Here is a 57,671-nt window from a genome sequence, read left to right as displayed (position 1 = left end):
AGGAAGACCGCACGAGCGTCGGCGGGCGCGTCCTCGCGGATCGTGCTGACGTACGGCCGGACCAGGTCGTCGATCGCCTCCGTCAGCGCGCTGACTTCCTCGGGCGTCGCTTTCAGGCCGTAGGAGAAGAACCCGCCCGCCTCGCGCCAGTCCTCATCAAGCCGCTCGACCGTATCGAGGTACCGCTGGGTCAGCTCCTGCTCCTCGGCCAGCTCAGTTCCCGCGACCGCCAGCTGCGCCGCTTCCAGCGCCGGATCGCCGTCCGGGCTGCCGAGCACCAGCCCGACCTGGCAGGCCCGCCACGGCCGCTCCCGCCCGTCGCCGCCCTCGGCTCGCTCGACCAGGCCGTGTTCAGCCAGCTTGCGCAGATGCCAGCTGCAGTTCGACGCCGTCGAGCCGACCGCGTCCGCGCACTCGCTGGCGGTCGACGGGCCGACCGCCATCAGGTGGTGCACCAGCGCGGACCGCAGCGGGTGCGCGAGGGCCCGCAGCAGCTCGACGTCGTCGATCCGCTTGCGCGGGGGCAGTTCGGTCATCGGCCCGCCTAACTCTGAAGGGTTTCTTTCGAAACGAACCTTTCAGAGTTGCAGGCGGCTGCCCCCGCGTCAAGGCGCCCGGCTAGAGCGAGGCGAGGAACGAGCGCACGCGCTCCAGAAGCAGACCGGCCGCCTCGGGGTCGTAGGCAGCCAGCGAGGAGTCGGCGAAAAGGTGCTGGTCGCCGGGGTAGACGAACAACTCCGCGTTCGCGGCGGAGCTGACGAGTTCGCGGGCGGACGGCAGGTCCTCCTCGAAGAACTCGTCGTTCTCCTTGCCGTGGATCTGCACCGGAACCCCCTCCGGCCACGCCGTCCCGAACTCCTTGACCGGCAGGCAGGAGTCGAAGAACAACGCGCCGCGCGCTCCCGGCCGGGTCTGCGCGAGCCGCTGCGCGACGGTGACGCCGAAAGAGAACCCGGCGTACACGAGGTCCTGCCCCAGGGCCTCCGCCTCGGCGATCCCGCGTTCCCGCACCTGGTCGAAGCCGGTCTCCCGGGCGAAGGCGAAGCCGTCTTCGATGCTGGCGAACGTCCGGCCCCCGAACAGATCGGGAGTGTGGACGGTGTGCCCGTCCCGGCGCAGTTCGTCGGCGAAACCGCGCACGCCGTCGGTCAAGCCCTGGATGTGGTGGTACAGCACGATTTCGGCCATGCCGGAAATCCCCTCAGTGAACGAACCAGTTATGTGGAACGTTCGGCAACGCTAGTCTGTTCAGCCATGGCGAACAACCCGCCCGACTACGCACTCGCCGATCGGCTGGCCTTGACCGAACCCGCGCAGGTCAAGGCGATCGGACACCCGTTGCGCACTTCGATCCTCCAGTTGCTGCACGAGCGAGCCGCGACCGTGAGCGAGCTCGCGGCGGCGGTGCGCCGCCCCAAGAGCACGGTCGCGCACCACGTGCACGTGCTCGAGGTCAACGGCCTGCTCAAGGTCGTTCGCACGCGCCGGGTGCGCGCCGTCGAGGAGCGGTTCTACGGACGCACCGCGCGCATGTTCTTCGTCGAGCCGGGGCCGGCCATGGGGAACGCGAGGGATTTCAACGACTTCGAGGTGGCGGCCCGCGAATCCGCCGCGGCGTTCGAGGCGGGGATGCTGTGGGGCTTCATCCGGCAGGCACGCATCTCCCCGGAGCAAGCCTCGCAGTTCTGGGACCGGATGGCCGAGCTCGTCGAAGAGTTCGACCGGCTGCCCCGGTCCGGGGACACCACCTACGGCTTCGCGGTCGGCATCTACCCCACCGGCCATCCGGCCTTGCCGCCGCGAGAATCCTGACCGGCGCGAACCGGGCGCCCGAAAAACCGGTTGCGCTCCCCCGCCGCCCCCGCGTTAAGCTCCCGCCCATCATGGACAGCTGAGCCGAGCCCTCCCCGCATCGAGGCCGCTCCCGGTCGAGCCTCCGCTCCCGGGAAGCCGCGCGTTGCCCGTCGGGGATTTCGCTTCCACCGCAAAGGCCCGGTGATCGCTCATGTCTACTGTCCTGCACGCCTCCGACCTCGTTTTCGGTTACGGCGCCCGCACCGTCCTCAACGGCGTTTCGCTCGTCGCGTCGCCCGGGAGGCGGATCGGTCTCGTCGGCGAAAACGGCGTCGGGAAATCAACCTTGCTCCGGCTGCTGGCCGGGCTTGAAGTCCCTCGCGGCGGCGATGTCGTGCGGCACGGCGACCTCGGCTTCCTGTTCCAGGAGCTGCCGTTCGACGGCACCGCACGGGTTTCCGACGTCCTCGACGAGGCGCTCGCCGAGATCCGCACCGCCGCGGCGACGCTCGACAAGCTCGCCGCGGTGCTCGCCGAGCGCCCCGACGACCCGGAGGTGCTCAGCGAGTACGGCCACGTCCTGGAATGGGCGCAGGCCCACGACCTGTGGGACGCGGACCGGCGCGCGGACCTCGTCCTCGCCGGGCTCGGGCTCGGCGACATCAGGCACGACCGGCGGCTGCACACGCTGTCCGGCGGCCAGCGGTCGCGGCTCGGGCTGGCCGCGCTGCTGGTGCGGCGGCCGCGCATCCTGCTGCTCGACGAACCGACCAACCACCTCGACGACAACGCCATGGAATTCCTCGAGCGCCACCTCGCGGAGCTGACCGGCGTCGTCGTGCTGTCCTCGCACGACCGCGTGTTCCTCGACGCGGTCTGCACGGACATCGTGGATCTGGACCCGGTTCCGGCGGACCGCCGCGTCGGCGGTGCGACGCGCTACGGCGGCAGCTACACCGACTACCTCGGCCAGAAAAAGGCCGAGCGGGCCCGCTGGGAACAGCGGTTCACCGAAGAACAGGAGGAACTCAAGCAGCTGCGGGAATCCGTGCACGGCACCGCGCGCCGCGTCGCGCACAACCGAGCGCCGCGGGACAACGCGAAGATGCTCTACGACTTCAAGACCGGTCGCGTGCAGAAACAGATTTCCCGCCGGGTCCGCAACGCCCAGCTCAAGCTCGACACTCTGGAGCGCGAGCAGGTCCGCAAACCGCCCGCGCCGCTGCGGTTCCGGGCCACGCTCACCGCGGACACCGGCGGCGAAGGACCGGCGGTGTCGGTGCGCGGTATCGCGGTTCCGGGCCGGGTGCAGCTGGACGAGCTGGACGTGGACCGCAGCGCGCGGCTTCTCGTGACCGGCGGCAACGGAGCGGGCAAATCCACGCTGCTGTCGGTGCTGGCCGGCCAGCTCACGCCGTCGGCCGGGACTGTCCACTTCGGACCCGGCGTACGAGTGGGGTTGCTGGAGCAGGACGTCACGTTCGCTCGGCCGAAGCGGACCGCTCAGGAGGTGTATCGCGCCGCGGCCGGCGAAACGGCACCTTCGCTGTCCACGCTCGGGTTGCTGCCGCCGAGGGAACACGACCGGCCGGTCGGCGAGCTTTCGGTGGGTCAGCGGCGCCGGCTGGCGCTGGCGGTGCTGCTCGCGGAGCCGCCGGACGTGCTGTTGCTGGACGAGCCGACCAACCACCTGTCGCTCAGCCTGGCCGAGGAACTGTCCGAAGCGCTCGACAGCGCGCCGGGTGCGGTCGTCTTGGCTTCGCATGATCGGTGGTTGCGCCGCCGCTGGGAGGGCGACCACCTGGCGCTGGCGGATGGCCAACGCCAGGATGTATAGGTCGTTATACAGTTAGAACAGCGGGCAGTGGCCGGAAGCGTGTTCCGGCCACTGCCCGGTCCCGAAGGGCTCAGAGAACGATGCCCAGCAACGCGTCCACGGCCTCCTTGATCAGGCCTGGGGCGGCCTGGTCGGTGCCGTCGCGGCGCAGCGCCGACGTGACCCACGCGTCGATCGCCGTGAGGGCCTTCGGCGTGTTCAGGTCGTCGGAGAGGTGGTCGCGCAGCCGCGCAACGGTGTCGTCCGCGTCCGGTCCGGCCGACAGCGCGACGGCTTCGCGCCAGCGGGCCAGCCGTTCCTGCGCGTCGACCAGCAGCTGGTCGGTCCACGCCCGGTCCTCGCGGTAGTGCCCGGCGAACAGCGCGAGCCGGATCGCCGCCGGGTCGACGCCGTCGGCGCGAAGCCGCGACACGAAGACCAGGTTGCCGCGGGACTTCGACATCTTCTCGCCGTCGAGCCCGATCATCCCGGCGTGCACGTAGTGCCGGGCGAACGGGTGGTCGGCGGCGACGGCCTCGGCGTGCGCGGCGCTGTACTCGTGGTGCGGGAAGATCAGGTCGGACCCGCCGCCCTGCACGTCGAAACCGAGCCCGAGGCGATTCACCGCGATCGCACTGCATTCGATGTGCCAGCCCGGCCGTCCGGCGCCCAGCTCCGACTCCCACGACGGCTCGCCCTCGCGCGCGACGCGCCACAGCAGCGCGTCCAGCGGGTGCCGCTTGCCGGGACGGTCCGGGTCGCCGCCGCGCTCGGCGAAGAACTTCGCCATGGTCTCGGCGTCGTAGTTCGACTCGTAGCCGAACCGGCCGGTCGCGTTGTGGTCGAAGTAGACGTCCGGGAACTCGGCGTCGTCCGCGCGGTAGGCGCTGCCGTCGGCGAGCAGCTTCGCGATGACCTCGACGATCTCCGGGATCGCCTCGACCGCGCCGACGAACTGCCGCGGCGGCAGCACCCGCAGCGCCTCCATGTCCTCGCGGAACAGGGCCGTTTCGCGCATGCCGAGCACGATCCAGTCGTCCGAATCGCGTTCCGCGCGCTCGAGCAGCGGCTCGTCGATGTCGGTGACGTTCTGGACGTAGTGCACCTCGTGCCCGTTGTCCCGCCACACCCGGTTGACCAGGTCGAACGCGAGGTAGGTGGCGGCGTGGCCGAGGTGGGTGGCGTCGTAGGGGGTGATGCCGCAGACGTACATCCGGGCGGCGGCTCCGGGTGCCGTCGGGCGGACCTGCCCGGTCGCGGTGTCGTGAAGCCGGAGGGGACGGGGCGTGCCGGGCAGCCGGGGCACGGCGACGGATGACCAAGTCTGCATGCCTCCGACTGTAAGCGTGACGTCCGTCCGCTTTCCCACCCGGTGGGAGGGACAGTCGCGTGTCCCTCCCACCGGTACGGTCAAGCTCGCTGCCGCGCGGCGTTCGCCCGGACGGCGTCGCGCACGTACGCCCCGATGCCGGGCCGCTGCTCGTCCTCCCGGACCAGGAAGGCCAGCTGCGCGGGCTCGTCCGCGTACAGGTCCGCGATCTTCTGCTGCATCTCGTACCCGCACTCCCCCATCACCGCGGACAGCATCGCCCGGTGCTCTTCGGCAAGCTGCCCGGCCGCCGGGCTGTCCGCGGGCTCGCCCTTGTCGACCAGCGCGACCAGGCGGCTCACCCAGTCCTTCCGCTGCCGCTCCGCCTCAGTCCACTGTTCCTTGGTCTCCGGCGGCTGCGCGCGCTGCCACTCCGGTGTCTGTCCCCAGCGGCTCACCGCCTCCTCCGCGTAGCCTTCCGGCTCCCGGAACCCGCCGAACACTTCGAACTTCTCCTCGGGCGTCAACGCGTTGCCCATGGCTCTCGCCTCCAGCAATCGATCGACGGCCGCGACCATGCGCTCGATCCGGTCCGCCTGCGCCACCAGCAGCTCCCGCTGCCGTTTCAGGTGGGCGTCGGCGTCGGTTCCCGGATCCGCGAGCACGGACGCGATCGTCTCCAGGGGAAGGCCGAGCTCCCGGTAGAGCAGGATCCGCTGCAGCCGGTCGAGATCGGCCTCGTCGTAGCGCCGGTAGCCGGACGTCGTCCGCCCGCTCGGCGACAGCAGCCCGATCTCGTCGTAGTGGTGCAGCGTGCGCACGGTGACGCCGGCCAGCGCCGCCGCCTCGCCCACCCGGTAGCCCATCGCTCTCCCCTGTCGTTTCTTCGGCCGAATGGCCCTTGCGAGAAACCACGATCACGCCTCACGTCGCGTGAGGGTCAAGTCTGGTGGACACCGCTCTCCAGCGCGAGTACGAACGAAGCATGGCTCTGCGCACGCCGATCCGCGCCCGTTCCGCTCTCCCGCCCGGTCCCCGGCTGCCGATGGCGGTGCAAACCCTCCTTTTCGGCGCTTTCCGGAACTCCCTGCTGCCGGTGCTGCGACGGCGCTACGGAGACGTCGTGCGGCTGAAGCTGTATCCGGAGCGTTCGGTGGTGCTGGTCGGCGATCTCGACCTGGTCCGCGAGATCTTCGCCGGTCCGGTCGAGACGTTCCACGCCGGCGAGGGCAACATGGTGCTCAAACCCATGCTGGGCGGGCATTCGGTGCTGCTCACCGACGAGGAGGAGCACCGCAGGGCGCGGAAGCTGCTGATGCCCGCGTTCAACGGCGCGGCGATGCGCGGGTACCGGGACATGGTCACCGAGCTGACGGTCGCGGAGCTGGAACGGTGGCCGCAGGGCCGGGCGTTCCGGGTGCACGACCGGATGCGGGCGCTGACGCTGGAAGTGATCCTGCGGGTCGCTTTCGGCGTCACCGACGGGCCGCGGCTGGCCGAGTTGCGCGTGGCGCTGGAGCAGGTCATCGACATCAGCGCGCTGGATCTCTTCGGGTGGCACAGCCCGGCGTTGCAGAAGTTCGGGCCGTGGCGGCGGAACCGGGAGCGGCAGGAACGGGTCGACGAGCTGCTGTACGCGGAGATCGCCGAGCGGCGAGCCGCGCCGGATCTGGCGGAGCGGACCGATGTGCTGTCCCGGCTGCTGACCGTGCCCGGGGAGGATCAGCTCAGCGACCTCGAACTGCGGGACCAGCTGATCACGTTGCTGCTGGCCGGGCACGAGACCACGGCGACCGCGCTGGCCTGGGCGCTGCACGAGCTCGCCCGGGATCCGGTCACCGCCGCGACGACCGCCCGCGCCGCGCGCGAGGGCGACGAGAAGTACCTGGAAGCGGTGGCGAAGGAGGCGATGCGGCTGCGGCCGATCATCTCCGAGGTTTCGCGGAAGCTCACGAAGGACGTCCAGGTCGGGCCCTACACGGTTCCGGCCGGGCACATGGTGCTGCCGTCGATTTCGATGATCCACGCGGACGCGGCGCACCATCCGTCGCCGGAGGTGTTCGACCCGACGCGCTTCCTCGGCAGCGGCCCGCCCGCAGGCAGCTGGTTTCCCTTCGGCGGCGGCGCACGGCGGTGTCTCGGGGCGGGTTTTTCGCTGCTGGAGGCGACGATCGTGCTGCGGGAGCTGTTCGCGCGGTACCGGGTCAGCGCTGCCAGCCCGCGGCCGGAACGGGTCAAGACCCGGCACATCACCCTCGTGCCCGGCGACGGCGCGCGGATCATGGTGCACCGCCGCTGAAGCCGTGAAGGGCTCCTCGAGGGAATCTGATTCCCCATGCCAGGAACTTAAGGCGGCGCTGCAGGTGCGTTCGAGCCATGTCCGCCCAGGTCGAAGGTCTCGCCTGGCCTGGGACGCGGGACGTGCGGGACGTGAGGGCCACCCTGAGGGAATCAGATTCCCTCAGGGTGGCCCTCACGGCCCACAAGACACGGGCAGATGAGGATAAACCGGGCATTTCGGCGGCGGTGGGGTCTCTTGTGGACGGTGAGCGGAACTGAGGCCACACCGCTCAAGTTCCTGGCATTGACTCTGATTCCCTCAAGGAGCCCTTCACGGACCTTCACGGAACGGGTCAGCGGCGACGCGTGCGGAGGTAGTCGCCCACTACCGCCGCGCCCAGGCCGTCCAGGTCGGGGGCTACGACCCGGCCGCCGGAGCGGCGGGCGATGGTGTCCACGAACGCTTCCAGGCGCGGGTCGTCGCCCAGCCGGAAGACGGTGACCGACGCGCCCAGTTTGGCGATCCGGTCCACTTCGGACAGTGTCTTGTAGATGGTCGCCGGTTCGGGCGGGTAGGAGAATTCCGCCTCTCCATCGGGTTCCAGGTGCGCGGTGGGTTCTCCGTCGGTGACCATGAGGACCACCGGCTGGGCATCCGGGTGCCGACGCAGGTGTCGTCCGGCCAGCAGCAGCGCGTGGTGGGCGTTGGTGCCTTGTTCCCAGGTGCCTTCCAGACCGACCAGTTCCGGCAGCTCCACGGGCATCGCGTAGCGGCCGAAGGTGATCAGCTGCAGGGCGTCGTTGCGGAATCTCGTGCTGATCAGCTGGTGCAGCGCCAGCGCGGTGCGTTTCATCGGCAGCCAGCGGCCCTCCTGGACCATCGACCACGACGTGTCGACCAGCAGCGCGACCGCGGCTCGCGAGCGGTGTTCGGTCTCGATGACTTCGACGTCCTCGACATCGAGGCGAACACTCCCCGCCCCGACCGCGGTGGAGCGCAGCACCGCGTTGCGCACGGTGCGCGGGACATCCCAGGGTTGCATGTCACCGAATCGCCAGGGACGGCTCGAACCGGTCGGTTCCCCTGCCGCGCCCGCGGATTCGGTCTCACGCTCCCCGGTTTTGCCGCGCAGCGAATTGACCACATCGGACAGTGCAGTCTCGCCCAATCGGCGCAATGCCTTGGGAGACAATCGCAAGGTGCCGTCCGCGGCGCGCTCGAACAGGCCCTGCTGACGCAGTTCTCGCTCCAATTCGGACAGTCGGCGCGCGTCGACGCCCGCGTCCGGACCGAGTTGGCGCTCCAGCGCTTCCAAGTCGATGTCCTCCAGGCGCGCGCCGGGATACGACTGGCCCAGTTGCTCGGCGAGAGCGTCCAGCTCCGCCAGGTCGGCCATGGCCTGTGCGCCTTCGCCGAGCCCCAGCGGGTCCTGGCCGCGGAAGCGCGAGGACGATGTCCAGTCCTCCCCCGGCCGCAGCGCGCGCAACTGGGAGTCCAAAGCGGACAGTTGCTGCGCGAGCCGCGGATCGCCGAAGGCTTGTTGCGCCAGCTCGGCCAGTTCCGCCCGCTGTTCCTCGGACATCGAGTTCAGCATGCGTTGCGCGGCGGCGGAGCGGGCGGCCAGCACGTCGATCAGCTCGTCGACGTTCTGCGGGTTCTCCGGGAAGAACTCGCCGTGCCGCCGCATGAACTCGTCGAAGCGTTCGCCGATGTCGCTCGCGCCCTGTGCGTGCGCGGACAGCAGCGCGTTGAGGTCGCCGAGCATCTGGTTGATCCGCTCGACGTCCTGCGGGCCCGCGTTCTGCATGGCCTGCTTCATGCCCTGGAACCGCGCGTCCAGCATCTCGCGGCCGAGGAGGTCGCGGATCTGCTCGTACTTCTGCCGGGCTTCGCCGGAGCGCCAGTCGTACTCGTTCAGCTCGCGCACGGCAGCGGCGGTGCCGGGCGGCAGCGCGTCCAGCTGGGCTTCGCGGAAGCGGGCCTCGTCGTCGGGGTCCGGGAACAACTCCCGGCGCTCGGCTTGGAGTGCTTCCTGCAGCAGCTGCTGGACTTCCTGGAGCGTGCCGTCCAGCCGGTGCCGCCGCTGGATCTGCGAACGGCGCTGCCACAGCTGCCGGGTCAGCTCGTCGAGGCCCGCGGTGCGTTCGGTGCCGCGGCGCAGCAATTCCTCCAGCGCCGAACGCGGGGACGAGCCGCCCATGACCTCGCGGCCGATCTCGTCCAGCGCGTCCCGCAGGTCCGCGGGCGGGGCCAGCGGATCCGGCCCGTCGTGCCACGGGCCGTAGGAATATCCCTCCGGTAAGAGCGGCATTATTCGCCGTACACCGTCGTGCCGTCGTCGGAGTCCTTCGCCAGCCTGCGGGCGAGGAACAGCGACTCCAGGGCCAGTTCGACCGCCGCCGCGATCCGGCCGGCCGGTTCGTCCGCGGACACCCCGGCGCGCTGGGCGACCTCGTGCAGCACCGGCAGTTCCGGCAGCGCGGCAAGGACTTCCGCGCCGGGGACGCGCTCGCCGGTGGCGACCAGGTGGCCGTCCGCCACCGCGTCGGACAGCGGGCGCAGGTCCAGCCCGGCGAACCGTTCGCGGGCGGTTTCCGCGATCGCGCGGCGCATCAGGTGCACGAGGTGCTCGACCTCGCGGCCCTCCTCGCCGGGCTCGAACTCGACCTTGCCGCGCAGCACGGCGGGCACGGCTTCGAGGTCGACCGGCCGCGCGACCGCCGGGTCCTCCCCGGTCACCGCGGCCCGGCGCAGCGCGGCCGCCGCGACGGTTTCGGCCGCCGCCACCGCGAACCGGGCGGACACGCCGGAACGCTGGTCGATCACCGGCGACTCGCGCAGGTTGCGCACGAACCGGGCCAGCACCTCCAGCAGCGGCTCGCCGACCTCCGCGACGAGGTTCGCCTCCTGGCGCACCACGGCGACCTCGGACTCGACGTCCAGCGGGTAGTGCGTGCGGATTTCCGCGCCGAAGCGGTCCTTCAGCGGCGTGATGATCCGGCCGCGGTTGGTGTAGTCCTCGGGGTTGGCGGTGGCGACGAGGAGCACGTCCAGCGGCAGCCGCAGCGTGTAGCCGCGGACCTGGATGTCGCGTTCCTCCATCACGTTCAGCAGCGCGACCTGGATCCGCTCGGCGAGGTCGGGCAGCTCGTTGATCGCGACGATGCCGCGGTGCGCGCGCGGCACGAGTCCGAAGTGGATGGTCTCCGGGTCGCCGAGGCTGCGGCCCTCGGCGACCTTCACGGGGTCGACGTCGCCGATCAGGTCGCCCACGCTCGTGTCCGGCGTGGCCAGCTTTTCGGTGTAGCGCTCGCTGCGGTGCCGCCAGGCCACCGGCAGGTCGTCGCCGAGTTCGGCGGCGCGGCGGATCGAGGCGGGCGTGATCGGGTCGAGCGGGTGCTCGCCCAGTTCGGAGCCCTCGATGACCGGGGTCCACTCGTCGAGGAGGCCGGCCAGGGTGCGCAGCAGGCGGGTCTTGCCCTGGCCGCGCTCGCCGAGCAGGACGACGTCGTGGCCGGCGAGCAGGGCGCGTTCGAGCTGGGGCAGCACGGTCCGGGAGAAGCCGACGATGCCGGGCCAGGCGTCGCGGCCCTCGCGCAGCGCGGCGAGCAGGTTGTCGTGGATCTCGCGCGCGATCGGGCGCGGGGCGTGTCCGGCGGCGCGGAGCTCGCCGGCAGTACGGGGAAGAGCGTCGGGAACAGCGTTCACCCCTTCGACGCTACTGACCGTTCCGGCATCCGTCGATGTGGAGCGGCTCCAGCCGGGCGGGGATCGGCGGAGCCGGGAGGAACCGGTAAAATCAGCGGTCGTGTGCCGACCCAGTGCGACCCTCGCCGTCTGGTCCTCCGCGTGGCTGAACGGGGCCGCGGCGTCCGACGACGTCCTCGACGCCTTGCAGGACTGGGCCGAGGCCCACGACGTGGTCGCGGCCGATCCCGCTGCCGCCGACGCCTTCGATCTCCCGCTCGCTTTCCACCGGGCGGCTACTCCCGTGCAGCTGCTGCTCGCGCTGCGGGCGCAGGGGGCGGTGAGTGCGCAGCTGGTGCTGCCGGTGCCTGGCGATGTTCGGGGTCTCGGCGGTGGCGGGCCGTTTGCTGACGCGGCGTTGCGGTGCGGCGAGGCTGTGGTGCTCGGCGGGCTGGCGTTCGGGTTGGTGCCGGAGCCCATCGCCGAAGGGCTGATGCGGTGGACGGTGTATTCGCTTCCCGCGCCGGTCTCGTTGGAGTATCAGCCGATGCCGGATGCCGAGCACGGGTTGACGGATGCCATTCGGGCGAGTGCCGGGGCGTTGCAGGCGTTGGACGTGGCGAGCGATCGGCCTGGGGTTCGGGCTGAGTTGTCGGCGCATTTGCGGGCTCGGCCTCAGGTCGAGTGGCCTGCCGGGACGCCCGGGCGGGCGTTGCGGGTGTTGCAGCGGGCCGAGGAGATTTCGGCGATTTTGGCTGTGGCGCAGGCGGATGATCCGGGTGGGGCGTTGTCGGCTTCGGCAGTGAATCGGCGGGCTGAGGCGTTGCGGCCGTTGGCTGAGGCTGTTCGGGGGGCGCGGACTGCTTCCGTTAATGAGGCTGTGCGGGTGTTTGCGGAGCAGGGGGATCGGCAGGTTTGACTGCTCGTCGCCTGGCGGCGACATCGCTTGGTGGTTGCGTGGGGCACCCCGAAGCTTGATTGTGCTGACGGTCTGAGGGTGCTTGTCAAGGCTGGAAAGATGCCTTGACAAGCACCCTCAGACCGCAGGAGAGCTTCGTATCGGGGTGCGGGGGTGGTGTGGGTGCACTTCGAGTTGAGTGCATCGGTGGCGGTTTCGTTGGGGTGGGGGCTAGCGCCCCAAAGTGGCATTGGGTGCATGCGACGCACCCAATGTGGCGTTCGGTGCGTGGGACGCACCCAAAGTGGCGTTGGGTGCGTGGGGTGCGCCCAATGTGGCGTTCGTTGCGTCTGATGCACCCAATGCCGCATTGGGGCGGCATCCCGAGCGGGCGCGGGGAGGGCGAGCGGGCTGTGAAGGGGTCCTTGAGGGAATCCAGGTACGTGAAGGAGGCCCTCACGACCGGTGGTGGGTCGTGAGGGCCACCCTGGGGGAATCTGGTTCCGTGAGGGTTCCCCTCACGGACGGTCAGCGGGTGGGGCGGCGCGGGGGTTCGCAGCAGGCGACTGCGCAGGGGGCGCCGTTGACGGTGCAGCCTGCAGCGGGAAAGGGGGAGAGCTTCCGGGCGGGAGCGTCGGAGAGGTGTTCGCGGACCAGCTCGACCACCATTTCGGCGAACCTCGGGTCGGCGTCGGGGGTGGCGGCGCGGGCAAAAGCCATGCCGTGTTCGGCGGCGCGGTCGGCGGCTTCGTTGTCCAGGTCCCAGATTACTTCCAGGTGGTCCGCGACGAAGCCGATCGGGCTGACCACTACGGATTCCACACCTTGAGCGTGCAGGGCGTCGATGTGGTCGACGATGTCCGGTTCCAGCCACGGGATCTGCGGCGGGCCGGAGCGCGACTGCCAGACGACGTCGTACTCGGCGATTCCGGCTTCGGCGGCCACGAGGCGCGCGGCTTCGGCGATCTGGCTCGAGTAGCGGCGGCCGCCTTCGGAGGGTGGGCCGGAGGCAAGGTCGGCGCTTTCCGGGATGGAGTGGGCGGTGAAAACCGTGCGGGTGCCGGGGCGGTCGCCGAGTTTCGCGTGGGCGGCGCGGACCGCGTCGGCGACTGCGGAGACGAACAGCGGGTGGTCGAAGAACTGGCGCAGCTTCACCAATTCCGGCGCGTCCTCCCCGACGGAGGCGCGGGCTCGTTCGATGTCCTCGTCGTACTGGCGGCACGCGGAGTAGCCGCCGTACGCGCTGGTCGGGAACACCAGCGCGCGGCGCACGCCCGCGTCCTTCATCCCGGCCAGGGTGTCCTCGACCATCGGCGCCCAGTTGCGGTTGCCGAAATGCACCGGAAGCTCGATGTTCTCCGCCGCGAGCTGCTTCTCGACCGCCGCGATCGCGGCCCGGTTCAACCGGTTGATTGGCGAGACCCCGCCGAAATGCTGGTAGTGCTCAGCAACCTCGAGCAGCCGCTCCCGCGGCACGCCCCGCCCCCGGGTGACGTTCTCCAGGAACGGCATCACCTCGTCGGGCCCCTCCGGACCCCCGAACGAAAGCCATAGCAACGCGTCGTAACCCACGGTGCTCATCCTGCCCCTGTGGCGCTCCGCACGCCTCGGCGGCCCGGTTATGTACTGGCCTATCCAAAATGTGTTAGCGTGGTCGTCATGCCGAGGCCACGAGAGTTCGACGAAACCGAAGCACTCGAAGGCGCGATGAACGCCTTCTGGGCGCGAGGATACGAAGCGACCTCGACCGAGGAACTGTGCGCCGCGACCGGACTAGGCCGCAGCAGCATCTACAACACGTTCTCCAGCAAGCACGAACTGTTCCGCCGCGTGCTGGACCACTACTCGCACCGCGGCATCCGCCTCCGGGAAACCCTGCTGGACAACGCCCCGGACGGCTTGGGAGCCATCCGCCTGCTGCTCGCCTCGACCATCGACGACGAACTGGAAAACGGCAGACGCGGCTGCCTAATGGTGAACACCATCTCCGAATTCGGAACCACCGACCCAGAGGTAGCCGCACAGGTGAACGCGGACACCGAAGCGCACCTCTCCGCACTGGTGCACTTCGCCCGCACCGGCCAAGCAGACGGCAGCGTCACCCGCGACAGAGACGCAACCGACATCGCCAACTTCATCCACGCCACCATCTCGGGAATCCGCACCATGTCCCGCCGCGGAGCAGAACGAGAAGCACTGACCTCAGTAGCAGAACTAGCGACAAGCGCAATCGCCCGCCGCTAACCCGCCACCGCCGCCGCCGCCCACCCGCAGCCGCCGCGACGCGCCCCAATGCGGCATTGGGTGCATCCCACGCACCGAACGCCACATTGGGTGCATCCGACGCACCCAATGCCACATTGGGGCGCTAACCCCCCACCCAAACCGCAGCCGAAATACCCAACAATCGAGGCACCCACACCGCCCCCGCAGCCGATGCACCCAACGAGCGAGGCACCCAGCCCCACCCGCAGCCGGTGAGCCCAACCATCAAGGCACCCAGCCCCACCCCGCAGCCAGTGCACCCGCTATCGAGGCACTCACACCACCCCGCAGCCGATGCACCCGCTATCTAGGCACCCAGCCCCTCTCCCGCAGCCGATGCACCCGCTATCGAAGCACCCAGCCCGACCCGCAGCCGATGCACCCAACGAGCGAGGCACCCAGCCCTCCCCCGCACCCCGATACGAAGCTCCCCTGCGGTTCGGGGGTGCTTGTCAAGGCATCTTTCCAGCCTTGACAAGCACCCCCGAACCGTCAGCACAATCAAGCTTCGGGGTGCCCCACGCAACCACCAAGCGATGTCGCCGCCAGGCGACGAGGCCCCCATACATCCACATTTTGTACTACAAGTTCCAGAAAGAGAGCCCACCCGTGCCCCCAGCCGTCTTCGTACTCGGCCTCAGCATCTTCGCCCTGGGCACCTCCGAGTTCATGATCACCGGCCTCCTCCCCGGAATGGCCGCCGACCTGAACGTAACCATCCCAGACGCAGGCCTCCTGATCTCCGCCTTCGCCATCGGCATGGTCATCGGCGCCCCCTTGCTAGCAATAGGCACAATCCGCCTCCCCCGCCGAACCACCCTCCTAGGACTCCTAGCCGTCTTCAGCGCCGCACACGTCATCGGCGCAATCGCCGACGGCTACCCCCTCCTCTTCGCCACCAGAATCATCAGCGCAATAGCCTGCGCCGGTTTCTGGGCAGTAGCCGCCGCAACCACCGTCAACCTCGTCCCGGAAGCCCGCCGCGGACAAGCGCTAGCAGTACTGGTCGGCGGCCTCACGATCGCGAACGTCGTAGGCGTCCCCGCAGGCACCCTGCTGGGACAACACGCAGGCTGGCGCAGCGCATTCTGGGCAGTAGCCGCACTGACGATCATCGCCGCCCTCGCCGTCCTGCTGTCAGTCCCCCGCACCCCCAAGGAAACCGAAGCACCGAGGATCACCGAAGAACTGCAGGTATTCCGCCGCAGCCGCCTCTGGCTAGCCCTGGGCGTGATCGCCCTCCTCCAGGCAATGGTCTTCGCGACGTTCAGCTACCTGGCACCCCTGCTGGTCTCCGTGGCCGGACTCCCCGAAGCAGGTGTCCCAGTAGTCCTCGCCCTCTTCGGCGGTGGCGCAGTAATCGGAATTTACGCAGGCGGCAAACTAGCCGACAAGTACCCGTTCGCCACCCTTTGCGGCAGCCTCGGCATCGCCCTCGCCGCCCTCGTCGCACTAGCCTTCGCAACCACCCCAGCGGTAGCAGTAACCGCCGTACTCATCCTGGGCGCAGCCGGATTCGCCGCCAACCCAGCACTCAACGTCCGCGCCTACGCCGCAGCAGGCGGCACCTCAACCCTCGTCGGCGCGAGCACGACTTCGGCATTCAACGTAGGAAACACCGTCGGCCCCTGGCTCGGCGGCACCACGATCAGCGCGGGAATGGGATTCTCCAGCGTCGCCTGGGTAAGCGTCGCACTCGGCGCACTAGCCGTAGCCGCCCTCACCGCGGCCCTGCGCCTCCACCACCGCGACACCGCACCGGAACTGGTGGCCGCCTAAAAAAGGCGAATGGCCCCGCGGGAACACTCCCGCGGGGCCATTCACAGCACCAAGCTCAGATCCCGAGCGCGTGCACTCCGCCGTCGACCATGATCATCGAACCGGTGGTCGCGGGCATCCAGTCGGACAGCGCGACGCAGACCGTCTTGGCGGTCGGCTCCGGGTCCGCGGAGTCCCAGCCGAGCGGGGCGCGGCCGTCCCAGCCGCCTTCGAGTTCGCCGAAGCCGGGGATGGACTTCGCGGCCATGGTCTTCATCGGGCCGGCGCTGACCAGGTTGACCCGGATGCCCTGCGGGCCGAGTTCCTTGGCCAGGTAGCGGTTCACCGACTCCAGCGCGGCCTTCGCGACGCCCATCCAGTTGTAGACCGGCCAGGCGACGCGCGCGTCGAAGTCCATGCCGACGATCGAGGCGCCGCGGCCGAGCAGCGGCAGCGTCGCGACCGCGAGCGACTTGAACGAGAACGCCGAGACGTCGACCGCGACCTTCACGTCGTCGCTGGGGGCGTCCAGGAACGGCGCGCCGAGGCAGCTCTGCGGCGCGAAGCCGATCGAGTGCAGCACGCCGTCGAGGCCGTCGACGTGCTCGCGGACGCGGTCGGCGAGCGAGTCGAGGTGCTCCTGGTTCGTGACGTCCAGTTCCAGCACCGGGGCGGGCTCCGGCAGCCGCTTGGCGATGCGCTCCACCAGCGACAGCCGTCCGAAGCCGGTGAGCACGACCTTCGCGCCCTCCTGCTGGGCGATGCGGGCCGCGTGGAACGCCAGCGAGGCGTCGGTGATGACGCCGGTGATCAGCAGCCGCTTGCCTTCGAGCAATCCGGGCAACACGTCCTCCAGGTCGTGGGTGTTCTTCTCGGGAAAAGTCAGTGGCCGAGGCCGAGGCCGCCGTCGACGGGCAGCACCGCGCCGTTGACGTAGCCCGCCTCGTCCGAGGACAGGTACCGCACCGCGGCGGCGATCTCGGCCGGTTCGGCGTAGCGGCCGGACGGGACGTTGGCGAGGATCTCCTTGCGCCGGTCCTCGCTCAGCGCGTCGGTCATGTCGGTGTGCACGAAACCGGGCGCGACCACGTTCGCGGTGATGTTGCGCGAGCCCAGCTCCCGCGCGAGCGAACGCGCGAAGCCGACCAAGCCCGCCTTCGAGGCCGCGTAGTTCGCCTGCCCGGCCGAGCCGGAAAGGCCCACCACGGACGAGATGAACACGAACCGGCCCCAGCGGGCGCGCAGCATGCCGCGCGAGGCCCGCTTGGCGACGCGGAACGCGCCGGTGAGGTTCGCGTTCAGCACGCGCTCGAACTGCTCCTCCGACATCCGCATGAGCAGGGTGTCGTCGGTGAGCCCGGCGTTGGACACCAGGACCTCGACCGGCCCCTGGTGCTCCTCCACGAGCTTGAACGCCGCGTCCACCTGCTCGGCGTCGGTGACGTCGGCCTGCACGCCGAACAGCCCCTCCGGCGCGCCGGACCCGCGGTGCGTGACCGCGACCCGGTGGCCCTGCTCCGCGAGGTCGCGGGCGATCGCCAGCCCGATGCCCCGGTTGCCGCCGGTGACCAAGACCGACCGTCCCACTGCGTTCTCCTCGTCGTCTTCGCGATTGCGCCCGCCTGAGGCTATCGGCTGCGCTGACCGGCGGCGCACCCGGCACTCCCGTCCTAAGCGACGGTAAGGAACCGCGTCTCGACCTTGATGGTTACTGCCCGGTTGGTCACCGTGAGTCGCGACACAGGAGGTCAAGGATGACTACCCGGATCCAGGACGCCGGCTCGGCGCGGGACGAGCGGCGCGTGGTCGGCAACGTGCTGCGCGGCTCGATCGGAAACCTCGTCGAGTGGTACGACTGGTACGCCTATTCGGCGTTCACCGTCTACTTCGCGAAGGCGTTCTTCCCCGGCGGCGATGCCACGGCGCAGTTCCTCAACACCGCGGCGGTGTTCGCCGTCGGATTCCTCATGCGGCCCCTCGGCGGCTGGCTGCTCGGCCGGTTCGCCGACCGCTACGGACGGCGTTCCGCGCTCGTGCTCTCGGTTTCGATGATGGCGTGCGGTTCGCTGCTCATCGCGCTGACGCCGGGCTACGCGACGATCGGCATCGCGGCGCCGATCCTGCTGGTGTTTTCCCGTCTGCTGCAAGGGCTTTCGGTCGGCGGCGAGTACTCCACCTCGGCGACGTACCTGTCCGAGGTGGCCACGCCCGGCAAGCGCGGGTTCTACTCCAGCTTCCAGTACGTGACGCTCGTCGGCGGGCAGCTGCTCGCGCTGGGGCTGCAGCTGATCCTGCAGAGCGTGCTCACCGACAAGCAGATGGGCGACTGGGGCTGGCGGATCGCGTTCGTCGTCGGCGCGCTCGCGGCGGTGATCGTGATGGCGCTGCGGCGGTCGATGGACGAGTCGGAGAGCTACCAGCGGGCCACCGAGGGGGCGGAAACCGGCAAGGGCGAGCGCGGCACGCTGCGCCAGCTCGCGAAGTACCCGCGGGAGATCCTGCTCGTCGTCGGCCTGACGCTCGGCGGCACGGTCGCGTTCTACACCTACGCCACCTACACGCAGAAGTTCCTGGAGAACACCGCGCACATCCCGCGCCGCACGGTCACCGTGATCATGTTCGTCGCGCTGCTGATCTTCGCGATCCTGCAGCCGCTGGCCGGACGGCTCTCGGACCGGATCGGCCGGCGGAAGCTGCTGATGTTCTTCGGCATCGCGGGCACCCTGCTGACCGTGCCGATCATGACCCTGATGGCGCGCACCAGCCAGCCGTTCCTCGCGTTCCTGCTGCTGCTCGGCGCGCTGGTGATCGTGACCGGCTACACCTCGATCAACGCGATCGTGAAGGCCGAGCTGTTCCCGACGCGGATCCGCGCGATCGGCGTCGGCCTGCCCTACGCGCTCACCGTCGCGATCTTCGGCGGGACCGCCGAGCTGATCGCCCAGGCGCTGAAGAAGGCGGGTCACGAATCGCTCTTCTTCTGGTACGTCGCGGGTTGCGTCCTCGTGTCGCTCGTCGTGTACGCGACAATGCGGGAAACTTCGCGTTCGTCCGCCCTCGAACGCGGCGAGGACTGATCGGGAGGACGGCCGTGCGCGTGCTGCTCGTGGAGGACGACACCGGGGTCGCCCGGGCACTCGCCGAAACGCTGCAGGCGCACGGCCACTCGGTCACCGCGGTCGGCCGCGGCTCGGACGCGCTCACCCGGCACCGGGACGCGGACCTGCTGCTTCTCGACCTCGGCCTGCCGGATCTCGACGGGCTGGACGTGCTGCGCAAGATCCGTCAGGTGTCCCCGGTGCCGGTGATCGTGCTGACCGCGCGCGACGACGAGCGTTCGGTCGTCCGGGCGCTGCGTTTCGGCGCGGACGACTACCTCGCGAAACCGGTGCGGATGGCGGAGTTGCTGGCCAGGATGGACGCGGTGGCGCGGCGGGCGGGCAGCTCCTCCCCCGCGCCGAAGGACCCGGTGGTGCAGATCGAGGACGTCGAGATCGATCTGGGCGCGCGCCGGGTCGTGGTCGGCGGCCGCGACATCGGGCTGACCACGAAGGAATTCGCGGTGCTGGCGGTGCTCGCCGCCCGGCCCGGCACCGCGGTGAGCCGCCAGCAGCTGATGGACGAGGTGTGGGGCGACGCGTACCTCGCCGTTTCGCGGTCGCTCGACGTCCACATGACGCAGCTGCGCGCGAAACTCGACCGGCCCGGCCTGCTCACCACGATCCGCGGCTTCGGCTACCGGCTCGGCCGGAGCTGATCGGTGCGCACTCGCCTGCTGGCTGTCCTCGTCACGCTCGCGCTCGCCGTCGTGGCGGCGTTCGCGGTTCCGCTGCTGTCCGCCACTGCCGATCAGCGGACCCAGCAGCTGGTGATTTCGCGCAGCAGCGACGTCGACCGCTTCGTGGTGCTCGCGCAACAGGCGGTCGATTCCGGCGACGCGACCGCGTTGAACGCCGACGCGCGGCAGTATTCGTCGTTATACAGCGAAGGCGTGCTGATCGTCGACGCGCAGCGGCAGCCGCTGGTCGAAACCGGCGGCCTGACCAGCAGCAATCCGGACGCGCGGACCGTCATCGAGGCGACGCTGCGCAACGAGCCGGAAGCGCCGGTCGAGCGGATCCAGCCGTGGTCGGACACTCCGGTGCTGTTCGCGCGCCCGGTCGGCACCGGGACGCGGGTGTCCGGCGTGGTGCTGCTGCGTGCTTCGGTGACCGCCGCGGCCTCGGACGTCAGGGCGGCGTGGAGCGCGATCGCGGCCGGGGCGATGGTGGTCGCGGCGCTGTTCGTGCTGCTCGCGGTCCTGCTGTCGCGGTGGATGGTGCGACCGTTGGTGGAGCTGGAAACCGGCGTGCTGGCGGTGGCGGGCGGACGCCGGGCGCAGGTGCCGGAACGGTCCGGGCCGCGCGAATTGCGGTCGCTCGCGGCGTCGGTGAACCGGATGTCCGACGCGGTGGTCGAGTCCGCGAACCAGCAGCAGCGGCTCGTCGCGGACACCTCGCACCAGCTGCGGAACCCGATGGCCGCGCTCCGGCTCCGGCTCGACCTGCTCGGCACCGAGGTCGAAAACCGCCCGGCTTACGAGGCGACGGTGGCGGAAGTCGAACGCCTGGAACGGATTCTCGACGGTTTGCTCGCCCTCGCCACCGCGGAGAGCACCGCGACCCGGCTGGCCGCACGGGCCGACGACGAGCCCGCGGACCTGGCCGCTGTCGTGGCGGAACGGGTCGACGCGTGGCGGTTGTCCGCCGACGAAGCCGGCGCGACGCTCGTGCCGTGCGAAGTGCATACTGAGCCGCTGCTGGTGCGCACGCCGGAAAGCGAACTGGCGCAGATTCTCGACGTCCTGCTGGACAACGCCGTCCACCACGCCGGTCAGGGAGCCACCATCACCGCCGCTTGGGAGTCCACTTCGGACAGTGTCACGCTGATCGTCTCCGACGACGGTCCGGGCCTTCCCCCGGAGGACCTCGCCCGGGCCACCGAACGGTTCTGGCGCGCGGGCGGCGACGGCGCACCTCGCGGCACCGGCCTCGGTCTCGCCATCGCGCGGGAGCAAACCCGTGCCCGGGGCGGGGTTCTGGAGCTGCGCGCGGTCGAACCGCACGGCCTGCAAGTCCGGATCACGCTGCCCGCGGCGGTGACGCCGTGAACGTCACCCGCCGCACCGCGATCCTCGGCGGCCTCGCCCTGACGCTCGCCGCCTGCGACGACACCTACCGCGGCCCGGACCGGAAGATCACCATCGCGTCCGGCGAACCCGGCGGCTTCTACCTGGCCTTCGCCGAGGTCCTGGCCGCCGAACTGTCGCGCGCCGAACCGCGGCTGCACTGCAGCGCGCTGCCCACCGAGGCGAGCGTCGAGAACGTGCAACGCGTCCAGGACGGAACGGCCGACTTCGGCCTGGCGCTCGCCGACGTGGCGCAATCCGCGATCACCGGCGGCACGCCGTTCGGGAAACCCGTTCCGCTGCAAGCACTCGGCCGCGTCTACGAGAACTACCTCCAGCTGGTCGTCCGCGCCGAGGACCAGCTCACCGACCTGCGCTCGCTGGCCGGCCGCCCGATCTCGGTCGGCGCGAGCCGCTCCGGCGCCGCGCAACTGGGCGAACGGGTCTTCGCCGCGAGCAACATCCCGGTCCAAGCACAGCACCTGCCGCTGAACGACGCGGTCGCCGCCCTGCACGACCGCCGGATCGACGCGTTCCTCTGGTCCGGCGGCATCCCGACGCCCGCCCTCGCCGACCTCAACCGCACGACGCCGCTCTCGCTCATCCCGCTGACGTCGGTGCTCCCCCAGCTGCGCAAGGCGTACGGTCCGCTGTACGAACAGGTGCAGGTGCCCGCCGGGGCTTACCGCGGGGTCGGCGCGCTGGGCACGATCGGGGTGGCGAATCTGCTGGTCTGCTCGCCCAAGCTGCCGTTCGACGTCGCCGCGGCGGTGGTTCGGGTGCTCGCGGGGCGGGCTGCCGAACTCGTGCCCGCACAGGCGGTCGGGACACAGTTCCTGGACGTGCGGACGCTGATCGGCACCCAACCGGTCCCGCTGCATCGGGGGGCGGCCGACACCTACCGCGCCCTGCACGGCTGATCGCTAGATTGGTCGGGTGACCGAACGCCGCCCTCTCGTTGAAATGCCCCTGCGCGTGCGCTACCACGAATGCGACGCTCAGGGGATCGTCTTCAACGCGCATTACCTTGCCTACGCGGACATGGCGGCGTTCGAGGTGGAAAGAACCCTCTTCGGTTCGCACGACGCGCTGCTCGCCACCGGCGTCGACCTGGTGGTCGCCGAGTCGAATCTGCGGTATTTCGCGCCGTGCCGTTTCGACGACGAGCTCGTGGTGTCGGTCTATCTGGTGCACCTGGGCACCACGTCGATGCGGTTCGAGCTGGACATCCGCCGCGGCGACACGGTGACCACCGAGCTCCGGCTGCGATACGTGTTCGTCGACACCGAGAACTACCGCAAAGCGGAGCCGCCGCCGGAAGTGCGCGCGGCTTACGCGAAGTACCTACCCGAGGCGGCGTGAGGCATCCCGTGTTCCGAGTCTTGTTCTACTGCCCCGAAATCCCGCCCAACACCGGCAACGCGATCCGGCTCGCCGCGAACACCGGATGCGAGCTGCACCTGGTCGAACCGCTGGGGTTCACCTTGGAGGACAAGCAGCTCCGCCGCGCCGGGCTCGATTACCACGATCTCGCGCGGGTCCACGTGCATGCCGATCTGGCCGCGGCGTGGAAGGCGTTGCTGCCCGCGAAGGTGTATGCGTTCAGCGCCGGGGCGACCCGGCTCTACACGGAGGTTTCTTACGCGCCAGGGGATGTGCTGATGTTCGGGCCGGAGTCCGCCGGGCTGCCGGACGAGGTTCAGCGCGCCCCGGAGGTCACCGAACGGCTGCGGTTGCCGATGCTGCCCAACAACCGGTCGCTGAACCTGGCGAACACGACCGCGATCGCGGTGTACGAAGGCTGGCGGCAGAACGGTTTCGCCACGCCGTGAAGGCGGCTCACCCCAGAAACCGCGCGGCGGCGGCATGGTGTGGATCCGCGTGTCGCTTCCGGCCGGGACCGCTCCCCGCCGGAAGCGACCGGCGTCAAGGCAGTCTCTGGCCGAACACCAGGGCGGTCGCCGCCCCGGCCATGAGGATGATCGTCCCCAGCACCACCCACGGCTTGCTCGCGTCGGCGTTCTTCAGCTCGTACCCGATCTGCTCGCCCAGGTCGGCGTAGACGCGTTTCAGCTCGTCCGCGCTCGCCGCCTTGTAGAACTCTCCCCCGGACAGCCGGGCGATCTCGCGCAGGGATTCGTCGTCCACCCGGACGTCCTGCTGCTTGCCCTCGATGTCGACCGACCCGTGCTCGGTGCCGAACGAGATCGACGAGATCGGCATCTGCGCCTGCTTTGCCGCCTGCGCCGCGGTGTATGCGCCGCGCGGGGCGTACAGGTCCTCCGGCACCGTCTGCTTTCCGTCGCTCATCAGCACGATCCGTGCGGGCGGCGGACCGTCCGCGCCGCCGACCACCGCGGAGAAGCTCTGGATCGACTGCATCGCCGCGTAAATGCCCTCGCCGGTGGCGGTGGACTGGGCGAGCTTCAAGTTGTCGATCGCCTTCGTCACGCCTGCCCGGTCCGTGGTCGGGTTGACCAGCACGGTCGCGGTTCCGGCGAACGAGATCAGGCCCAGGTTGACGCCCGGGGTCATGTTCTGCGCGAACTGCTTCGCCGCGTCCTGCGCCGCCTTCAGCCGCGTCGGGGCGACGTCGGTGGCTTCCATCGACAGCGACACGTCGATCACCAGCATGACCGTCGCCCGGTTCCGCGGCACCTTCTGCTCCGCCGTCGGACCGGCCAGCGAGACCGTCAGGAACAGCAGCGACAGCACGATCAGCACCGCGGGCACGTGCCGGATCCAGCCCTGCGCCTTGGGCGCGACCTTCTCCAGCAGCTCCAGATTCGCGAACCGCATCACCCGGCGGCGCCGCTGCCGCTGCGACAGCACGTACGCGGCCGCCACCGCGGCGACCGCGATCAGCAGCAGGAACCACCACGGCGAACTGAATCCGGCGAGGCTCATGCCGTCGCCTCCTTACCGGTTGCCGCGTGCATCGTGGTCATGCGACGCCTCCCGACCAGCGGCGCTTGCGGGCGACCACGAACCGCACCATGTCCGCGATCCAGTCGGAATCGGTGCGCAGCACCAGATGCGCGGCCCCGGCCCGGCGCAGACCGGCCGCGACCGCCTGCCGGTGCGCATTCGCCGCCGCGCCGAACTCCTTGCGCAGCAACGCCGAAGCGTGCACCTCGCGCTGCCGTCCGGTCTCCGGGTCGGCCAGCACCACGGTGCCGACGTCCGGCAGGTCCACGTCGCGCGGGTCGACGATCTCGATCGCGATCAGCTCGTGCCTTCCGCCGAGCGCGCGCAACGGGCGCTCCCAGTCCATCGGGCCGAGGAAGTCGGAGATCACCACCGCCAGTCCGCGCCGCCGCGGCGGACGGCGCAGCTTTTCCAGCGCCTCGGCGAGGTCGCCGCGGACGCCTTCGGCGGCACGGGGCGTCTCGGCGAGCCGCCGGACCAGGCCGCGGGCGTGCGGAAGCCCGCCGCGCGCCGGGAGCCGGGTGATGCCTTCGCCGTTGGACACGAGCGCGCCGATCCGGTTTCCGCCGCCGCCGGTCAGATGCGCGACCGCGGCGGTCGCGCAGACGACCAGATCGCGCTTCTCGCACAGCGCGGTGCCGAAGTCGAGGCTCGCCGACATGTCCGCGACGACCCACGTCTCCAGCTCGCGGTCCGCGACCGTCTCGCGGATGTGCGGCGTCGTCGTGCGCGCGGTGACCGCCCAGTCCATCCGGCGCACGTCGTCGCCGGGCTGGTACGGCCGCGCCTCGCCGGGCTCGGAACCCGGCCCCGGGACGAGCCCGAGGTGGTTGCCCTGGAGCAGCCCGTCGAGGCGGCGGCGCACTTCGAGTTCGAGCGTGCGCAGTCCCGCTTCCATCCGGTCGCCGCGCAGGATCGGCGGGGCCCAGCCGGGCCGTCCGCCCGGTTCTTTCGAGGAGGTGCCAGCCACGCCGCTACCTGACGGGCGCGCCCGCCGGCACGGGGCCGGCGCCGCCCTGCGGCCGGGCCGAAACCTGCGGCAGCGGCACGGTCTGCAGCACGCGGGTGACGATGTGGTCCACCGGGACGCCGTCGGCCAGCGCGTCGTAGGACAGCACGAGGCGGTGCCGCAGCACGTCCGGCACGACGTCGACGACGTCCTGCGGGAGCACGTAGTCGCGGCCGCGCACGAGCGCCAGCGCCCGCGCCGCGGCGATGATGCCGAGGCTCGCGCGCGGCGAGGCGCCGTACGACACCCAGCCCGCGACGTCGGACAGCCCGTGGTCGTTCGGGGTGCGCGTGGTGAGCACCAGCCGCACGACGTAGTCGACCAGCGCGTGGTGCACGAACACCTGCGACGCGACGCCCTGCAGCCGCACCAGCTCCGCCGGGCTCAGCACCTCGTGCGGCTCCGGCGGCGTGACGCCCATCCGGTAGATGATCTCGCGCTCCTCCTCGGCGGAGGGGTACTCGACCAGGATCTTGAACAGGAACCGGTCGCGCTGGGCTTCCGGCAGCGGGTAGACGCCCTCGTTCTCGATCGGGTTCTGCGTGGCCAGCACGAGGAACGGATCGGGCATCGGGAAGGTCTTGCCGCCGATCGACACGTGCCGCTCGGCCATCACCTCGAGCATCGCCGACTGCACCTTCGCCGGGGCGCGGTTGATCTCGTCGGCGAGCACGAAGTTCGCGACGACCGGGCCCAGTTCGACGTCGAAGCGCTCGGCGCCCTGGCGGTAGATGCGCGTGCCGAGGATGTCGGCGGGCACCAGGTCGGGGGTGAACTGCACGCGGGAGAACGACCCGCCCACCACGCGCGCGAACGTCTCGACCGCGAGCGTCTTCGCGACCCCGGGCACGCCCTCGAGCAGCAGGTGCCCCTTCGCCAGCAGCCCGACGAGCATGCGCTCCACCAGCCGGTCCTGTCCGACGATGACGCGCTTCACCTCGAACACGGTGCGTTCCAGCAGCTGGGCGTCCCGCGCCGGGGTGCCGGGCTGCTGCCCGTTCGCTCCCTCGGCGAAGCCGGGCTCGGTCACTCTTCCTCCAGGGGTTTCCGCGTCTGCGTGCTCGCCCGCGACCCTACTGGGTCGAGAACTTCCCGCGACGGTAGCCAATCGCATCGCCGGTGTGACAGCTGTGAAGCCCCTGTCAGCGGTGCTTTTCCAGGTCCTCCGGCGTGTCGATGTCGTCGCTCTCGCCGGGCTCCGCGGCGACCTCGGCGATCCGCAGTCCGCCGAGCGTCCGGCGCAGCGACGCGTTTTCCGGACGCTCCGGCATCGCCTCGCGCAGAGCCGCCGTGCGCCAGGCGCTCACCAGCCATTGCCGCTCCCCCGCCGCGTCGACGAGCACCGCGCCGTCCGCGCTGACCACAGTGGACCGCAGCCGGTCCACTGTGGAGCGCCGGATGCCGGGGAGATCGGCGGCGAGCAGCACGACGATGTCCGCGTCGACCGCCTCAAGCCCGGCGGCCAGCGCCGCGACCGGCCCCGCGCCGGGAACGGCCTCGCGGGTCCAGACGACGGTGTCGTATCCCGGCCGCTGCGGACCGCACACGACGACCGGATCCGCTCCGGACAGCGCCTCGACCGCCCGGCCCAGCAAGGAGATCCCGCCGACCCGCAGCTCCGGCTTGTCCACTCCGGACAGGCGCCGCGCGGACCCGCCGGCCAGCACGATCCCGGCGAACCGGGCGCTCTCAGTCATGCACCCAGCGTGCCCGCCCCGGAAACCCGCGCGCGCTGCGGGGTCGTCCGGGTTAAATTCCCGGGCGTGCCCGACGCCGCGCGGCTGCTCGCCGCTTACGACCGCGAAGTCCGCCAAGCCGAACTGACCCAGGCCGAACCCGGGCAGCAGCTGACCGTCGACGGCCCGCTCGCGCGCCTCACCGGCGGCAGGCGCGGGTTTGTGTCCGGACCGCCCGACCTCGGCGTGACCGGCGGCGCGCTCGACGACCTGATCGCCCGCCAGCGCGCGTTCTTCGCCGCCCGCGGCGAGGAGTTCGAGTGGAAGACCCGCAGCCACGACCGTCCCGCGGAGCTGCCGGAGCGGTTGCTCGCGGCCGGATTCGTCCCGGAGGAAACCGAAACCGTCCTGATCGCGCCGCTGGACGCGGTCGCCGCCTCGGCTCCGCCGTCCACCGACGTGGTCGTGCGCGAAGCCGGCAGCAGCGACGACCTGCTGCGCATCGCGACGTTGTCGGCCTCGGTGTTCGGTCACGACGAAGCCGCTGTCGCCGCGGATCTGCTCGCCCGGGCCCGCGCCGACGCCGGGACCACCACGCATGTCGTGGCTGAAGCGGACGGCCGGTTCGTCGCAACGTCCCGGCTGGAACTGGTGCCCGGCACCGGATTCGCCGGACTCTGGGGCGGCGCGACGCTCCCGGAATGGCGCGGCCGAGGCCTCTACCGCGCTCTCGTCGCGCACCGGGTCGGCGCGGCCCGGGCTCGCGGGGTCGCCTATCTCCAGGTCGACGCGCTGCCCACGAGCCGTCCGATCCTCGAACGGCTCGGGTTCACCGCGGTGACCGAGACGACGCCCTACGTGTGGAGCCCGCTCAGCCGATGAGGCGTGTCGCGTACGGCATGATCCCGCCGTAGCGGACCGACGTCACGCGGACGTACGAACCCGACTGCGGGGCCTCGACCATCTGCCCGTTGCCCAGGTACAGCGCGACGTGGTGGATGCCGCCCGAGCCGCCCCAGAAGAGCATGTCGCCGCGGCGCATCTGCGACAGCGGGACCCGGCGGCCGGAGGTGTACTGGTAGCCGCTGAAGTGCGGCAGGCCCTGCACGCCGGCGAAGGCGTAGATCATCAGGCCGGAGCAGTCGAAGCCGATCTTGCGGTAGTCGCCGTACCGGTCGGCCACGCCGCCGTCGCGGATGCCGCGGGTCGGGCCGCTGCCGTTGCCGCCGCCCCACGCGTACGGCATGCCCACCTTGGACAGCGCCCGCGCGATCACGGCCTCGATCGAGCTGCCCGCCGCCGGGGACGGCCGGCCGCGGCTTCCGCCGCCGTCGTCGTTGTTCGCCGCGGCTGCCCGCAGGGCCGCCTGCCGGGCGCGCTCCTCGTCCTCGCGCTGCTTCTGCGCGAGCCAGTCCTGGTAGCGCTGGCGCTGCCCCTGCAGCCCGTTGACCTTCGCCTGCGCGGCGTACAGCTGCTGCTCGACGGCGTTCTTGTTGGCTTCCAGCTGCGTGTTCTGCGCGGCCTGGGCCTGCTGCGCGGACACGGCGGCGGACTGCGCGGCGTCCGCGGTGCCCTTCGCCCGGGTGGCCGCGTCCTGCTTCTGCTGCGCCAGCTCCAGCGCCTTGCGCGCGGCGGAGTCCTTGTTGGCCTTCTCCGTCTGCGCCTGCTGGAGCCGGTCCATCGCGTTGAGCCGCGAGCCGCCGATTGCGTTGAGCAGCTGGGCGCGGGCGAGGAGGTCCTTCGGGCTGTCCGAGGTCAGGTACGCCGAGACCGACCCGATCGTGCTGCCCTGCTCGAAGCTCGCGGCGGCGAACTTCTTCGCGTCCGCGCGGGCCTTCTCGATGGCACCGGCCGCCGCGTCCGCCTCCTGGCGCGCGGACTTCGCGTCGTTCTGCGCCTGGGTCGCCTCGTCCTGCGCGGTCTGCAGGTCGACCAGGGCCTTCATGGCCTGTTCCTGCTTCAGCTCGACGTTGTCCTGCAGCGCGCTGAGCTTCTGCTCGGCCTGCGCGAGCTGGTTGGTGAGCCTGCCGACCTCGCCGGCCTTCGCGTTCGCGTCGCCCTTGGCGGAGTCGATCGAGGAGTCGCTCGGATTCGGCGGCGGCGGGGGCACCGCGAGCCCGGTGCTCGTCGCGCCGAGCAGGGCCGCCAGAGTGACCGTCGCGATCGCCAGCCCGCGCCGGGCCCCGGCTCCGCGCACCAGCGCGCCCGCCGTCCCGGACTGTCCACGCCGGACCCTCACGCCCGCCACCTCCGCTCGCCCGCTGCCGTCCCGCGGGCACACCGCGTACCTCTGCAGTCACACCACTATCACAAGCCTCAGGAAGAACTTACACACCGCGGAGATCATTTCCCCTGTTCGGGGGACCTGGCGGGACCGCGTGTCCGGATGGCGCACGTCACTCCGCGTGTCGTCTTGAACGAAATACAGGACACGCGTACTGTTTGGGTCGAGAAGACGAGGTGTGCCCTCCCGGTTCCGGTTCTACGGTGGGGGTGCGCAAGACTCGCGCGGGTCGATCCCGACGACCCGGAGACCGACACCGAACTGACCCGGGAGGACACGCCGGCGGCGGCGTGGAATCCATGCCACTGGAGTTAGACGTGACTGCACCTAGCAAGGACAGCTTCGGCGCCAAGGACACCTTGCAGGTGGAAGAGAACTCGTACGAGATCTTCCGCCTGGACAAGGTCGAAGGCGCCGCCCGGCTGCCCTACAGCCTGAAGATCCTCCTCGAGAACCTGCTGCGCACCGAGGACGGCGCGAACATCACCGCCGACCACATCCGCGCGCTCGGCGGATGGGATCCGAACGCGGACCCGTCGATCGAGATCCAGTTCACGCCCGCCCGGGTGATCATGCAGGACTTCACCGGCGTGCCCTGCGTGGTCGACCTGGCCACCATGCGCGAGGCCGTGACCGCCCTCGGCGGCGACCCGGACAAGGTCAACCCGCTCGCGCCCGCCGAGATGGTCATCGACCACTCGGTGATCATCGACGTGTTCGGCCGCGCGGACGCCTTCGAGCGCAACGTGGAGATCGAGTACGAGCGCAACCGCGAGCGCTACCAGTTCCTGCGCTGGGGCCAGGGCGCCTTCGACGAGTTCAAGGTCGTCCCGCCGGGCACCGGCATCGTGCACCAGGTCAACATCGAGCACCTGGCGCGCACCGTCATGGCCCGCAACGGGCAGGCCTACCCCGACTCCTGCGTCGGCACCGACTCGCACACCACCATGGTCAACGGCCTCGGCGTGCTGGGCTGGGGCGTCGGCGGCATCGAGGCCGAGGCGGCCATGCTGGGCCAGCCGGTCTCCATGCTGATCCCGCGCGTCGTCGGCTTCAAGCTGACCGGCGAGATCCCGGCCGGCGTGACGGCGACCGACGTCGTGCTCACGATCACCGAGATGCTGCGCCGCCACGGCGTGGTCGGCAAGTTCGTCGAGTTCTACGGCGAGAGCGTCGCCCAGGTGCCGCTGGCCAACCGCGCCACCATCGGCAACATGAGCCCGGAGTTCGGCTCCACCGCGGCGATCTTCCCGATCGACGAGGAGACCGTCCGCTACCTCAAGCTCACCGGCCGTTCGGCCGAGCAGGTCGCGCTGGTCGAGGCGTACGCCAAGGAACAGGGCCTCTGGCACGACCCGTCGCACGAGGCGCAGTACTCCGAGTACCTCGAGCTGGACCTGTCGACGGTCGTCCCGTCGATCGCCGGCCCGAAGCGCCCGCAGGACCGCATCGAGCTGACCGACGCGAAGTCCTCGTTCCGCAAGTCGGTGCACGACTACGCCGAGGACGAGCAGCCGACCCCGCACACCAACGTCGACGAGACCGTCGAGGAGACCTTCCCGGCCTCCGACCCGGCCGCGCTGTCGTTCCAGGACGAGACCGCGGTGCCGGTGCAGTCCGCGGCGAACGGGGCCACCGGGCGCCCGACCAAGCCGGTCAAGGTGTCCACCGCCGACCGCGGCGAGTTCGTGCTCGACCACGGCGCCGTGGTGATCGCCTCGATCACCTCGTGCACCAACACCTCGAACCCGTCGGTCATGCTGGGCGCGGCGCTGCTCGCGCGCAACGCGGTCGACAAGGGCCTGTCGGTCAAGCCGTGGGTCAAGACGTCGATGGCGCCGGGTTCGCAGGTCGTCACCGACTACTACGACAAGGCCGGCCTCTGGCCGTACCTGGAGAAGCTGGGCTACCACCTGGTCGGCTACGGCTGCACCACGTGCATCGGCAACTCGGGCCCGCTGTCGGACGAGATCTCCGCCGCGATCCAGGAGAACGACCTCACCGCGGTCTCGGTGCTCTCGGGCAACCGGAACTTCGAGGGCCGGATCAACCCGGACGTCAAGATGAACTACCTGGCGTCCCCGCCGCTGGTCATCGCGTACGCGCTGGCCGGGACGATGGACTTCGACTTCGCGACCCAGCCGCTCGGCCAGGACAGCGACGGCAACGACGTGTTCCTGAAGGACATCTGGCCGTCGCCGCAGGAGATCCAGGAGACCATCGACTCCGCGATCACCCAGGAGATGTTCAAGAAGGACTACGCCGACGTGTTCGACGGCGGCGAGCGCTGGAAGTCGCTGCCGACGCCGACCGGCAAGACCTTCGAGTGGGAGGCCGAGTCCACCTACGTCCGGAAGCCCCCGTACTTCGACGGCATGACCGCCGAACCGGCCCCGGTGCAGGACATCTCCGGCGCCCGGGTGCTGGCGAAGCTGGGCGACTCGGTCACCACCGACCACATCTCCCCCGCCGGCGCGATCAAGCCCGGCACGCCGGCCGCGCAGTACCTGGTCGAGCACGGCATCGAGCGCAAGGACTTCAACTCCTACGGCTCGCGCCGCGGCAACCACGAGGTCATGATCCGCGGCACGTTCGCGAACATCCGGCTGCGCAACCAGCTGCTGGACGACGTGCAGGGCGGCTACACCCGCGACTTCACGCAGGAAGGCGCCCCGCAGGCGTTCATCTACGACGCGGCCCAGAACTACGCGGCGGCAGGCACCCCGCTGGTCGTCCTGGGCGGCAAGGAGTACGGCTCCGGTTCCTCGCGCGACTGGGCGGCCAAGGGCACCAGCCTGCTGGGCGTGCGCGCGGTGATCACCGAGTCGTTCGAGCGCATCCACCGCTCCAACCTGATCGGCATGGGCGTCATCCCGCTGCAGTTCCCGGAAGGAGAATCCGCGTCGTCGCTGAAGCTCGACGGCACCGAGACGTTCGACATCGAAGGCATCACGAAGCTGAACGAGGGCGAAACGCCCCGAACGGTCCACGTGACGGCCACGAAGGAAGACGGCTCAAAGGTCGAGTTCGACGCGGTCGTCCGCATCGACACCCCCGGCGAAGCGGACTACTACCGCAACGGCGGCATCCTGCAGTACGTGCTGCGGAAGATGACCCAGTCCTGACGGTCTGACTCCCAGGTTGCTGGCCCGCTCCGATCTTTCGGAGCGGGCCACACTTGTCTCCGGGCTTCGCCCGCTTCGCCCGCCGTGCGTGAGGGGAACCCTCATTGACTCTGATTCCCCCAGGGTTCCCCTCACGACCCGCCCGCCGGCCGTGAGGGCCTCCTTCACGGACTTGGATTCCCTCAAAGAGCCCTTCACGGACCACCCGGCCCCGGCCCCGGCTCCGCCCCGCCGCCGCGATGCGCCCCCAATGCGGCATTGGGTGCATCGCATGCCCCCAATGCGGCGTTCGGTGCGTCAGACGCACCCAATGCCACATTGGGGCGCTACCCCCACCCCAACCGACACCCGCATACCCCATCCCAACCACGCACCCACCCGCGCGCCCGAAAACCGCAGCCAATGCACCCAACGCATCAAGGCACCCAGCCCTAAAACCGCCGCCAATGCACCCAACAATCGAGGCACCCACACCACCCCCGCACCCCGATACGAAGCCAAAATGCGGTCCGGGGGTGCTTGTCAAGGCATCTTTCCCGCCTTGACAAGCACCCCCGGACCGTCATCACAATGGGCTTCGGGGTGCCCCACGCAACCAACGGGCGCAATGTCGCCGCCAGGCGACGAGCCGCCCAGCAACCGCAGCGCCCCCTTAACCAACCACCGCCCCAGTCCGAGGATCCAACTTCAACGACTTCGCCTTAGCATGCGAAAAATCGAACATCCCAGTCAGCGGAGCCGCCATCACATCAAACGACCCCCCGCCAATCCGCCCCAAATGCCAGTTGTCCTCAATAAACCGCAGCACCGAAGTCTGATCAGTCATAGTGTGATCAACATAATTAACCCTGCTGTAAGGCGAAATCACCAGCAACGGCAACCGAGGCCCATACCCGCACCGATCCGCGAACCCGCCCAGCTTAACCGGCTTCGAAGTACAAACCGAAGCATCCTGCGCCGAATCGTGCGACCCGTTCAGAATCTTCGGCGCAACATGGTCATACCACCCGTCCGAATCGTCATAAGCCAACACGATCGCCGTATTCTTCCACTGCGGCGAAGCCTGGATCCGATTGACCTCCTCAGCCACAAAGGCCTGCTCGTCCAACGGATCCGAATACCCAGCATGCCCGTCCTGATACTCCGGAGCCTTCAGAAAACTCACCGCAGGCATCGTCCCCGCAGCGAGCGCATCATTGAAGTCCCGGACGTCATACTGATGATTAGCCTGATCCTGCTGCCCCACCGCATGCAACGAGGACGGCGGAAGGTGCTTCCGATTAGCCGTCGACTGGTAGTACTGGAACGGCTCGTGATGCGGACTGTAGTCAACGGACGCCTGCCCACCCACGTTCGGATGCTTAGTCCCGCAAACGGCATACCCGTTAGCCTCGCCAGTAGGCCGGAACCCACCCTCGAACCAGCCCCACGTAACCCCTCGAGCATTCAGCAAATCCCCGACATTCCGCCCCTGAAACGCCCCGAGATTATCCTTAGCCGTGTGATTCTTGTCCGAACAGTCGTCAAACGCCGGATCCGGATCGGTAATCATCGTCCCGACCCCATGAGCATCCGGCGAAGCCGCAGTATGCGGATCAACCTTAGGCTCCCCGGTAACCGAATCCACCGGCTGCAACCCATGCGTCTGCCCCGACACGAGATTGATCGCCCCAGGACTCGACGGCCCGAACACAGTATTGAACGAGTTGTCATTCAACGAGTAATGCTGCGCATAATTCCACATCGCAGTAACAGTATTGCCGTCAAAGTAATTCATCACCAGCCCGGGCTCGCCGAACAACACAGGCTGCCCAGTGCACTTGTCCTTCTCGGTGTACTCGACGAACTTGTCCATCTTGCCGCCGTTGAACGCGGCCTGTTCCTTCTTGTAGTCATGCGCCTGGTCGCAGGTGAGCGCCTGGTCCGGGCTCAACCGCTTCGGATTGTAAGCGTTCGGGTTGTGCTGCAGCAGCTCCGGGGTGAGGCCGTTGACCTTCGGAGTGCCGGGCGCGGCGTGGAACGGAGTGCCGTTCTCGTTCGTCGCGTTCGGGTAGGTGCCGAAATAATGGTCGAAGGAGATGTTCTCGCCGAAGATCACCACGACGTGCTTGATCGGCGTCGACGTCGTGAACGTCTCGGCGGCGATCGCGTGCGCCGGGGCCGAGGTCGACGCCGAACTGCTCGCGCACGCCGCGGCCAGCGCCGCGGTCGCCGCCAGCGCGGCCGCCGCGGTGGCCCGCTTCCTGGTCCGCTTCACTGCAGAACTCCTTCCGCTCAGCCCAGCACTGCCCGGCCGTAGTGGTCGGCCGGATCCGTCACGCCCGGGAACAGGTGGAAATACCCGCCCCCGAACGGCGAGACGTAGTCGGTGAGCGGCTCGCCGGCGAGCCGCTTCTGCACGGCCTCGAACTGCTGCTCGAGATCGCGCTGGTAACAGGTGAAGACGAGGCCCATGTCGAGGTTGCCGTTGAAGTCCACGCCGCGGTCGTAATTGACCGCGCGGCGCAGGATCCGCTGTCCGTCCGTCTGCGGCGTGCGCGGGTTCGCGAGCCTGATGTGGCTGGTCAGCGGGATGACCGTGCCGATCGGGTCGTCGGCGTAGCGCGGCGCGTCCTGCTCGGCCGCGCCGTCGAGCGGGGCGCCGGTGTCGCGGCGGCGGCCGATCATGTTCTCCTGCTCCGACAGCGACACCCGGTCCCAGAACTCGACCAGCATCCGGATCAGCCGGATCACCTGGTAGCTGCCGCCGTCCTCGGTCCACACCAGACTGTCCGCTTCGGACGGTCCGGGATTCGCGGTGCCGTCCTTGAATCCGAGCAGGTTGCGCGGGGTCCCGGACGGGCGCGGCGGCGAGCTGAACCCGTCGATCTTCCAGCGCAGTTGCATCCCGCCCCGGGTCGCGCGGGCGATGTCGCGCAGCGCGTGCAGCACGGTGTCCGGTTCGGCGGCGTTGAGCACCAGGGACAGATCGCCGTGGCACCACTGCGGATCGAGCGCGTCGTCCGGGAACATCGGCATCTGCTTGAGCTTCGGCGGTTTGCGCGCGGCGAGCCCGTACCGGTCGTCGAACAGCGACGCGCCCGCGCCGACCAGCACGGACAACTGTCCTTTCGGGACTTCCGGACCGAGCACGCCGGAGTCCGCGGGCGGTCCGGTGATCCCGACGGACGCGGGCGCACCGCCACCGGTGAGGAAACGCGCGCGGTCGGTCAATTCCTTGAGCAGGGCGGTGAGTTCGGTGCGATTCTCGGCGACGACGTCGAACGCGGCGACGACCGAATGTCTCGCCGGTTCCGCCAGCACGGCTGTCTGATGTGGACCGTGGAACGGCGCCGCTCCCCCGGCGGCCGTCGCGCTTCCGGACAGGCCGACCAGACCCGCGCCCGCCCCGGCCGCTGCCGCTCCGCGCAGGAACGCGCGCCGTCCCAGGCTCACGAGACCCTCCTCGGCTCCGCGATCGCCGCGACCGGGGCCAGGCGTTCGGTCAGCTCCGAAACGTCGGCGTTGATCCGCTGCCGCTGCTTCCGGTCGAGAGCGGAGAGCGGTTTCCCGGCGACCGCTTGGAGATCGTGGTCGGTGCGGGCGATCCAGGCGTCGAGATCCTTCAAGCCGGGGAACCTCGTCGTCAGCAGCGGACGCAGCACGTCGAGCACCGCACGGGTCCCAGCGAGGTTCGCGCGGGCGGTCGCCAGGGTGGAGCCGCTGCCGTAGTCGGTGCGGCCGGTCAGCTCGAACTGGAGGGTGTTCTCCATGATCTCGTGCGCGCGCAGGCCGAGATCGTTCTGGTCGATCTGGGCGTCGGCGAACGACGTGCGCAGCTTCTGGACCGCCTGGTCGAGCTGATCGGCGATCGGGCTCAGCGCGGGCATCGCCTCGTTGTGCCACAAGCCGTTCTCGAGGCGATGGAAGCCGGTGAAGCCCGGATCGGCGGCACCGCCCGGCAACCCGGCGGTGGTGCCGTTGATCGCCCCGTCCGAGTCTCCGAAGGCGTCGTAAGCGGCGCCGAGCCGTTCGTAGGTGAGGTGCGCGGTGAGCCAAGCCTGTTGCGCCGCACCGCGATTGCCCGAGCGAACGGCTTGCGCCAGCGCCGCGGTCTGGCCGGTGAGCGTGCCGAGGCCGTCGGCGACGTAGGCGTGGTACTGCTTGAGCGGGCCGAGCAAATCCGCGTTGGTCACCGGTACCACTGCCGGGCCCGGGCGGTCCGCGCCGCCGGTGACCTGCACGGTCGGGCCGACGAAGGGCGTGCCGTCCTCGGGGGCGCAGCGCAGGGCGTACGCGCCGTTGCCGAAGTTCACCGGCAACGCGCGCGTCGTGCCGGGGCCGACGCCTTCCAGTTCCCCGAAGACCGTCCCGGTGGCCGGGTCGACGAGTTCGATCTCCATCGTGACGGCGGCGTTGTTGCGGACCTGCAGGGTCTGCGGCCCGGCCGGCGGCGCGGTCCAGCCGTCGCCGCAGGCCGAGCGCGAAACCTCGACCGGGCCGGGCTGGGCGGGCGAGCCGGAACACCCGGCGAGCGCCGCGGTCCCGGCAAGGACCGCGGCCGCGCCGAACCCGCCCGCCCAGCGCCGCACGTCAACCCCCCTCAGGTGAACTTCTGGCGGACACTTTCACCGATCCGCCGGGCGCTGACAAGAGGGTTGTGCCGATATGCCCGATTCCGGGCCGAAGATCAACCGATCAGCCCTTCGCGGGCGTCGTGAACGGCTGCTGGTCCGGCTGGAACACCTGGCCGGCGGCGGGCACCTTCAGGTCGATCAGGTACGCGGCGGTCGCGTCGTCCACGCCGCGCGCCTTGCCGAGGATGCAGTGGCCGAACGCGTCGACCGACAGCAGCCGCGAGTTGCCCAGTTCCTCGGCCATCCGCTGGCCGAAGCGGTACCGGGTGGCCGGGTCGTAGAAGTTGCTCACCACCAGCACCGGCGTCGCGGTGTTCGCGCGCCACGGCCCGCGGTACGGGTCGGACGTCTTCGCGGCGGGCCACACCGGGCACGCGGCGATGTCGGAGAACACCTGGTAGCGGCCGAAAGTCGGCGATTCCCGGTCCGCCTTGGCCGCGATGCCCGGCACCTGCTCCTGCCGGATCCGCATCGGCTTGTCCGCGCAGTTCACCGCGAAGTAGGAGTCGTCGCCGGTGTACGGGCTGTCCGGGGCGAGGTCGAGCAGACCGCCGCGACCCGCGGACAGGGTGCCCTTCCGCGCGGACTGCGCCTGCAGCGACGGGTGCAGCACCGAGTACGCCTGCTGCAAGCCCTCCGCCAGCTCACCGAACGAGGCGGGCGAATACAGCGAGCTCGACACCGCGCCGGTCAACGCGCCGAGGTCGATCTTCGTGCCGTCGGGCAGCGTGATCGGGTCGGTGCGCACGTGCTCGCGCAGCTCGTCGAACTTCGCGCGCGGGTCGCCCGCGCTGAACGCGCATTTGTCGCCGGCCTGGGCGCAGCGGTCGAGGAAACCGGCGAGCGCGATTTCGAAGCCCTGCGCCCGCGCGAGGTCGTAGGTGACGCCATCGTTGGTGCGCAGCTGCGGGTCGACGTTCCCGTCGATCACGATCGCCCGCGTCTGCTTCGGGAACATCGCCGCGTAGGTGGAGCCGACGAGCGTGCCGTAGGAGAACCCGGTGTAGGTCAGCTGCTTGTCGCCGACGGCGGCGCGCAACTGGTCGAGGTCGCGCACGACGTCGCGGGTGGACATGTGGTCGAGCAGCGCGCCCGCGTTGCGGCGGCAGAACTGGCCGTAGTCGCGGTACGCGGCGAGCGTGCCGGAGATTTCCTTGCGCGACAACGGAACCGGGACCATCTCGTTCTGCACGTCCGCGGCGTCCTCGGCGGTGGTGAAGCAGCGCAGCGGATTGCTGGCCCCGACGCCGCGCGGGTCGAACCCGACGAGGTCGAAGCGGTCCAGCACCTGCGGGCGGAAGTAGCGGTCGCCCGCGATCGGCATCCGCAGCCCGGACCCGCCCGGACCGCCCGGGTTGAGGAACAGCGACCCGATCCGCTGCCCGGGGACCCTGGCGGCGCGCTTCATCAGCGCGATGTCGATGCTGCCGAGCGACGCGTCGTCGTGGTCGACCGGCACGCGGTAACGCGAGCAGCTGTACAGCTCCACCTGGTCTTCCGGGACCCCGCGCAACTGGTCTTTGGTGCAGTCCTCCCACCTGACCGGCGCGGTGCGCGCGATCTCCGCGGGTGTGGCCTGCTGCGCCGCCGGGCTGGCGGGCACCGCGACGGCAGTGCCCGCCAGCCCGGTCAGCGCGGTCGCGATCGCCGCGACCAGCGCTCCGGCTCGTGCTCTTTTCGCTCCGCGCACGTGGAATCTCCCCTGGTTGCGCACCCGTCTGATTACGGGGCGTCACCGAGACTGGCACAATCCGGCCAAGCCGGGCACCGGCCAAAAGGAGGAACTGCGGATTCGGGCGAGCGGCCCGGTTCAGGGATCCTCGATGACAGGCTGGATCGGCGAGAGGAACGGGTCCAGCCGGAGACTCAGTTCCCCGCGCGCCATGACCCGGACCCGGAACCCGTTCTGCCCGGGCGCGTCGGTAGCCTCCTCGTCTCGTTCGTACAGGAGCCCGTGCGACCCGGGAAGCAGCCGGGCGACGTACTCCAGGAATCCGATCACCTCGGGTATTTCCGTCCCGCGGTGGTTGGGAGCCCCGTCCACCCTCAGGACGTAGATGCCGTTGAAGATCTTCATCGTCACTTCGCTGGTTCCGAAGTCGGTGCCGGCGATCCGCGCCCGGACCTCTTCGACCAGCTCGTCGAACTTCTCCTCGCCCCACTCCGGCTCGGCCGGGGATTCCCACAGCTCGAACCAGCCGTGCACCACATACATTCAGATCTCCGAGATAGGTCCGATTTTGACAACAGGCTCGATACCGTACTGCTGCCAGCGGCTGCCGCGGCGATCCTCGCCAGCGACCACGTGCAGCTGATCAGCGGCGACGGCCACATTCTCTACAGACCCTGCCCCGCGCCCGAAACTGTCGGTCTGACCATCGTCCGCTCCACCGACCGGATCGGCTCGGCGGGCAACGGCAAACTCTGCTTCGAGGTCACCGGGTCCGCCGGGCAGCTGACCCGACGGTGGACGTCAACCCCAACGCCGACACCCAGATCGGGATCGCGACCACCCCGCCCGGAGACGCGACAGCCTTGCTCCGCTTGGACGCATCGCGCTGATCCGCGGTCGGCGACGATTTCCAGCAACCGGCCACGCGCACTCTCTCGCGCATTGCCTCCCCGCGGGGGCCAAGCACGCTCACGGCTGGTTTCGCAAACCCGTGCGGAGCCCAGCAGCTCGATTCCGCTCACCGCTCGATCGTCAGCAGCGGGTCAGCACGAATACTGGCAGCTCCCGCCCCGCCGTGGCGCGTTCCATTTCGTAGCCCGGCCAGAATTCGAGCAGTTCCGCCCACATCCGGTCGTACTCCGCGCCTTCCAGTTCCCGCGCCTTGACCTCGATCTCGCGGCCGCGCAGCGCGACCGTCGCCTTCGGGTTGTCGCGGAGGTTGTGCGTCCACGCCGGGTTCTTCGGACGGCCCCAGTTGGAGCCGGTGAGCACGAACTCGCTGCCGTGGGGGTAGTACAGCAAGTTCGTGCTCCGCGGGAGGCCGCTGCGCCGTCCGGTGGTGGTGAGGCGCAGCGACGGCAGTCCGGCCAGGCCGACCAGGCTGATCCGGCCGCCGAACCACCGGTGCAGCTGCCGGTCGGTCGCGATGATGGCGCGCGAGGCGCCCATCAGCCGGCGCTGGGTGCCGAGCTTGCGGGCAAGTGCCGCGAGAGGGTTACGCACGCACTGATCTTGCCAAACTCACCCCGAACCGCTGCTGTGAGTCTGTCCACCATCGCTCGAGCGCGAACCCGGCGGCGTTCAGTTCCGCTTCTACGCCGTCGGGGCGGAACTTCGCGGACACCTCGGTGCGGATGTGCTCGCCCTCGGCGAACGGCACGATCAGGTCCGCGCCGGGGATGCGCACCTCCGTCCGGCACCGGGCGCGCAGCCGCATTTCGATCCACTCGCGGTCGGCGTTCCAGTGGGCGACGTGGTCGAACTCGTCCGGGTCGAAGTCCGCGCCCAGTTCGGCGTTGATCACGCGCAGCACGTTGCGGTTGAACGCCGCGGTGACGCCCGCCGCGTCGTCGTAGGCCCGTTCCAGCGTTTCCCGGTCCTTCACCAGGTCGGTGCCGAGCAGCAGCCACTCCCCCTCGCCGAGCACGTCGCGCACCGAGTGCAGGAACTCGGCCCGCTCGTCGGGCAGGAAGTTGCCGATCGTGCCGCCGAGGAAGGCGACGACCCGCGGCGCGGTGCCGGGCAGCAGCTGCAGATGCTGGGTGAAGTCGCCGACCACCCCGCGCACCTCGAGCTTCGGGTAGTCCGCCGTGATCGCGGCGGCGGCCTCGGCGAGCGCGGTTTCCGACACGTCCATCGGCACGAACGCCTCCAGCGTGCCGTGCGCGGTGAGCGCGTCCAGCAGCAGCCGGGTCTTCTCGCTCGACCCCGACCCCAGCTCGACGAGCGTGTGCGCGCCGGTGCGTTCGGCGACCTCGGCCGCCCGTGCCGCGAGCACCTCGCGCTCGCTGCGGGTCGGGTAGTACTCCGGCAGCGCGGTGATCTTCTCGAACAGCTTGCTGCCTTCGGCGTCGTAGAACCACTTGGGCGGCAACCACTTCTGGTCGGCCGTGAGCCCCTCGCGCACGTCCGCGCGCAGTTCGGCGGTCACGTCGCGGCGATGGCTCTCCAGGTCCGCTTCGGTCATCGGGCGGTGCTCCGTTCCAGGGTCAGGGGAAGGACGTCGACGCCGGCCGCGGTGACGCGCACGGCGTGGTGGTCGGGCACGGCGGTCCAGGCCGGGTCCGGATCGCACGGCTCGGACGCCAGCACCACGCCGGTTTCGGTGCGGCGCACGGACAACGCGTGCGTCCAGGCGGTGCCGACGAGCAGTTCGCCGTCGGTGAGCAGCAGGTTCAGCCGGGAGCCCGGGGCGACCGCCTCGACCTCCCGCACGAGGCCGGTCACCGCTTCGAGCGGCTCCTCCCCCGCGCGCAGCCGGGCACGCAGCAACGCCCACAGCAGTGCGGAATCCGTCGGCGCTTCGAGCGTGAACAACTCGGTCACGTCCAGTCGCCCGGCCAGCCCGCGCATCGAACCGGGCCAGCCGCGCACCACGCCGTTGTGGCTGAACAGCCAGCGGCCCTCGGCGAACGGCGCGGCGGCCGCTTCGGTGACCGGCATTCCGGTGGTGCCGTTGCGCACCGCCGCGACGAACGCGCGAGTGCGCACCGACGCGGCCAGCGCGGGCAGCGTCTGGTCGGTCCACAGCGGTTCGCGGCGGCGGTAGCGCTGCGGCGGCGCACCCGGCTCCGGGTACCAGCCGAGGCCGAAGCCGTCGGCGTTCACCGAACCGCCGCCGCGCATGTCGAGCGGCGCGTACGACTGCACGAGCAGCGCGTGCGGCGCGGCGAACATCAGCTCCGCCGGGGACACCGGCGCGCCGAGATAGGCGAGATGACGGCACATCCGGCTAGCCTGCCTCGCCCGGGCGCGGATCGCGCGCGCACCGGAAACCGGAGAAGATCTGCCGCCGGATCGGGTAGTCCCAGTTGCGGAACGTGCCCCGGATCGCCGCCGCGTCGGTGCCGAACGACCCGCCGCGCAGGATCTTGTACTCCGGTCCGAAGAACACCTCGGAGTACTCCCGGTACGGGAACGCCGCGAAGCCCGGGTAGCCGTGGAAATCGGTGCTCGTCCACTCCCACACGTCGCCGATCAACTGGTGCACGCCCAGCGGCGACGCACCGGCCGGATACGCGCCCGCCTCGGCCGCGCGCAGGTGGCGCTGTCCGAGGTTGGCGTGCTCGGCGGTCGGTTCCTCGTCGCCCCACGGGAATCGCCGCGACCGTCCGCTCTCCGGATCGTGCCGGGCGGCCTTCTCCCACTCCGCCTCGGTGGGCAGCCGCTTGCCCGCCCAGCGCGCGTACGCCTCCGCCTCGTAATACGAAACGTGCACGACCGGCTCGTTCTCCGGGACGCGCTCGCGCAGGCCGAAACGAGTGCGCCACCAGCCGTCGGGTTCGCGGCGCCAGAACCGGGGCGCGGTGATGTCGTGCTCCTGCCGCCAGGCCCAGCCGGGCTCGCTCCAGAACCGCTGGTCGCGGTATCCGCCGGATTCCAGGAACTCGACGTACGCCCCGCAGGTGACCGGCGTGGTGTCGAGGACGAAGGCGGGCACGTCGACCTCGTGCGCCGGGCGCTCGTTGTCCAGCGCCCACGGTTCGGCGGTGGTGCCCATGGTGAACCGGCCGCCGGGCACGAGCACCTCGGCGGGCAGCTTCCGGGCGGGCGCGCGCGGCGGCTCCGGGGCGTGCAGCACCGGTTCGCCCTTGCGCAGCTGGTGGGTGGCCAGCATGGTCTCGTCGTGCTGCTGTTCGTGCTGGGTGATCATGCCGAACGCGAACGCGCTCTCGGTGAGCCGCCTGCCTTCCAGCGGGGCGGTTTCCAAAACGTCGAACGCCTTTTCGCGAACTTCCTTCACGTACGCCCGGGCCTCGGCCGGACCGAGCAGCGGCAGCGCCGGCCGGTCCGCGCGGGCGTGCTGGAAGGCGTCGTACAGGTCGTCGATGTCCGGCCGCAGCGGCTCCCGGCCGCCGACGTCGCGGACCAGCCACAGTTCTTCCTGGCTGCCGATGTGCGCGAGGTCCCACACGAGCGGCGACATCAGCTTCGAATGCTGCCGCGCGAGGTCCTCGTCGTCGACCGCGTCGGTGAGGGCCACGCTGCGCTCGCGCGCCCGGGTGAGGGCCGCGGCCGCGTGCGCCCGCAGGTCTTGCGGGCTCAGCTCCAGCAACGGGTTCTGTTCGGGGATGGTGCTCATGGCTCCTGACTCCTCGAGTCCGGTTCGCCGGGCTCCCCGCCCGGCGGTGTTCTCGGTCCTGCTCATCGGTCCTGGCGCGGGACCCCGGCGGCCCGCGTCCGCAGCCCGGCGGCCAGCCGGGCGACGGTGTCGTCCGGAAGCCCGGTGGCGGGCAGCTCGGCCACGCCCAGTTCCACCAGCTCCCTGGCGACCGCCGCCAGCTGCGCGTCGGCCATCCCGCACCGGGCGGCGTCGGCCCAGCGGCCGGCCGCGGGCGCGCACACCTCGCGTACTTTGTCCACAGTGGACTGATTCGCCAGCAGCGCGGTGACCAGCGCGACCGGCGGCAGCCATTCCCCCGGCGGCTGCCCGTCCAGGTACCTCAGCTCGAGGTAGCCCTGCGGCCGCACCGGGGTGAACATCGTGGTGAGGTGGTAGTCGAGGTCCGCGGCCGTCGGGCGGCGCAGCACGGTGGCCGCGCCCCGGCCGCCGATCCACTCGGCGAAGGTCAGCCCCTCCGGCGCGTCCCACGGCCGTTCGCCGCGCGGGAACACCATCAGCGGCGTGTCCATCATCCGGCGGGCCCATTCGCGCGCCGGGTCTTCCCCGGGTTCGGGCGACTGGGTGCGGACCGGTTCGGTTTCCATGACCGCGAGCCAGCGCGCCGACGCGAATCCGGTGTCGGTTCCGGCGTGCACGCGGGAATTCGCGAACAGGGCCAGCAGCGGCGGGCCCATCGCGTGCGCGGCCGCCCAGCGCGCGGCGACCTCGTGGGCTTCGCCCGCGTCGACGCAGATCTGCAGCCCCGCGGTACTGCACATCATGGTGATGCCGCCCGCCCCGATCGGGGCGAACCGGCGTTCCATGGCGGCGTAGCGGGGCGTGCGCAGAACGCGCCGGGGCGGACGGTGTTCGTCGATGCCCGCGGCCCCGAGTTCGAGGCCGTGGCGGGCGAGAAGACCGGCGAGATGAGCGAGATCGGCCTCCACAGCCGCGTGCAGGGCACGCAGCGAGGCCTGCGGCGGAGCGGAGATCTCCACCTGGCAGCCCGGTTCCAGGCTCACCGGCGCGCCGGCCGGGAGCGGGATCGCGGGACTGTCGGGGCGCAGCGTCCGCGGGGTGTGCGGGCCGAGTGCCGTCGCGAGGACATCGGGGTCGAGCGGGCGGACCGGGTCGCCGGAATGGTGCACGGTGAACTCCAGTTCCACCCCGAGCAGTCTCGGCGGGCCGTGCTTGAAACACACCGACGCGACGTACCGCTCCCCCTCCGCGCGGTCAGCGAGCACCCGCGCGGTCCGGTTCGCCGCACTCCCGGATCTGTCCGGAAAGTCGTGCACTGCAGTCATCTGTCGCCGTCCCCATCAGGAGGTCCGCGGGGCCGGACCTCGTCGCTTCGCGACGCTACACGCGGGGTCCGACAAAAACAGGGCCGAGAAGCGCCGGAGACGATCGACAAGGAACCCGTAATCCTGGTTGACCTGGGAGTTCACCGAATGGATCACCCTGGCGGCACTGCTCCATCCGGGGCACCCGGGCTCACGGCAGAGCGGGCTCGGTCCCCAGTCCCAGCTCCGCCGCCGCTTTCTGCACCGCCGCCACCACCAGGTGCAACGCCGGCCGCCGGATCTCCGTGCGGCGATAAGCGATCGACACCGTCCGCAGCAGCGGCGGGGCCAGTGCGACGACGTCGATCCCCGGCGGGCGCAGCAGCCGCAGGCCCAGATCCGACACCAGGGTGACGCCGAGCCCGGCGCCCACCATCGCCATCGCGGTCGACTGCTCCTCGACCTCGTGATTGATTTTCGGCTGGAAACCGTGCCGCTGGCAGGCAATCCGGATCGCGCGGCCGAAATGGGACTTAGGGCTCGCCAGGATCCACGGGTGCTCCGCGAGCGCGTCGAGCGGCACCGTGGCCGACTGCAGCGCGCCCGCCGGGACCGCCGCGTGCAGCCGTTCCACCGCCACGACCGCGCGCTCCAGCCCGTCGCTCCACTCCATCGGGGCATCCGAGTAGTCGATGACGAACGACAGGTCCAGCGAGCCGTCCCGGACCGCGTCCGCGGTCGCCTCCGGGGCCAGTTCCTTCGTCCGCACTTGGATTCCCGGGTAGTCCGCGGCCAGCGCGGTGAGCGCGGTCGGCAGCAAACCGGACGCTACGGACGCCCAGACGCCCGCGGTGAGCCGCGCGGACATCGAGCCCTGTGCTTCCTCCAGCGCGAGCGTCGCGCGCTCGACCGAACCCAGGATCTCCTCGGCGTGCTCGGTGAGCAGGATGCCGAGTTCGGTCAGCTGGACCCGGCGGCCGAGCCGTTCGAACAGCTTCGCGCCGACGTCGCGTTCCAGCTGTGCGAGTTGCTGCGACACCGCCGAAGCGGTGTAATGCAACGCCGCCGCGGCCGCGGTGACCGTCCCCCTGCGGTGCAGCTCGCGGAGCATCCTCAAGCGGTGCAACGAAAGCTCCATGTACGAACCCTAAACAACTTCGTCCAGATTCGGTAAATAGACGCGCGCCCCGAAGTGGCAGCACCCTCGGAAGCAGGCGGCGAAGCGCGCTGCCAAGGACTCGAGGAGGTGAGTGGCTCGATGGACCCGCGGATCGCCGAACCGCTGATGAAGCTCACGTGGACCGACCCGGTCACGGGCGCGCACGGCTACCTGGTCGTGCACAGCCTGGTTTCCGGCGTCGCCACGGGCGGCACGCGGATGCGCGCCGGCTGCACGGTCGACGAGGTGGCCGACCTCGCGCGCGGCATGGCGAACAAGACGGCCGCGTTCAACCTCCCGGTCGGCGGCGCGAAGGGCGGCATCGACTTCGACCCCAAGGACCCGCGCGCGACCGGTGTGCTCACCCGGTTCTGCGAGTTCCTGCGTCCCTGGCTGGACTCCAGCTGGGTGACCGCGGAGGACCTGGGGGTGCCGCAGCATCTCATCGACGAGGTTTTCGCGACACTCGGACTGGAGCAGTCGTACCACGCCGCGATCCGCCGGTCGGCCGATCCGGCGCGCACGCTTCGGCGGGTTCAGGCTGGGCTGAACGCGCCGGTTCCCGGCGGGCAGTTGCTCGGGGACGTCATCGGCGGGTACGGGGTGGCGCAGGCTTGTCTCGGGGCGGCCAACACCTGGGGGTGGGCTGTTCCGGAGACGAGTGTCGCCATTCAGGGGATCGGGACGATGGGCGGCGGCGCGGCTTGGTACCTGCACGAGGCGGGGATGAAGGTCGTGGCTGTCGCGGATGCCGCTGGGACGTTGTACGACCCGGAGGGGTTGGACATTCCCGCGTTGCTGGAGTTGCGGGACCGGTTCGGGGAGGTTGACCGGGGGCGGTTGCCGGAAGGGGTCCAGTCGCTGCCGCGGGAGGCAGTGGTGGCCGCTGAGGCGGACATCTTTGTTCCGGCGGCTATTTCTTACGCGTTGCGGGTGGACAACGAGAATCTCGTCAAGGCCAAGGTGGTGGTGGAGGCGGCTAACGCTGCTACTACTCCGGAGGCCGAGGCTGCGTTGTCGGCGCGTGGGGTTGCGGTGATTCCGGACTTTATCGCCAATGCTGGGGCTGCTGCTTGGGCTTGGTGGTTGCTGCTCGGGGAGGTCGGGGCGGATCCGGCGGATTCGTTCTTGCGGTTGCGGACGGAGATGCAGGCCAAAGTGGCGTTGGTGTTGGCGGAGTGGCACTTGGATCGGGTTCCGCCTCGGGTTACTGCATTGCGGCAGGCTGAGGTTGCTCGCGAGGCTCGGAATGCCGAGGCGTCGAGTCCGACGGGAGTGCCTGCGTTGATGATTCCGTAGGGGGTCGGCTCGTCGCCTGGCGGCGACATTGCGCCCCATGGTTGCGTGGGGCACCCCGAAGCTGGATTGTGCTGACGGTCCGAGGGTGCTTGTCAAGGCTGGAAAGATGCCTTGACAAGCACCCTCAGACCGCAGGAGAGCTTCGTATCGGGGTGCGGGGGCGGTGTGGGTGCACCGAACGTTGGGTGCATCGGCGGCGGTTTCGTTCGTGGCGGGGCTAGCGCCCCAAAGTGGCATTGGGTGCATGCGATGCACCCAAAGTGGCATTCGGTGCGTGGGACGCACCCAATGCCGCATTGGGGCACGTTCCGAGCGGACGCGGGGTGGGCGGGGCGAGGGTCGTGAGGGGAACCCTGAGGGAATCAGATTCCCTTAGGGTGGCCCTCACGTACCGAAAAAACCGTGAAGGGGTCCCTCACCGGCGGGTGGCGAATTTGTCGGTGGCTGCGATTAGGGTGTTTTCCATCGAGGGGACTGCCGTCGTGTGGCCTGCGCCGCTTACCAGGATTAGTTCTGCGTCCGGGAGTGCTTGTTCCAGGAGCCAGGGGGTGCCTGCCAGGCTGCTCAGGTCCAGGATGCCTTGTGCCAGTACTGTCGGGATTCCGGCCAGTTTTCCTGCGTTGCGGAGGATTCCGCCGTCTTCCAGGAAGCAGCCTTGGGAGAAGTAGTGGGTGACCGTCCTGGCGAAGGCCAGGCGGAAGCGCGGGTCTTCGAATTTCGGGGAGGGCGGGACGCCGGGGAGCATGGCGGATTCCCAAGCGCACCAACGTTGTGCGGCTGGCTCGTGTACTGCGGGGTCCGGGTCGGTGAGCAGGCGGTAGTAGGCCGCTGACAGGTCGCCGTCTCGTTCGTTTTCCGGAACGCCGTCGCGGAAGCTTGCGTAGGCTTCCGGGAACATTTCTGCGAGGCCGCCGGTCAGCTGGTCGATTTCGATCTGGCGGTCAGTGGCCAGGCCCATCATGACGATTTCCGTCACGCGTTCGGGATGCTGTTCCGCATAGGCCAGGCCCAGTACGCAGCCCCAGGAGCCGCCGAAGAGTTGCCAGCGGTCGATTTTCAAGGTTTCCCGCAGCAATTCCAGATCTGCGATCAGGTGGCTGGTGGTGTTCGCCTTCAGCGCTTCTACAGTGTCGCCCGCGTGCGGGGTGCTGCGACCGGAGCCGCGTTGGTCCAGCAGGACGATTCGGTATTTTGCCGGGTCGAAAAACTGCCGCATGCCTTCGCCGCAGCCGGTTCCCGGGCCGCCGTGGAGGACGGCGACCGGTTTGCCCTCGGGGTTGCCGCAGGTTTCCCAGTACACCCGGTGGCCGTCGCCGACGTCCAGCAGGCCGCTGTCGTACGGTTCGATTTCCGGATAGCGCACCGCAGCGTCCCCTCAGTTCAGGGTGCGCTCCAGAGCCCGCAGCGCACCGCACAGTTCGGCCGGGCCGGCCGGCCCGATCCGGATTTCCGCGTCCGGCCCGGCCCCGACGGTGTAGCTCAGGTACCGGCCCCAGTCCGTGTCCGCGTAGTGCAGGGGTTCTTCCAACCGGACGTACCGGCCGACGTCGTCGCGTCGTCCCGCGTACAGCTCTCCGCTTCCGTGCACCGGACGCTGCACCAGGGTTAGCACGTCCGACAGCACCGGGTCCAACGGAAAAGCGTCCTCGCCGCGCCGGGCGGCTTCGGTCAGGTCCGCGACGCGCACGGTGCGCACGTATCCGCCGCCCGGGCCCACCGCGGGCAATTGCTCCACCAGCGTTTCCAGCACGCGTTCGCGGTCGATCTCCTGGACGCCGACGTGTTCGCCGTCCGACACCGCGAGCACCGCCTGCAGTCCGCTGGCCGCGGCGAGCACGCCGTACGTGCGGTCGCCGGTCGCGACCCAGCCGTAGTACTCGACCACCGGGCGCACGAGCAGCGGCAGCCAGTCCAGGAAGTCCACCGTGGCCCGGCCGCGCGAGTCGACCAAGCCCGCCAGCGCCAGCGCGTCGTCCACCCGCTTGGCGGCTTCGTCGCGTTCGGTTTCCGACAGCCACGCCGGATCCGGCCGCAGCGTCACGTGCAACCGGCCCACCTGCTCGCGTTCGGCCAGCGCCGCGAGCGCTTCGACCGGGACGTCCACCCGTCCCGCCGGATCGGCCACCGGCTACTCCTCCTCGTCGCCGAGAACCGGCTGGGTCGCCGAACCGTCCGCCCCGAACACGCCCTCCGGATCGGACTCGAGGAGGTACTCCGGCCGCCAGTGCAGGCCGTCGCCGGGGCCGCCCGCCGCGACGGGCGCGCCGCCGACCGCCGGACCCGAGCCGCGCTGGGACGGTTCGCTCACCGGAGCGGGCAGCACCGCGGCACCGGGACCGTTCCGGTCGTGGCTCGCGGCGGTCTGCGTGGCCGTACTGTCCGAAGTGGTCCGGCGGACCGCGACGCCGTCGGCGACGATCGGGCCGTATTGCTTCGGCAGCACGCGTTTGGTGTTCGCGGTGACGCCGTGGTACTGCTCCATCACCCGGACGTTGTTCTCGTTCGCGCCGTGGAACCGGTCGATGCTGTCCTGAAAGGACACTGGCGCGGCCGACGCGGGCAGCACCGCCTGCAACGGCCCGGCCCACGGCTGCGGCCGCTCCGGGCGGGGCGGCACGTCGACGACCGCGTGCCGGGAGCTTTCGAAGCTGCTGGCCTGGGTGTCCATCGACGCGCTGGTGAGGTCGAGCGGGTCGACGGACTCCCGGAACCCGGCCTCGACCGGTCCCGCGCCCGCCTTCGCGGCGTCGGCGGAGTCGCCGGTCCACGAGCGCGCCATCCGCTCTTGAAGTTCTTTCACGCTCTGCGCGCGCTCCAGGTAGGCCGCCGAAAGCTCCTGGACCTTCGCCGCGGCGGCACGCAAACCGGACGTGTCGCCGCCGCGGAAGTTGTCGAAGATCTGCTTGCCGTCCACCTGGTTCCCTTCGTGCGCGGCCGGGGCCGTTCGCTTACCGGCCGCGACTGAGGTCGGCGCCGGCCTGGTCCGCCTCGGCCGTCCGGTCCCGCGCGGCGCGCAGCTTGTCGAGGTATCCGGCGGCGTACCGGCGCAGCGCCTCGTTCTGGTCGCGCAGCGTGTGCAGGGAGTCCGCGCCGGCGGCCGCGTACTCCGTGCTCGCCGGGTCCGAGCCGGGGGCGGCGAAGACCGCGAGGATCTCGTCGATCGCGCGGCCGTCGGCGGCGATCTTCGCGAGCTGGTCCTCCCACAACCGGATGACCGCGGTCAGCTCCGCCGCGTCCATGGCGAAACCGCCGCGCGCACGGCCCGACTCGCCGATGACCAAGGCCGCTCCCTTTCCGGTGCTCACGTCGTGATGTGCACAGCGTAGTCAACCGGCCCGGTCGTGTCAGCCGAGAACCCGCCAGTGTGACGGCGCGCATCCGTTCCGCCGTCTCGTCACAGTACGTACGTACGGATTGCGAGAACCCGGTCCTCGATGTCAGGATTTCAGGATGCCACGGGTCAGCCAGGATCACCTCGACGCACGCCGCCGGCAGATCCTCGACGGCTCGCGCGTGTGTTTCGCACGCTACGGCTACGAGGGTGCCACGGTCCGCCGTCTGGAAGAAGCCACCGGATTGTCGCGCGGGGCGATCTTCCACCACTTCCGCGACAAGGAATCGCTCTTCCTCGCCCTCGCCGAGGACGACGCGGTGCGGATGGCCGACGTCGTCGCCGAACAGGGCCTGGTCCAGGTCATGCGCGACCTGCTGGCCGGGAACAGCGAACATCCGGCGGACTGGCTCGGCACCCGGCTGGAGGTGTCGCGGCGGCTGCGCACCGACCCGGAGTTCCGCGGCCGGTGGGCGGAACGCTCGCAGCAGCTGACCGAGGCCACCCGCGACCGTCTCGAATGGCAGCGCAAGGCAGGCAACCTGCGCGACGACGTCGACGTCAGCGTGCTGACCGCGTTCCTGGAACTCGTGCTGGAAGGGCTCGTGTCGCACCTCGCGATGGGGCTTCCGGGCGACGATCTGGGCCCGGTGCTGGACCTCGTCGAAGAGACCGTGCGACGACACCGGCCGGGCGCGCGCAGCTGAATCGTGTTCAATGTGCCCCGTGGATCTCCTCGCCGCCCACGGCAGCGCACTGGACGTGTTCGACGCCGCCGTGCGCGCCGCCGGTCCGGGCGATTGGGCCCGCGGCACGCCGTGCACCGATTGGTCGGTACGCGATCTGGTGAATCATCTGGCCGTCGAACAACTCTGGGTACCCAATCTGCTCGCCGGTGCGACGCTTGACGAGGTCGGCACCCGCTACGACGGAGACGTCCTCGGCGACGACCCACTCTCGGTGTGGGAGAAGGCGTCCGCCGCCGCCCGCGAAGCGTGGCTCTCCCCCGGCGCGCTGCGCCGCACCGTGCACGTCTCGTTCGGGCTGGTGCCCGCCGAGGAGTACGGCTGGCAGATGACGCTCGACCTCGCCGTGCACGGCTGGGACCTCGCCACCGCGCTCGGCCGCCCGAACCCGGTCCCGGACGTCCTCGCCGGGCGGCTGCTCGACGTGCTGCGCCCGATGATCGACGACTGGCAGGGCCTCGGGCTGTTCGACCCGCCAGTCGCGGCCGGCCGCAACGCGGCGGCTCCGGACCGGCTGGTGGCGTTGCTGGGGCGACGGCCGCGCTGAAGCACCACTGTGGACGGACGTGCGGCCGCCGGGTGGGTGGCGTGGTCTCGCTGAGGTCGTGAGGGGGACCCCTCACGGGCATTCCCGCCAGTCGGGCCGCGCCCAGCAGCCAGGCGCAGGCGCGGCGACCAGCGGCAGCAGGCGGCGAGGCGGGCCAGGGGAAACAGGGCAGGCAGCAGCAAGGGCAGAGGCACCGAGCGGCAGGCAGCGGCCGCAGGGCAGGCAACGGCCGCGGGACGGGCAACGGCAACGGGACGGGCAACGGCCGCGAGGCGGGCAACGGCAACGGGACGGGCAACGGCAACGGGACGGGCAACGGCCGCGAGGCGGGCAACGGCAACGGGACGGGCAACGGCAACGGGACGGGCAACGGCCGCGAGGCGGGCAACGGCAACGGGACGGGCAACGGCAACGGGACGGGCAACGGCCGCGAGGCGGGCGACGGCCGCAGGGCGGGCAACGGCAACGGCAACGGGCAGCTTCGCGCACTGCGCCCGCGGGGTTCTCGCCCTGCCGCGGCGGACACGCGCGTTTGGCGAGGTCCGTGAAGGGCTCCTTGAGAGAATCAGATTCCCTCAAGGAGCCCTTCACGGACCGCAGCGGGAGAGAAGCCGTCCGGCGCGTCTCGTCCGCCGGAGTTCCGCATCGCTGGCGAGCGCCGCGCTCACCCTGTTCAGAAACCGCAACGCGGCACGGGGGCTTGGAGCACGTCAGCGGCCCGGGATGCCGCAGGCGGGAGCGCGGTTCCCGCAGCGGCGGGCGGAAAAACGGGCGCCAGGTTCGCGTCCTGCCGCCGCACGGCTGCCCGGACCCGGTACGATTGTCGGCATCGTCGCACTACAAACCCGTTATGCCGAGGAGTGACTTCCATCCGTGCGCGCTGCGCCATCGCCCGGTGACAGTACCGGGCCGGGTCCGCATCGACCCGGCTTTCCGCCCGCCGTCCGTTCCGCCGTCCCGGACGGTGCGCTGTGATCCACGTCCTGCTTTCCGTGCTCGGCGTGCTGCTCTTCCTTCTTCTCACGATCGGCACCGGTCTCGCCGTGGCGGCCGAGTTCTCGCTGACCGCGCTCGAGCGCAGCACGGTCGACGCGGACGTCCGCCAGGTCGGTGACAAGCGTTCGCGCACCGTCCAGAAGGCGCACCGCACGCTGAGCTTCCAGCTCTCCGGCGCGCAGGTCGCGATCACGCTCACCACGCTGATCACCGGTTTCCTCGCCGAACCGCTCATCGGCGACCTGGTCCGCCCGCTGCTCGACGCGACCGGCCTGCCCGCTTCGGCGGCGTCCGGGGTCGCGGTGGCGGTCGCGCTGGTGCTGGCCACGTTCCTGTCGATGATCCTCGGCGAGATGGTGCCGAAGAACATCGCGATCGCGCGGCCGCTGCCGACCGCGCGCGCGGTTTCCGGCTACCACGCCCGGTTCTCGGCGCTGTTCCGCTGGCTCATCACGCTGATGAACAACAGCGCCAACTTCCTCGTCCGCAAATTCGGCATCGAGCCGCAGGAGGAGCTCCGTTCCGCGCGGTCGCCGCAGGAGCTGGGCTCGATCGTCCGCTCCAGCGCGGAAAGCGGGAAGCTCGACACGTCCACCGCGGAGCTGCTGGACCGCTCCCTGCGCTTCGGCGACCGCACCGCGGACGAGCTGATGACCCCGCGCGTGCAGGTCGAATCGCTCACCGTGGACGACACGATCGACGACCTCATCGACATCTCGCGGCGCACCGGGTTCTCGCGGTTCCCCGTCTACACCGAGGATCTCGACGACGTCCAGGGCGCGGTGCACGTCAAGCAGGCGTTCGCCGTCCCGGCCGCGGACCGCGCGACCACGCGGATCCGGTCGGCGATGCGGCCGGTGCCGACGGTGCCGGAATCGCTGCCCGGCGACGATCTGCTGAACCGGCTGCGCGATTCGCGCTACCAGCTGGCGATCGTGGTGGACGAGTACGGCGGCACCGCCGGGCTGGTCACGCTGGAGGACGTGGTCGAGGAGATCATCGGCGACGTCCGCGACGAGCACGACGACCGCGAGGCCCCGGCCGCGCAGCAGCTCGGCGCGGACCGCTGGCTCGTGTCCGGGCAGCTGCGCGCGGACGAGGTCCGCGACATCACCGGGTTCCGGATGCCCGAGGGCGACTACGAAACGATCGCCGGGCTGATCCTGGAGCGGCTCGGCGCGATCCCGGCCGAGGGCGACGCCGTCGAGGTCGACGGCTGGCGGCTCGCGGTCACCAGCATGGACCGGCACCGCGTCGCCGAGGTCCAGGTGCGCCCGGCCGAACGCGAGGTGACCGCGTGAGCGACTGGCTGAACATCGCCCTCGTCGTGGTCCTGCTGCTGGCCAACGCGTTCTTCGTCGGCGCGGAATTCACCCTCATCTCCTCGCGCCGCGACCGGCTGGAAGCGTTGCTGGAACAGGGAAAGACCCGCGCGCAGATCGTGATCAACGCGAGCAAGCACGTCTCGCAGATGCTCGCCGGGGCACAGCTGGGGATCACCATCTGCTCGCTGCTGCTCGGCCGCTTGGGCGAGCCCGCGGTCGCGCACCGGCTGTCCGGGTTCTTCGATCTGCTCGGCCTGCCCGACCAGCTGCTGCACCCGATTTCGTTCGCGATCGCGCTGGCGTTCATCACCATGCTGCACGTGCTGATCGGCGAGATGGTGCCGAAGAACCTCGCGATCGCCGAACCGGAGCGGCTCGCGCTGTGGCTCGTGCCGGTCCACGTGGCGTGGGTGAAGGTGGCGAACCCGGTCATCGCGTTCCTCAACTTCGTCGCGAACTCGCTGCTGCGCCTGATGAAGGTGGAGCCGAAGGACGAGCTGGAGACCGCGTACAGCTCCGACGAACTCGCCGAACTGCTCAGCGAATCGCGCCAGGAAGGGCTGCTCGACCAGTCCGAGCACCGGCGGCTTTCGCAGACGCTGTCGTCGGTCGCCAAGACCGTCGCGGACGTGCTGGTGCCCACCTCGGAGCTCACGACGCTCCCCTGCGGGCCGACGCTCGGCGACGTCGAGCGGGCGGTGTCCACCACCGGGTTCTCGCGCTTCCCGGTGTGCACCGACGACGGTTCGCTCACCGGCTACATCCATGTGAAGGACGTGCTCGACCTCGTCGGCCAGGACCCGGACACGGTGGTGCCGGACGACAAGACGCGGCCGCTCACCGAACTGCGGTCGGACGCGCGGCTCGACGTCGCGCTTTCGGCCATGCGCAAGGAAGGCAGCCACCTCGCGCGGGCACTCGACGCCTCCGGCGCGGCCGTCGGCGTGGTGGCGCTGGAAGACCTCGTCGAGGAGTACGTGGGGACCGTGCGCGACGGCACCCACGTGGCGGCATGAGCGCGGTCGTGCTCGCCGAGGCGGACTGGCAGGCCCGGGAGCGAGCGCACGCCGAGCGGATGCGCGCGTGGACCGGGCCGCACCAGGAACGCCGGGCGCGGGGCGAGAAACACCCCGTGCTGGATTTCCTGTTCACCTACTACTCGCACCGGCCGGGGCATCTCGAACGCTGGCAGCCGGGTCCGGGTGTGGTGCTCGCGGGAGCGTCCGCACGGCGGTTCCTCGAGCGTCCGGCCTACGTCGAGACCGAGGCCGGGGTGATGCTCGACCCGGCGGCGTTCACCGGCCGCCGGGCGCGCACCGCGGAGTTCGTGCTGAAGCTGCTGTCGGCCACCGCTTCGCGAGCGCCGCGGCTGAGCTGCTTCGGGCTGCACGAATGGGCCATGGTCTACCGCGAGCCCGCGGACTCGGTGCGGCACGCGCAGGTCCCGCTGCGGCTCGGCTCGGCCGGGACCGACCGGGTCGTGGAATCGATGGACATCCGGTGCGGGCACTACGACGCGTTCCGGTTCTTCACCGGTCCGGCGCGGCCGCGGAACACGCTGGAGCCGACCCGGGAATCGCAGGTCGCGCTGGAGCAGCCGGGCTGCCTGCACGCGAACATGGATCTTTTCAAGTGGGCTTACAAGCTCGATCCGTTCGTGCCCGCGGAGCTGGTCGGCGACTGTTTCGCGCTCGCCGCGGACGTCCGTGAACTGGACATGCGGGCCAGCCCGTACGATCTAGCGGACTACGGCTACCGGCCGGTGCCGATCGAGACCGCCGAAGGGCGGGCCTCCTACGCCCGCGCCCAGGCCGGATTCGCCGAGCGGGCCGCGCCGCTGCGGGCCCGCCTGATCGGCCTCTGCCGCGACCTTCTCGCCGACCCGGCCCAGCCGCCGGATCCCGTGCCGGAGTCGCCCGGCCGTGGAGCTGACAACTCTGCGTAACGGTATTCACCGCAGGTCGCTGGCCTGATAGAGTGATAACGGTTCGATTGCATAACTGAGCGTGTTGTGCAGGTCACGAAAGGACAACGATGGGGCGTCACAGCCTGCCCGAGGAGCCGGTGCCGCACCCTCTCGACCCGCCGAAGCGGCCCGCCGGCCGCAGCGAGACGACCGGGTCGCACCGGATCGTCGCCAAGAAGGCGCCTCGCAGGCGGATCGCGAAGTGGCCTCTCGTGGCCGTCGGGCTCGTGGTGCTGGCCACGCTCGGCGTGGTCGGCTGGAACTGGGCCGACAGCGTGCTCAACAACCGCGCCGAGGCGCAGGCCGCCAGCTGCAACGGCGGCCGCACCGACGTCCGGATCGTCGTGACCCCGCAGATCGCCAAGCCGGTCGAGACCGCGGCGGCGCGCTGGAACCAGGACCTCACCCAGGTCCACGGCAGCTGCGTGCACGTGGCCGTGCAGAGCAAGCCCGCCTCCGAGGTGCTGAACGCGCTCACCGGCAAATCCTCGCTCGACACGATCGGCGGACTGCCCGACGGCTGGATCCCCGAATCGTCGTACTGGGTGACCCAGCTCTCGAAGTCCAAGCCGGACGTCATCGGCTCCCCCGCGATGCCGATCGGCTCCGGTCCGCCCGCGGACTACCCGTTCGTCGGCCTGTCCGGGAAGACGATCGACGAGGTCCAGCAGCGCGGCACGCAGAGCTTCCGCGCGTTCCTCAAGGAACCGGCCCAGCTGGCCGACTTCGCGGCGGCGGGCATCCGCGCTTCCTGACTCTCTGACCCGCTGGCACCGCCTCCGCCCTCGCCTGGGCTGGGGCGGTGCGGCGTATCTGGGGCAAGCCGCGAGGACATCGCCAGAACCCGCGCAGCAGCCCGGCACCGCAACGACGGGCATGCGCCGCCTGAACCTCGAACGGCAAGCACCGCCTCCGCCCTCGGCTGGGGCGGTGCGGTGTTTCCGGGGCCGCGAGGAAGTCGCCAAAACCCGCACAGCTGACTGCCCCCGCAGCTACGCGCAAGCGCCGTGAGCTGAGGCAGTGCGGCGCATCCCGGGCAGGCCTTGGGCTCCCGAAGCCGCAGCGACCGGCATCCGCGCAGCTGACTGCCGCTGCGACGCGCATGCGCCCCGCGCTGAGGCGGTGCCGCGCATCCGGGGCAGGCCTTGATTCCCGAAGCCGCGGCGGGCATCCGAGCTTCCCGACCAGCCGTTCAGGAGTCGAGTTCTGCCAGGGCCAGCAGGTCGTCCTCGGCGAGTTCGAAGTCGAACACGTCCGCGTTCTCCCGGATCCGCGACGGGGTCGCCGACTTCGGGATCGCGATGATGCCCAGCTGCAGGTGCCAGCGCAGCACCAGCTGGGCGGGCGTCTTCCCGTACTTCGCCGCCAGCGCCGTGATCACCCGGTCGTTCAGGTTCCGGCCGCGGGCCAGCGGGCTCCACGCCTCGGTCGCGATGCCGTGCTCGGCGTGGAACGCGCGCAGCGGGGCCTGCTGCTGCCACGGGTGCAGTTCGACCTGGTTGACCACCGGCACGACGTCGGTCTCGTCGAGCAGGCGGCGCAGGTGGTCGACGCCGAAGTTCGACACGCCGATCGCCCGGACGCGGCCCTCGTTGAGCAGGAGTTCGAGCGCGCGCCAGGTCTCGACGTAGCGGTCCAGCTCCGGTTTCGGCCAGTGGATCAGGTACAGGTCGACCGGGCCGAGGCCGAGGGCTTCGGCGCTGCGGTCGAACGCGCGCAGGGTGTTGTCGTAGCCGTGGTCGGTGTTCCAGACCTTGGTGGTCACGAAGACGTCCTCGCGCGGCAGCCCGGACTCCCGCACCGCCGCGCCGACCTCGGCTTCGTTGCCGTACATGGCGGCGGTGTCGATGCTGCGGTACCCGGCTTCGAACGCCGTCGCGACGACCTTCGCTACCTGATCCGGCCGGACTTGGTACATGCCGAGTCCGAGCTGCGGGATGACGACCGAATTGTTCAGCGTGAGCAGGGGCGGCACAGCCATGCGGCGATCCTCACTGCGGTGTTCTCGGGGACGGGTCTCCTGGGGAACACCGCAGATCTTGCCACTGTCCGGCCGCCGCCGCTCGCGTCCCCCGCCGCGGTCCGCCGCCCGACGTCCGTGAAGACATCCCTGGGTTTTGTTTGTCAAGCG

Annotated in this window: 51 protein-coding genes (1 of these 51 running past the window's edge); 21 read left to right on the top strand and 30 right to left on the bottom strand. The window is 70.3% G+C overall.

All coding sequences use genetic code 11. The annotated features are described in order from the left end of the window. On the bottom strand, window positions 1-536 hold the 5' portion of the coding sequence (locus EIZ45_RS38400) for a helix-turn-helix transcriptional regulator (RefSeq protein ID WP_134668460.1). Its footprint begins 49 nt before the window's first position; the window shows 536 of its 585 coding nt (coding positions 1-536); it begins with the start codon at window positions 534-536; its stop codon lies off the left edge, out of view. An 82-nt stretch (window positions 537-618) separates the two neighbouring features. Next, window positions 619-1,188: a dienelactone hydrolase family protein gene (locus tag EIZ45_RS38395; protein ID WP_134668458.1), complete on the bottom strand. Its 570-nt coding sequence runs from the start codon at window positions 1,186-1,188 to the stop codon at window positions 619-621. A gap of 66 nt (window positions 1,189-1,254) precedes the next feature. On the opposite strand from EIZ45_RS38395, the gene EIZ45_RS38390 reads away from it, so the two are divergent. Both EIZ45_RS38390 and EIZ45_RS38385 read left to right on the top strand, forming a co-directional pair. After that, complete coding sequence (locus tag EIZ45_RS38390; protein ID WP_134668455.1) at window positions 1,255-1,812, top strand: transcriptional regulator; 558 nt, start codon at window positions 1,255-1,257, stop codon at window positions 1,810-1,812. Between the two features lie 193 nt (window positions 1,813-2,005). Then, window positions 2,006-3,631 (top strand): ABC-F family ATP-binding cassette domain-containing protein, encoded by a 1,626-nt coding sequence (locus EIZ45_RS38385; protein ID WP_134668453.1) that lies wholly within the window; start codon window positions 2,006-2,008, stop codon window positions 3,629-3,631. A 70-nt stretch (window positions 3,632-3,701) separates the two neighbouring features. Here the strand turns inward: EIZ45_RS38385 and mshC are convergent, their stop codons facing one another. Together mshC and EIZ45_RS38375 are read right to left on the bottom strand one after the other, a co-directional pair. Then, window positions 3,702-4,940: a cysteine--1-D-myo-inosityl 2-amino-2-deoxy-alpha-D-glucopyranoside ligase gene (gene mshC, locus EIZ45_RS38380; RefSeq protein ID WP_134668451.1), complete on the bottom strand. Its 1,239-nt coding sequence runs from the start codon at window positions 4,938-4,940 to the stop codon at window positions 3,702-3,704. Between the two features lie 80 nt (window positions 4,941-5,020). Beyond that, window positions 5,021-5,785 carry a MerR family transcriptional regulator gene (locus EIZ45_RS38375; RefSeq protein WP_134668448.1) on the bottom strand — a complete coding sequence of 255 codons (765 nt, stop codon included), beginning with the start codon at window positions 5,783-5,785 and terminating at the stop codon, window positions 5,021-5,023. A 119-nt stretch (window positions 5,786-5,904) separates the two neighbouring features. Here EIZ45_RS38375 and EIZ45_RS38370 point away from each other — a divergent pair, with 119 nt between their 5' ends. Further along, complete coding sequence (locus tag EIZ45_RS38370) at window positions 5,905-7,218, top strand: cytochrome P450 (protein ID WP_134668517.1); 1,314 nt, start codon at window positions 5,905-5,907, stop codon at window positions 7,216-7,218. Between the two features lie 334 nt (window positions 7,219-7,552). Here the strand turns inward: EIZ45_RS38370 and EIZ45_RS38365 are convergent, their stop codons facing one another. Together EIZ45_RS38365 and EIZ45_RS38360 are read right to left on the bottom strand one after the other, a co-directional pair. Beyond that, window positions 7,553-9,511 (bottom strand): VWA domain-containing protein, encoded by a 1,959-nt coding sequence (locus EIZ45_RS38365; RefSeq protein ID WP_134668446.1) that lies wholly within the window; start codon window positions 9,509-9,511, stop codon window positions 7,553-7,555. After that, a complete protein-coding gene (locus EIZ45_RS38360) occupies window positions 9,511-10,908 on the bottom strand; it encodes an ATP-binding protein (protein ID WP_134668444.1) in 1,398 nt (465 codons plus the stop codon). Before EIZ45_RS38360 ends, EIZ45_RS38365 begins: the two co-directional genes overlap by 1 nt. Before the next feature lie 100 nt (window positions 10,909-11,008). Here EIZ45_RS38360 and EIZ45_RS38355 point away from each other — a divergent pair, with 100 nt between their 5' ends. Next, window positions 11,009-11,806, top strand: a complete 798-nt coding sequence (locus EIZ45_RS38355) for a hypothetical protein (RefSeq protein ID WP_134668442.1) — start codon at window positions 11,009-11,011, stop codon at window positions 11,804-11,806. Window positions 11,807-12,313: 507 nt separating this feature from the next. Here EIZ45_RS38355 and EIZ45_RS38350 read toward each other — a convergent pair. Next, window positions 12,314-13,357, bottom strand: a complete 1,044-nt coding sequence (locus EIZ45_RS38350) for a ferrochelatase (protein ID WP_134668515.1) — start codon at window positions 13,355-13,357, stop codon at window positions 12,314-12,316. Between the two features lie 87 nt (window positions 13,358-13,444). On the opposite strand from EIZ45_RS38350, the gene EIZ45_RS38345 reads away from it, so the two are divergent. After that, the gene (locus EIZ45_RS38345; protein ID WP_134668440.1) at window positions 13,445-14,029 is read left to right on the top strand and encodes a TetR/AcrR family transcriptional regulator; all 585 of its coding nucleotides are present in this window, start codon (window positions 13,445-13,447) and stop codon (window positions 14,027-14,029) included. A 630-nt stretch (window positions 14,030-14,659) separates the two neighbouring features. Continuing rightward, the gene (locus tag EIZ45_RS38340; RefSeq protein WP_134668513.1) at window positions 14,660-15,829 is read left to right on the top strand and encodes a Cmx/CmrA family chloramphenicol efflux MFS transporter; all 1,170 of its coding nucleotides are present in this window, start codon (window positions 14,660-14,662) and stop codon (window positions 15,827-15,829) included. 55 nt (window positions 15,830-15,884) lie between these two features. On the opposite strand, the gene fabI is transcribed toward EIZ45_RS38340, so the two are convergent. Together fabI and fabG are read right to left on the bottom strand one after the other, a co-directional pair. Beyond that, complete coding sequence (fabI, locus tag EIZ45_RS38335; RefSeq protein ID WP_037806844.1) at window positions 15,885-16,652, bottom strand: enoyl-ACP reductase FabI; 768 nt, start codon at window positions 16,650-16,652, stop codon at window positions 15,885-15,887. A gap of 38 nt (window positions 16,653-16,690) precedes the next feature. Continuing rightward, window positions 16,691-17,395 carry a beta-ketoacyl-ACP reductase gene (gene fabG, locus EIZ45_RS38330; RefSeq protein ID WP_043826988.1) on the bottom strand — a complete coding sequence of 235 codons (705 nt, stop codon included), beginning with the start codon at window positions 17,393-17,395 and terminating at the stop codon, window positions 16,691-16,693. Between the two features lie 167 nt (window positions 17,396-17,562). Here fabG and EIZ45_RS38325 point away from each other — a divergent pair, with 167 nt between their 5' ends. The 6 genes from EIZ45_RS38325 to EIZ45_RS38300 are packed head-to-tail and all read left to right on the top strand — an operon-like array spanning window position 17,563 to window position 22,807. After that, complete coding sequence (locus EIZ45_RS38325) at window positions 17,563-18,885, top strand: MFS transporter (protein WP_037806513.1); 1,323 nt, start codon at window positions 17,563-17,565, stop codon at window positions 18,883-18,885. Between the two features lie 14 nt (window positions 18,886-18,899). Further along, the gene (locus EIZ45_RS38320; RefSeq protein WP_037806515.1) at window positions 18,900-19,565 is read left to right on the top strand and encodes a response regulator transcription factor; all 666 of its coding nucleotides are present in this window, start codon (window positions 18,900-18,902) and stop codon (window positions 19,563-19,565) included. A 3-nt stretch (window positions 19,566-19,568) separates the two neighbouring features. Further along, complete coding sequence (locus tag EIZ45_RS38315) at window positions 19,569-20,957, top strand: HAMP domain-containing sensor histidine kinase (protein ID WP_134668438.1); 1,389 nt, start codon at window positions 19,569-19,571, stop codon at window positions 20,955-20,957. Continuing rightward, the gene (locus tag EIZ45_RS38310; protein ID WP_134668436.1) at window positions 20,954-21,895 is read left to right on the top strand and encodes a TAXI family TRAP transporter solute-binding subunit; all 942 of its coding nucleotides are present in this window, start codon (window positions 20,954-20,956) and stop codon (window positions 21,893-21,895) included. The genes EIZ45_RS38315 and EIZ45_RS38310 overlap by 4 nt, the downstream gene beginning before the upstream one ends. A gap of 16 nt (window positions 21,896-21,911) precedes the next feature. Further along, complete coding sequence (locus tag EIZ45_RS38305) at window positions 21,912-22,337, top strand: thioesterase family protein (protein WP_134668433.1); 426 nt, start codon at window positions 21,912-21,914, stop codon at window positions 22,335-22,337. Between the two features lie 8 nt (window positions 22,338-22,345). Then, complete coding sequence (locus tag EIZ45_RS38300) at window positions 22,346-22,807, top strand: tRNA (cytidine(34)-2'-O)-methyltransferase (RefSeq protein WP_134668511.1); 462 nt, start codon at window positions 22,346-22,348, stop codon at window positions 22,805-22,807. 94 nt (window positions 22,808-22,901) lie between these two features. On the opposite strand, the gene EIZ45_RS38295 is transcribed toward EIZ45_RS38300, so the two are convergent. From EIZ45_RS38295 to EIZ45_RS38280, 4 genes are all read right to left on the bottom strand, one after another. After that, window positions 22,902-23,882: a VWA domain-containing protein gene (locus EIZ45_RS38295; RefSeq protein WP_009078098.1), complete on the bottom strand. Its 981-nt coding sequence runs from the start codon at window positions 23,880-23,882 to the stop codon at window positions 22,902-22,904. 37 nt (window positions 23,883-23,919) lie between these two features. Continuing rightward, a complete protein-coding gene (locus EIZ45_RS38290) occupies window positions 23,920-24,801 on the bottom strand; it encodes a DUF58 domain-containing protein (protein ID WP_235146550.1) in 882 nt (293 codons plus the stop codon). A gap of 76 nt (window positions 24,802-24,877) precedes the next feature. Next, on the bottom strand, window positions 24,878-25,942 hold the full coding sequence (locus EIZ45_RS38285) for a MoxR family ATPase (protein ID WP_037806526.1): 1,065 nt from the start codon (window positions 25,940-25,942) through the stop codon (window positions 24,878-24,880). Between the two features lie 112 nt (window positions 25,943-26,054). Beyond that, on the bottom strand, window positions 26,055-26,609 hold the full coding sequence (locus EIZ45_RS38280) for a molybdenum cofactor guanylyltransferase (RefSeq protein ID WP_134668431.1): 555 nt from the start codon (window positions 26,607-26,609) through the stop codon (window positions 26,055-26,057). A 66-nt stretch (window positions 26,610-26,675) separates the two neighbouring features. Here EIZ45_RS38280 and EIZ45_RS38275 point away from each other — a divergent pair, with 66 nt between their 5' ends. Then, a complete protein-coding gene (locus EIZ45_RS38275; RefSeq protein WP_134668429.1) occupies window positions 26,676-27,470 on the top strand; it encodes a GNAT family N-acetyltransferase in 795 nt (264 codons plus the stop codon). Here EIZ45_RS38275 and EIZ45_RS38270 read toward each other — a convergent pair. After that, window positions 27,460-28,827, bottom strand: a complete 1,368-nt coding sequence (locus EIZ45_RS38270; RefSeq protein ID WP_167756679.1) for an NlpC/P60 family protein — start codon at window positions 28,825-28,827, stop codon at window positions 27,460-27,462. The genes EIZ45_RS38275 and EIZ45_RS38270 overlap by 11 nt on opposite strands. Before the next feature lie 362 nt (window positions 28,828-29,189). On the opposite strand from EIZ45_RS38270, the gene acnA reads away from it, so the two are divergent. Beyond that, on the top strand, window positions 29,190-31,997 hold the full coding sequence (acnA, locus tag EIZ45_RS38265; RefSeq protein WP_134668427.1) for an aconitate hydratase AcnA: 2,808 nt from the start codon (window positions 29,190-29,192) through the stop codon (window positions 31,995-31,997). Window positions 31,998-32,649: 652 nt separating this feature from the next. Here acnA and EIZ45_RS38260 read toward each other — a convergent pair. The 11 genes from EIZ45_RS38260 to EIZ45_RS38210 form a co-directional block, all read right to left on the bottom strand. After that, entirely contained in the window at window positions 32,650-34,254 is a 1,605-nt protein-coding gene (locus tag EIZ45_RS38260; protein WP_134668425.1) for a phospholipase C, read from the bottom strand. 17 nt (window positions 34,255-34,271) lie between these two features. Further along, entirely contained in the window at window positions 34,272-35,432 is a 1,161-nt protein-coding gene (locus EIZ45_RS38255; protein WP_134668422.1) for a Dyp-type peroxidase, read from the bottom strand. Next, on the bottom strand, window positions 35,429-36,568 hold the full coding sequence (locus tag EIZ45_RS38250) for an EfeM/EfeO family lipoprotein (protein WP_134668420.1): 1,140 nt from the start codon (window positions 36,566-36,568) through the stop codon (window positions 35,429-35,431). The genes EIZ45_RS38255 and EIZ45_RS38250 overlap by 4 nt, the downstream gene beginning before the upstream one ends. Before the next feature lie 106 nt (window positions 36,569-36,674). Next, window positions 36,675-38,303: an alpha/beta hydrolase gene (locus EIZ45_RS38245; protein WP_167756678.1), complete on the bottom strand. Its 1,629-nt coding sequence runs from the start codon at window positions 38,301-38,303 to the stop codon at window positions 36,675-36,677. A 120-nt stretch (window positions 38,304-38,423) separates the two neighbouring features. Then, complete coding sequence (locus tag EIZ45_RS38240; protein ID WP_134668416.1) at window positions 38,424-38,828, bottom strand: Imm7 family immunity protein; 405 nt, start codon at window positions 38,826-38,828, stop codon at window positions 38,424-38,426. 489 nt (window positions 38,829-39,317) lie between these two features. After that, window positions 39,318-39,788: a nitroreductase family deazaflavin-dependent oxidoreductase gene (locus EIZ45_RS38235; RefSeq protein WP_134668414.1), complete on the bottom strand. Its 471-nt coding sequence runs from the start codon at window positions 39,786-39,788 to the stop codon at window positions 39,318-39,320. Next, window positions 39,781-40,752, bottom strand: coding sequence for an L-histidine N(alpha)-methyltransferase (gene egtD, locus EIZ45_RS38230; RefSeq protein ID WP_134668411.1), 972 nt, complete (start codon window positions 40,750-40,752; stop codon window positions 39,781-39,783). Before egtD ends, EIZ45_RS38235 begins: the two co-directional genes overlap by 8 nt. Then, window positions 40,749-41,513 (bottom strand): ergothioneine biosynthesis protein EgtC, encoded by a 765-nt coding sequence (egtC, locus tag EIZ45_RS38225; RefSeq protein ID WP_134668409.1) that lies wholly within the window; start codon window positions 41,511-41,513, stop codon window positions 40,749-40,751. Before egtC ends, egtD begins: the two co-directional genes overlap by 4 nt. Window positions 41,514-41,517: 4 nt before the next feature. Beyond that, complete coding sequence (gene egtB / locus EIZ45_RS38220; protein WP_134668407.1) at window positions 41,518-42,867, bottom strand: ergothioneine biosynthesis protein EgtB; 1,350 nt, start codon at window positions 42,865-42,867, stop codon at window positions 41,518-41,520. A gap of 62 nt (window positions 42,868-42,929) precedes the next feature. Next, window positions 42,930-44,192 (bottom strand): glutamate-cysteine ligase family protein, encoded by a 1,263-nt coding sequence (locus EIZ45_RS38215; RefSeq protein WP_043827006.1) that lies wholly within the window; start codon window positions 44,190-44,192, stop codon window positions 42,930-42,932. Between the two features lie 190 nt (window positions 44,193-44,382). Beyond that, on the bottom strand, window positions 44,383-45,309 hold the full coding sequence (locus EIZ45_RS38210; protein ID WP_037814293.1) for a LysR family transcriptional regulator: 927 nt from the start codon (window positions 45,307-45,309) through the stop codon (window positions 44,383-44,385). Between the two features lie 120 nt (window positions 45,310-45,429). Here EIZ45_RS38210 and EIZ45_RS38205 point away from each other — a divergent pair, with 120 nt between their 5' ends. Next, window positions 45,430-46,629, top strand: a complete 1,200-nt coding sequence (locus EIZ45_RS38205) for a Glu/Leu/Phe/Val dehydrogenase dimerization domain-containing protein (protein WP_134668405.1) — start codon at window positions 45,430-45,432, stop codon at window positions 46,627-46,629. A gap of 415 nt (window positions 46,630-47,044) precedes the next feature. Here EIZ45_RS38205 and pip read toward each other — a convergent pair whose 3' ends face one another. Genes pip through EIZ45_RS38185 form a run of 4 tightly spaced genes read right to left on the bottom strand, consistent with a single transcriptional unit; the run spans window position 47,045 to window position 49,934 of the window. After that, window positions 47,045-47,992 carry a prolyl aminopeptidase gene (gene pip, locus EIZ45_RS38200; RefSeq protein WP_043838032.1) on the bottom strand — a complete coding sequence of 316 codons (948 nt, stop codon included), beginning with the start codon at window positions 47,990-47,992 and terminating at the stop codon, window positions 47,045-47,047. Between the two features lie 12 nt (window positions 47,993-48,004). Further along, window positions 48,005-48,733, bottom strand: a complete 729-nt coding sequence (locus tag EIZ45_RS38195) for an ESX secretion-associated protein EspG (protein ID WP_107051067.1) — start codon at window positions 48,731-48,733, stop codon at window positions 48,005-48,007. A 24-nt stretch (window positions 48,734-48,757) separates the two neighbouring features. Then, window positions 48,758-49,543 (bottom strand): WXG100 family type VII secretion target, encoded by a 786-nt coding sequence (locus EIZ45_RS38190; protein WP_134668403.1) that lies wholly within the window; start codon window positions 49,541-49,543, stop codon window positions 48,758-48,760. Window positions 49,544-49,577: 34 nt separating this feature from the next. After that, the gene (locus EIZ45_RS38185) at window positions 49,578-49,934 is read right to left on the bottom strand and encodes a hypothetical protein (protein WP_240690898.1); all 357 of its coding nucleotides are present in this window, start codon (window positions 49,932-49,934) and stop codon (window positions 49,578-49,580) included. Window positions 49,935-50,079: 145 nt separating this feature from the next. Between EIZ45_RS38185 and EIZ45_RS38180 the strand changes: the two genes are divergently transcribed. The 6 genes from EIZ45_RS38180 to EIZ45_RS38150 all read left to right on the top strand — a co-directional run bounded on the left by EIZ45_RS38180 (window position 50,080) and on the right by EIZ45_RS38150 (window position 56,295). Beyond that, window positions 50,080-50,667: a TetR/AcrR family transcriptional regulator gene (locus EIZ45_RS38180; protein ID WP_037814298.1), complete on the top strand. Its 588-nt coding sequence runs from the start codon at window positions 50,080-50,082 to the stop codon at window positions 50,665-50,667. A gap of 19 nt (window positions 50,668-50,686) precedes the next feature. After that, complete coding sequence (locus EIZ45_RS38175; protein ID WP_134668400.1) at window positions 50,687-51,253, top strand: TIGR03086 family metal-binding protein; 567 nt, start codon at window positions 50,687-50,689, stop codon at window positions 51,251-51,253. 971 nt (window positions 51,254-52,224) lie between these two features. Then, window positions 52,225-53,550, top strand: coding sequence for a hemolysin family protein (locus EIZ45_RS38165; RefSeq protein WP_037814301.1), 1,326 nt, complete (start codon window positions 52,225-52,227; stop codon window positions 53,548-53,550). Next, window positions 53,547-54,590 (top strand): hemolysin family protein, encoded by a 1,044-nt coding sequence (locus EIZ45_RS38160; protein WP_037814302.1) that lies wholly within the window; start codon window positions 53,547-53,549, stop codon window positions 54,588-54,590. The genes EIZ45_RS38165 and EIZ45_RS38160 overlap by 4 nt, the downstream gene beginning before the upstream one ends. Beyond that, on the top strand, window positions 54,587-55,519 hold the full coding sequence (locus EIZ45_RS38155) for a 3-methyladenine DNA glycosylase (protein WP_134668398.1): 933 nt from the start codon (window positions 54,587-54,589) through the stop codon (window positions 55,517-55,519). The genes EIZ45_RS38160 and EIZ45_RS38155 overlap by 4 nt, the downstream gene beginning before the upstream one ends. A gap of 89 nt (window positions 55,520-55,608) precedes the next feature. Beyond that, window positions 55,609-56,295: a substrate-binding domain-containing protein gene (locus tag EIZ45_RS38150; protein ID WP_078870511.1), complete on the top strand. Its 687-nt coding sequence runs from the start codon at window positions 55,609-55,611 to the stop codon at window positions 56,293-56,295. Between the two features lie 437 nt (window positions 56,296-56,732). Here the strand turns inward: EIZ45_RS38150 and EIZ45_RS38145 are convergent, their stop codons facing one another. Further along, the gene (locus EIZ45_RS38145) at window positions 56,733-57,521 is read right to left on the bottom strand and encodes an aldo/keto reductase (RefSeq protein ID WP_037814324.1); all 789 of its coding nucleotides are present in this window, start codon (window positions 57,519-57,521) and stop codon (window positions 56,733-56,735) included. Window positions 57,522-57,671 lie beyond the last annotated feature (150 nt).

The organism is Amycolatopsis sp. CFH S0740 (assembly GCF_004522315.1).
Lineage (GTDB): Bacteria > Actinomycetota > Actinomycetes > Mycobacteriales > Pseudonocardiaceae > Amycolatopsis > Amycolatopsis nivea.
The sequence above is the reverse complement of the archived record's forward strand: the minus strand, read 5'-3'. Positions and strand labels throughout refer to the sequence as shown.

What these genes read in the sequence shown, in the direction of transcription:
- EIZ45_RS38210 (WP_037814293.1), bottom strand. Translation starts at nt 45,309, where the DNA reads ATGGAGCTTTCGTTGCACCGCTTGAGGATGCTCCGCGAGCTGCACCGC.
- EIZ45_RS38385 (WP_134668453.1), top strand. Translation starts at nt 2,006, where the DNA reads ATGTCTACTGTCCTGCACGCCTCCGACCTCGTTTTCGGTTACGGCGCC.
- EIZ45_RS38205 (WP_134668405.1), top strand. Translation starts at nt 45,430, where the DNA reads ATGGACCCGCGGATCGCCGAACCGCTGATGAAGCTCACGTGGACCGAC.
- EIZ45_RS38240 (WP_134668416.1), bottom strand. Translation starts at nt 38,828, where the DNA reads ATGTATGTGGTGCACGGCTGGTTCGAGCTGTGGGAATCCCCGGCCGAG.
- EIZ45_RS38280 (WP_134668431.1), bottom strand. Translation starts at nt 26,609, where the DNA reads ATGACTGAGAGCGCCCGGTTCGCCGGGATCGTGCTGGCCGGCGGGTCC.
- EIZ45_RS38150 (WP_078870511.1), top strand. Translation starts at nt 55,609, where the DNA reads ATGGGGCGTCACAGCCTGCCCGAGGAGCCGGTGCCGCACCCTCTCGAC.
- EIZ45_RS38345 (WP_134668440.1), top strand. Translation starts at nt 13,445, where the DNA reads ATGCCGAGGCCACGAGAGTTCGACGAAACCGAAGCACTCGAAGGCGCG.
- EIZ45_RS38180 (WP_037814298.1), top strand. Translation starts at nt 50,080, where the DNA reads ATGCCACGGGTCAGCCAGGATCACCTCGACGCACGCCGCCGGCAGATC.
- EIZ45_RS38390 (WP_134668455.1), top strand. Translation starts at nt 1,255, where the DNA reads ATGGCGAACAACCCGCCCGACTACGCACTCGCCGATCGGCTGGCCTTG.
- egtD (WP_134668411.1), bottom strand. Translation starts at nt 40,752, where the DNA reads ATGACCGAAGCGGACCTGGAGAGCCATCGCCGCGACGTGACCGCCGAA.
- EIZ45_RS38325 (WP_037806513.1), top strand. Translation starts at nt 17,563, where the DNA reads ATGACTACCCGGATCCAGGACGCCGGCTCGGCGCGGGACGAGCGGCGC.
- EIZ45_RS38215 (WP_043827006.1), bottom strand. Translation starts at nt 44,192, where the DNA reads ATGACTGCAGTGCACGACTTTCCGGACAGATCCGGGAGTGCGGCGAAC.
- EIZ45_RS38145 (WP_037814324.1), bottom strand. Translation starts at nt 57,521, where the DNA reads ATGGCTGTGCCGCCCCTGCTCACGCTGAACAATTCGGTCGTCATCCCG.
- EIZ45_RS38375 (WP_134668448.1), bottom strand. Translation starts at nt 5,785, where the DNA reads ATGGGCTACCGGGTGGGCGAGGCGGCGGCGCTGGCCGGCGTCACCGTG.
- egtC (WP_134668409.1), bottom strand. Translation starts at nt 41,513, where the DNA reads ATGTGCCGTCATCTCGCCTATCTCGGCGCGCCGGTGTCCCCGGCGGAG.
- mshC (WP_134668451.1), bottom strand. Translation starts at nt 4,940, where the DNA reads ATGCAGACTTGGTCATCCGTCGCCGTGCCCCGGCTGCCCGGCACGCCC.
- EIZ45_RS38295 (WP_009078098.1), bottom strand. Translation starts at nt 23,882, where the DNA reads ATGAGCCTCGCCGGATTCAGTTCGCCGTGGTGGTTCCTGCTGCTGATC.
- EIZ45_RS38395 (WP_134668458.1), bottom strand. Translation starts at nt 1,188, where the DNA reads ATGGCCGAAATCGTGCTGTACCACCACATCCAGGGCTTGACCGACGGC.
- EIZ45_RS38290 (WP_235146550.1), bottom strand. Translation starts at nt 24,801, where the DNA reads ATGGAAGCGGGACTGCGCACGCTCGAACTCGAAGTGCGCCGCCGCCTC.
- EIZ45_RS38370 (WP_134668517.1), top strand. Translation starts at nt 5,905, where the DNA reads ATGGCTCTGCGCACGCCGATCCGCGCCCGTTCCGCTCTCCCGCCCGGT.
- EIZ45_RS38365 (WP_134668446.1), bottom strand. Translation starts at nt 9,511, where the DNA reads ATGCCGCTCTTACCGGAGGGATATTCCTACGGCCCGTGGCACGACGGG.
- egtB (WP_134668407.1), bottom strand. Translation starts at nt 42,867, where the DNA reads ATGAGCACCATCCCCGAACAGAACCCGTTGCTGGAGCTGAGCCCGCAA.
- EIZ45_RS38155 (WP_134668398.1), top strand. Translation starts at nt 54,587, where the DNA reads ATGAGCGCGGTCGTGCTCGCCGAGGCGGACTGGCAGGCCCGGGAGCGA.